General features: G+C 74.2%; 48 protein-coding genes, 1 rRNA gene, 1 pseudogene and 2 riboswitches (1 of these 52 running past the window's edge). Of the genes and pseudogenes, 30 read left to right on the plus strand and 20 right to left on the minus strand.

What is annotated here, in order from left to right; genetic code table 11:
* The 12 genes and pseudogenes from rrf to AB0N04_RS20595 form a co-directional block, all read left to right on the plus strand.
* A 5S ribosomal RNA gene (gene rrf, locus AB0N04_RS20540) occupies positions 1–83 on the plus strand; the annotation flags it as partial.
* Positions 84–181: 98 nt separating this feature from the next.
* The gene (locus AB0N04_RS20545; RefSeq protein ID WP_360223038.1) at positions 182–802 is read left to right on the plus strand and encodes a CDP-alcohol phosphatidyltransferase family protein; all 621 of its coding nucleotides are present in this window, start codon (positions 182–184) and stop codon (positions 800–802) included.
* 124 nt (positions 803–926) lie between these two features.
* Positions 927–3,422: a mannose-1-phosphate guanyltransferase gene (locus AB0N04_RS20550; protein ID WP_360223041.1), complete on the plus strand. Its 2,496-nt coding sequence runs from the start codon at positions 927–929 to the stop codon at positions 3,420–3,422.
* A gap of 170 nt (positions 3,423–3,592) precedes the next feature.
* Entirely contained in the window at positions 3,593–4,702 is a 1,110-nt protein-coding gene (locus tag AB0N04_RS20555; RefSeq protein ID WP_360223044.1) for a DUF881 domain-containing protein, read from the plus strand.
* A complete protein-coding gene (locus AB0N04_RS20560; RefSeq protein ID WP_030062488.1) occupies positions 4,699–5,031 on the plus strand; it encodes a small basic family protein in 333 nt (110 codons plus the stop codon). Before AB0N04_RS20555 ends, AB0N04_RS20560 begins: the two co-directional genes overlap by 4 nt.
* A gap of 604 nt (positions 5,032–5,635) precedes the next feature.
* Positions 5,636–6,355, plus strand: a pseudogene (locus AB0N04_RS20565) (DUF881 domain-containing protein); the annotation flags it as partial.
* 565 nt (positions 6,356–6,920) lie between these two features.
* A complete protein-coding gene (locus AB0N04_RS20570) occupies positions 6,921–7,463 on the plus strand; it encodes an FHA domain-containing protein (protein ID WP_360223047.1) in 543 nt (180 codons plus the stop codon).
* Positions 7,464–7,615: 152 nt separating this feature from the next.
* Complete coding sequence (locus tag AB0N04_RS20575) at positions 7,616–8,338, plus strand: MerR family transcriptional regulator (protein ID WP_360223052.1); 723 nt, start codon at positions 7,616–7,618, stop codon at positions 8,336–8,338.
* A 99-nt stretch (positions 8,339–8,437) separates the two neighbouring features.
* Positions 8,438–8,914, plus strand: coding sequence for a bifunctional nuclease family protein (locus AB0N04_RS20580; RefSeq protein WP_030303568.1), 477 nt, complete (start codon positions 8,438–8,440; stop codon positions 8,912–8,914).
* A gap of 237 nt (positions 8,915–9,151) precedes the next feature.
* Positions 9,152–9,796, plus strand: coding sequence for a MerR family transcriptional regulator (locus AB0N04_RS20585; RefSeq protein WP_360223050.1), 645 nt, complete (start codon positions 9,152–9,154; stop codon positions 9,794–9,796).
* Between the two features lie 155 nt (positions 9,797–9,951).
* Positions 9,952–10,611 (plus strand): ElyC/SanA/YdcF family protein, encoded by a 660-nt coding sequence (locus AB0N04_RS20590; protein WP_360221006.1) that lies wholly within the window; start codon positions 9,952–9,954, stop codon positions 10,609–10,611.
* Between the two features lie 94 nt (positions 10,612–10,705).
* Complete coding sequence (locus AB0N04_RS20595; RefSeq protein WP_360220941.1) at positions 10,706–12,103, plus strand: DNA polymerase IV; 1,398 nt, start codon at positions 10,706–10,708, stop codon at positions 12,101–12,103.
* Between the two features lie 148 nt (positions 12,104–12,251).
* Here the strand turns inward: AB0N04_RS20595 and AB0N04_RS20600 are convergent, their stop codons facing one another.
* Together AB0N04_RS20600 and AB0N04_RS20605 are read right to left on the minus strand one after the other, a co-directional pair.
* On the minus strand, positions 12,252–13,745 hold the full coding sequence (locus tag AB0N04_RS20600) for an MFS transporter (RefSeq protein WP_360220944.1): 1,494 nt from the start codon (positions 13,743–13,745) through the stop codon (positions 12,252–12,254).
* A gap of 234 nt (positions 13,746–13,979) precedes the next feature.
* Positions 13,980–15,107 carry a PRC and DUF2382 domain-containing protein gene (locus AB0N04_RS20605; RefSeq protein ID WP_360220947.1) on the minus strand — a complete coding sequence of 376 codons (1,128 nt, stop codon included), beginning with the start codon at positions 15,105–15,107 and terminating at the stop codon, positions 13,980–13,982.
* Positions 15,108–15,330: 223 nt separating this feature from the next.
* A riboswitch (glycine riboswitch) is annotated at positions 15,331–15,434 on the plus strand.
* A 235-nt stretch (positions 15,435–15,669) separates the two neighbouring features.
* On the opposite strand from AB0N04_RS20605, the gene gcvP reads away from it, so the two are divergent.
* Entirely contained in the window at positions 15,670–18,570 is a 2,901-nt protein-coding gene (gcvP, locus tag AB0N04_RS20610; RefSeq protein ID WP_363364991.1) for an aminomethyl-transferring glycine dehydrogenase, read from the plus strand.
* 105 nt (positions 18,571–18,675) lie between these two features.
* Here gcvP and AB0N04_RS20615 read toward each other — a convergent pair whose 3' ends face one another.
* Positions 18,676–18,867: a DUF5999 family protein gene (locus AB0N04_RS20615; RefSeq protein ID WP_360220953.1), complete on the minus strand. Its 192-nt coding sequence runs from the start codon at positions 18,865–18,867 to the stop codon at positions 18,676–18,678.
* Between the two features lie 408 nt (positions 18,868–19,275).
* Entirely contained in the window at positions 19,276–19,845 is a 570-nt protein-coding gene (locus AB0N04_RS20620; RefSeq protein ID WP_360220956.1) for a hypothetical protein, read from the minus strand.
* 369 nt (positions 19,846–20,214) lie between these two features.
* Here AB0N04_RS20620 and AB0N04_RS20625 point away from each other — a divergent pair, with 369 nt between their 5' ends.
* Both AB0N04_RS20625 and AB0N04_RS20630 read left to right on the plus strand, forming a co-directional pair.
* Entirely contained in the window at positions 20,215–21,720 is a 1,506-nt protein-coding gene (locus AB0N04_RS20625) for a glutamate--cysteine ligase (RefSeq protein WP_360220959.1), read from the plus strand.
* Between the two features lie 76 nt (positions 21,721–21,796).
* Positions 21,797–22,585, plus strand: a complete 789-nt coding sequence (locus tag AB0N04_RS20630; RefSeq protein ID WP_360220961.1) for a CPBP family intramembrane glutamic endopeptidase — start codon at positions 21,797–21,799, stop codon at positions 22,583–22,585.
* Here the strand turns inward: AB0N04_RS20630 and AB0N04_RS20635 are convergent.
* The 5 genes from AB0N04_RS20635 to AB0N04_RS20655 all read right to left on the minus strand — a co-directional run bounded on the left by AB0N04_RS20635 (position 22,563) and on the right by AB0N04_RS20655 (position 27,151).
* Positions 22,563–23,096 carry an HAD domain-containing protein gene (locus AB0N04_RS20635; protein WP_360220964.1) on the minus strand — a complete coding sequence of 178 codons (534 nt, stop codon included), beginning with the start codon at positions 23,094–23,096 and terminating at the stop codon, positions 22,563–22,565. The genes AB0N04_RS20630 and AB0N04_RS20635 overlap by 23 nt on opposite strands.
* 210 nt (positions 23,097–23,306) lie before the next feature.
* The gene (locus AB0N04_RS20640) at positions 23,307–24,008 is read right to left on the minus strand and encodes an alpha/beta fold hydrolase (protein ID WP_360220967.1); all 702 of its coding nucleotides are present in this window, start codon (positions 24,006–24,008) and stop codon (positions 23,307–23,309) included.
* Positions 24,009–24,109: 101 nt separating this feature from the next.
* Entirely contained in the window at positions 24,110–25,519 is a 1,410-nt protein-coding gene (locus AB0N04_RS20645; protein ID WP_360220970.1) for a sugar porter family MFS transporter, read from the minus strand.
* A 298-nt stretch (positions 25,520–25,817) separates the two neighbouring features.
* Positions 25,818–26,459 (minus strand): FMN-binding negative transcriptional regulator, encoded by a 642-nt coding sequence (locus AB0N04_RS20650; RefSeq protein ID WP_360220973.1) that lies wholly within the window; start codon positions 26,457–26,459, stop codon positions 25,818–25,820.
* Positions 26,460–26,473: 14 nt separating this feature from the next.
* Entirely contained in the window at positions 26,474–27,151 is a 678-nt protein-coding gene (locus AB0N04_RS20655) for a pyridoxamine 5'-phosphate oxidase family protein (protein WP_360220976.1), read from the minus strand.
* A 34-nt stretch (positions 27,152–27,185) separates the two neighbouring features.
* Here AB0N04_RS20655 and AB0N04_RS20660 point away from each other — a divergent pair, with 34 nt between their 5' ends.
* Positions 27,186–28,523 carry an aminotransferase class I/II-fold pyridoxal phosphate-dependent enzyme gene (locus AB0N04_RS20660; protein ID WP_360220979.1) on the plus strand — a complete coding sequence of 446 codons (1,338 nt, stop codon included), beginning with the start codon at positions 27,186–27,188 and terminating at the stop codon, positions 28,521–28,523.
* A 296-nt stretch (positions 28,524–28,819) separates the two neighbouring features.
* Complete coding sequence (locus AB0N04_RS20665; protein ID WP_360220982.1) at positions 28,820–30,028, plus strand: GDSL-type esterase/lipase family protein; 1,209 nt, start codon at positions 28,820–28,822, stop codon at positions 30,026–30,028.
* Positions 30,029–30,078: 50 nt separating this feature from the next.
* On the opposite strand, the gene AB0N04_RS20670 is transcribed toward AB0N04_RS20665, so the two are convergent.
* Positions 30,079–31,437 (minus strand): NAD(P)/FAD-dependent oxidoreductase, encoded by a 1,359-nt coding sequence (locus AB0N04_RS20670; protein WP_360220985.1) that lies wholly within the window; start codon positions 31,435–31,437, stop codon positions 30,079–30,081.
* 207 nt (positions 31,438–31,644) lie between these two features.
* Between AB0N04_RS20670 and AB0N04_RS20675 the strand changes: the two genes are divergently transcribed.
* The 4 genes from AB0N04_RS20675 to purB all read left to right on the plus strand — a co-directional run bounded on the left by AB0N04_RS20675 (position 31,645) and on the right by purB (position 34,986).
* Positions 31,645–32,400, plus strand: a complete 756-nt coding sequence (locus AB0N04_RS20675) for a HipA family kinase (RefSeq protein ID WP_360220988.1) — start codon at positions 31,645–31,647, stop codon at positions 32,398–32,400.
* Positions 32,397–32,813, plus strand: coding sequence for a DUF3037 domain-containing protein (locus AB0N04_RS20680; RefSeq protein WP_360220991.1), 417 nt, complete (start codon positions 32,397–32,399; stop codon positions 32,811–32,813). The genes AB0N04_RS20675 and AB0N04_RS20680 overlap by 4 nt, the downstream gene beginning before the upstream one ends.
* 141 nt (positions 32,814–32,954) lie before the next feature.
* Positions 32,955–33,410 (plus strand): MarR family transcriptional regulator, encoded by a 456-nt coding sequence (locus tag AB0N04_RS20685; protein ID WP_360220994.1) that lies wholly within the window; start codon positions 32,955–32,957, stop codon positions 33,408–33,410.
* Positions 33,411–33,555: 145 nt separating this feature from the next.
* A complete protein-coding gene (gene purB, locus AB0N04_RS20690) occupies positions 33,556–34,986 on the plus strand; it encodes an adenylosuccinate lyase (protein WP_360220997.1) in 1,431 nt (476 codons plus the stop codon).
* Positions 34,987–34,993: 7 nt separating this feature from the next.
* Here the strand turns inward: purB and AB0N04_RS20695 are convergent, their stop codons facing one another.
* Positions 34,994–36,526 (minus strand): MFS transporter, encoded by a 1,533-nt coding sequence (locus AB0N04_RS20695; protein ID WP_360221000.1) that lies wholly within the window; start codon positions 36,524–36,526, stop codon positions 34,994–34,996.
* Between the two features lie 312 nt (positions 36,527–36,838).
* Positions 36,839–37,022: riboswitch (cyclic di-AMP (ydaO/yuaA leader) on the plus strand.
* 2 nt (positions 37,023–37,024) lie between these two features.
* Between AB0N04_RS20695 and AB0N04_RS20700 the strand changes: the two genes are divergently transcribed.
* A complete protein-coding gene (locus AB0N04_RS20700; RefSeq protein ID WP_360221003.1) occupies positions 37,025–38,026 on the plus strand; it encodes a LysM peptidoglycan-binding domain-containing M23 family metallopeptidase in 1,002 nt (333 codons plus the stop codon).
* 364 nt (positions 38,027–38,390) lie between these two features.
* On the opposite strand, the gene AB0N04_RS20705 is transcribed toward AB0N04_RS20700, so the two are convergent.
* The 4 genes from AB0N04_RS20705 to AB0N04_RS20720 form a co-directional block, all read right to left on the minus strand.
* Positions 38,391–39,110, minus strand: a complete 720-nt coding sequence (locus AB0N04_RS20705) for a DUF2470 domain-containing protein (protein WP_360211498.1) — start codon at positions 39,108–39,110, stop codon at positions 38,391–38,393.
* A gap of 145 nt (positions 39,111–39,255) precedes the next feature.
* Entirely contained in the window at positions 39,256–39,663 is a 408-nt protein-coding gene (locus tag AB0N04_RS20710) for a RidA family protein (RefSeq protein ID WP_360211496.1), read from the minus strand.
* A 26-nt stretch (positions 39,664–39,689) separates the two neighbouring features.
* Entirely contained in the window at positions 39,690–40,439 is a 750-nt protein-coding gene (locus tag AB0N04_RS20715; RefSeq protein ID WP_360211494.1) for an IclR family transcriptional regulator, read from the minus strand.
* 163 nt (positions 40,440–40,602) lie between these two features.
* Positions 40,603–41,706, minus strand: coding sequence for a sugar kinase (locus tag AB0N04_RS20720; protein WP_360211492.1), 1,104 nt, complete (start codon positions 41,704–41,706; stop codon positions 40,603–40,605).
* A gap of 125 nt (positions 41,707–41,831) precedes the next feature.
* Here AB0N04_RS20720 and AB0N04_RS20725 point away from each other — a divergent pair, with 125 nt between their 5' ends.
* From AB0N04_RS20725 to AB0N04_RS20745, 5 genes are all read left to right on the plus strand, one after another.
* Entirely contained in the window at positions 41,832–43,163 is a 1,332-nt protein-coding gene (locus AB0N04_RS20725) for an alanine racemase (RefSeq protein WP_360211490.1), read from the plus strand.
* Positions 43,163–44,788: a D-aminoacylase gene (locus AB0N04_RS20730; RefSeq protein WP_360211488.1), complete on the plus strand. Its 1,626-nt coding sequence runs from the start codon at positions 43,163–43,165 to the stop codon at positions 44,786–44,788. Before AB0N04_RS20725 ends, AB0N04_RS20730 begins: the two co-directional genes overlap by 1 nt.
* Complete coding sequence (locus tag AB0N04_RS20735; RefSeq protein ID WP_360211486.1) at positions 44,785–45,432, plus strand: bifunctional 4-hydroxy-2-oxoglutarate aldolase/2-dehydro-3-deoxy-phosphogluconate aldolase; 648 nt, start codon at positions 44,785–44,787, stop codon at positions 45,430–45,432. Before AB0N04_RS20730 ends, AB0N04_RS20735 begins: the two co-directional genes overlap by 4 nt.
* 250 nt (positions 45,433–45,682) lie before the next feature.
* On the plus strand, positions 45,683–47,263 hold the full coding sequence (locus AB0N04_RS20740; protein WP_360211484.1) for an alpha-amylase family glycosyl hydrolase: 1,581 nt from the start codon (positions 45,683–45,685) through the stop codon (positions 47,261–47,263).
* Positions 47,264–47,464: 201 nt separating this feature from the next.
* Positions 47,465–48,517, plus strand: a complete 1,053-nt coding sequence (locus tag AB0N04_RS20745) for a hypothetical protein (RefSeq protein ID WP_360211482.1) — start codon at positions 47,465–47,467, stop codon at positions 48,515–48,517.
* Positions 48,518–48,641: 124 nt separating this feature from the next.
* Here AB0N04_RS20745 and AB0N04_RS20750 read toward each other — a convergent pair whose 3' ends face one another.
* From AB0N04_RS20750 to AB0N04_RS20765, 4 genes are all read right to left on the minus strand, one after another.
* A complete protein-coding gene (locus AB0N04_RS20750) occupies positions 48,642–49,424 on the minus strand; it encodes a (2Fe-2S)-binding protein (RefSeq protein ID WP_360211480.1) in 783 nt (260 codons plus the stop codon).
* Positions 49,425–49,596: 172 nt separating this feature from the next.
* Positions 49,597–50,151 (minus strand): hypothetical protein, encoded by a 555-nt coding sequence (locus tag AB0N04_RS20755; RefSeq protein ID WP_360211478.1) that lies wholly within the window; start codon positions 50,149–50,151, stop codon positions 49,597–49,599.
* 596 nt (positions 50,152–50,747) lie between these two features.
* A complete protein-coding gene (locus AB0N04_RS20760; protein WP_360211476.1) occupies positions 50,748–52,412 on the minus strand; it encodes a peptide-N4-asparagine amidase in 1,665 nt (554 codons plus the stop codon).
* 184 nt (positions 52,413–52,596) lie between these two features.
* Positions 52,597–53,499: a LysR family transcriptional regulator gene (locus AB0N04_RS20765; RefSeq protein WP_360211474.1), complete on the minus strand. Its 903-nt coding sequence runs from the start codon at positions 53,497–53,499 to the stop codon at positions 52,597–52,599.
* A 144-nt stretch (positions 53,500–53,643) separates the two neighbouring features.
* On the opposite strand from AB0N04_RS20765, the gene AB0N04_RS20770 reads away from it, so the two are divergent.
* Together AB0N04_RS20770 and AB0N04_RS20775 are read left to right on the plus strand one after the other, a co-directional pair.
* On the plus strand, positions 53,644–54,609 hold the full coding sequence (locus AB0N04_RS20770) for a pseudouridine-5'-phosphate glycosidase (RefSeq protein ID WP_360211472.1): 966 nt from the start codon (positions 53,644–53,646) through the stop codon (positions 54,607–54,609).
* Positions 54,610–54,620: 11 nt separating this feature from the next.
* Positions 54,621–55,490 carry a PfkB family carbohydrate kinase gene (locus AB0N04_RS20775; RefSeq protein WP_360211470.1) on the plus strand — a complete coding sequence of 290 codons (870 nt, stop codon included), beginning with the start codon at positions 54,621–54,623 and terminating at the stop codon, positions 55,488–55,490.
* A gap of 79 nt (positions 55,491–55,569) precedes the next feature.
* Here AB0N04_RS20775 and polX read toward each other — a convergent pair whose 3' ends face one another.
* Positions 55,570–57,297, minus strand: a complete 1,728-nt coding sequence (gene polX / locus AB0N04_RS20780; RefSeq protein ID WP_360211468.1) for a DNA polymerase/3'-5' exonuclease PolX — start codon at positions 57,295–57,297, stop codon at positions 55,570–55,572.
* Between the two features lie 370 nt (positions 57,298–57,667).
* Between polX and AB0N04_RS20785 the strand changes: the two genes are divergently transcribed.
* Positions 57,668–57,671 carry the 5' portion of an ATP-binding protein gene (locus AB0N04_RS20785; protein WP_360211466.1) on the plus strand. 683 nt of this gene lie beyond the right edge of the window, so only the first 4 of its 687 coding nucleotides appear in the window; it begins with the start codon at positions 57,668–57,670; its stop codon lies off the right edge, out of view.

Here is a 57,671-nt window from a genome sequence, read left to right on the forward strand (position 1 = left end):
ACATTCCGAACCCGGAAGCTAAGCCTCACAGCGCCGATGGTACTGCAGGGGGGACCCTGTGGGAGAGTAGGACGCCGCCGAACAATTCTTCGAGAGAAGCCCCCGCCGGGTGAACCGGACGGGGGCTTCTCTGTTGTAAGGTCAACGTGCAGTGTCGTCACACGGATCAGGAGGCCCCCGGGTGGAGGTCCAGGAGACGCGGGTCCAGACCGATCGCGTCCTCACCATCCCCAACCTGCTCAGCATGGGCCGGCTGGTCGGCGTTCCGCTTTTTCTCTGGCTGATTCTCTGGCCGGTCTTCGACGGCCCCAACAACGACGGTTGGGCGCTGCTGATCCTGGCGTTGAGCGGGATCAGCGACTACCTGGACGGAAAGCTCGCCCGGCGGTGGGGGCAGATCAGCCGGGTGGGGCAGCTGCTCGATCCGCTGGCGGACCGGCTCTATGTGCTGTCCACCCTGGTCGGATTGACCTGGCGTGAGATTCTGCCGTGGTGGCTCACGGCGATTCTGCTGGCGCGTGAGGTGTTTATCGCCGCGCTGCTGCCCATCCTGAACCGGCACGGTTACGGACCGCTGCAGGTGAGTTTTCTGGGGAAGGCCGCGACCTTCAACCTGATGTACGCGTTTCCGCTCCTGCTGCTCGGCAGCGTGGACAGCTGGATCGCGCGGCCGGCCGAGGTGGTCAGCTGGGCCTTCATCTGGTGGGGGACCACGTTGTACTGGTGGGCCGGTATTCTCTACGCCGTTCAGGCGCGGCGCATCATCCGGGCGAGTACCGCGGGCTCCGCGTCCGCAGTCTGAGACACGGGCTGAGAGAAGTCCCACGTCGTATCGGTGCGTCGGACGATACCTTCAGGGTAGAGATCCCTCTGGAACGGTTTGATGGACCTGCAGGTCCACCACCGCGAAGGAGGACGCACCCGTAATGAAAGCCGTAGTCATGGCAGGGGGCGAAGGCACCCGACTCCGCCCGATGACCTCGAGCATGCCGAAGCCGCTGCTACCGGTGGCCAATAGGCCGATCATGGAGCACGTGCTCCGGCTGCTGAAGCGGCACGGTCTCTCCGACACCGTCGTCACCGTCCAGTTCCTGGCGTCACTGGTCAAGAACTACTTCGGTGACGGCGAGGACCTGGGCATGCATCTGACCTATGCCCACGAGGAGACGCCGCTCGGCACTGCGGGGAGTGTCAAGAATGCCGAGGACGCGCTGAAGGACGACTCCTTTCTGGTGATCTCCGGTGACGCGCTGACCGACTTCAATCTCTCCGAATTGATCGACTTTCACCGCAGTAAGGACGCACTGGTCACCGTCTGTCTCACCAGGGTGCCGAATCCCCTGGAGTTCGGAATCACGATCACCGATGACGACGGACGCGTCGAGCGGTTCCTGGAGAAGCCGACCTGGGGGCAGGTCTTCTCCGACACCGTGAACACCGGTATCTACGTGATGGAACCCGAGGTCTTCGACTACGTGGCGGCGGGTGAGTCCGTCGACTGGTCGAGCGACGTCTTCCCGCAGCTGTTGAAGGAGGGCAAGCGGGTCTACGGGTACGTCGCCGAGGGCTACTGGGAGGACGTGGGCACCCACGAGAGCTACGGCAAGGCCCAGGCGGACGTCCTGGAGGGCAAGGTGGACGTCGAGATCGACGGCTTCGAGATCTCCCCGGGGGTCTGGGTCGCCGAGGGCGCCGAGGTGGACCCGGAGGCCGTCCTGCGGGGCCCGCTGTACATCGGTGACTACGCCAAGGTCGAGGCCGGGGTGGAGATCCGTGAGCACACCGTGCTCGGCAGCAACGTGGTGGTCAAGCGCGGCGCCTTCCTCCACAAGGCGGTGGTGCACGACAACGTCTACGTCGGGCCGCAGAGCAACCTGCGCGGCTGCGTGGTGGGCAAGAACACCGACGTGATGCGGGCCGCTCGGATCGAGGACGGTGCGGTCATCGGGGACGAGTGCCTGATCGGCGAGGAGTCGATCATCGGGGCGAACGTCCGCGTCTACCCGTTCAAGACCATCGAGGCCGGCGCCGTGGTCAACACCTCGGTGATCTGGGAGTCCCGCGGCCAGGAGCACCTCTTCGGGCTCCGGGGCGTCTCCGGGATCCTGAACGTCGAGATCACCCCGGAACTGGCCGTGCGGCTGGCCGGCGCGTACGCCACGACCCTGAAGAAGGGGGCGACCGTCACCATCGCGCGTGACCACTCGCGTGGTGCGCGTGCGCTCAAACGGGCGATGATCTCGGCGCTCCAGACCTCCGCGATCGACGTCCGGGACCTGGAGAACGTGCCGATGCCGGTGGCCCGGCAGCACACCGCGCGCGGGAGCGCCGGCGGCATCTTCCTTCGGACCACACCGGGGGTGCCGGACTCACTGGACATCCTCTTCTTCGACGAGCGCGGGGCCGACCTCTCGCAGGCCGGGCAGCGCAAGCTGGACCGCGTGTACGCGCGCCAGGAGTACCGGCGCGCCTTCCCCGGCGAGATCGGCGACCTCACCTTCCCGTCCAGCGTCTTCGACTCCTACGCGGGCAACCTGCTGCGGGCCGTGGACACCACAGGCGTCCGGGAGGCCGGGCTGAAGGTGGTCGTCGACACCGCGCACGGCAGCGCGGGCCTCGTCCTGCCCAGCATCCTCGGGCGGCTCGGGGTGGAGGCGCTGACCGTCTCCAGCGGGCTGGACGAGGCCAGGCCGACGGAGGACGCGGAGGAGCGGCGGGCCGGGCTGGCCAGGCTCGGGGAGCTGGTGGCCTCCTCCCGGGCGGCCTTCGGCGTCCGCTTCGACCCGGTCGGCGAGCGCGTCGCCTTCGTCGACGAGCTCGGGCGGGTGATCGACGACGACCGGGCCCTGCTGGTGCTGCTGGACCTGGTCGCGGCCGAGCGGCGCAGCGGTCAGGTGGCGTTGCCGGTGACGACCACCAGGATCGCGGAGCAGGTCGCGGCGTACCACGGCACCCAGGTCATCTGGACCACGACGACCCCGGACGACCTCGCGAAGGCGGCCTCCGCCGAGGGCACCGTGTTCGGCGGGGACGGGCGCGGCGGTTTCGTGGTGCCGGAGTTCAGCGGGGTGCTGGACGGGGCCGCGGCCTTCGTCCGGCTGGTCGGCCTGGTGGCGCGCACCCAGCTCACGCTGAGCCAGATCGACGCCCGGATCCCGCAGGCGCACATCCGCCGCCGGGACATCGCCACGCCGTGGGCGGCCAAGGGCATGGTCATGCGTTCGGTGGTGGAGGCGGCCGGCAGCCGGCGGCTGGACACCACCGACGGCGTCCGCGTCGTCGAGGCGGACGGGCGCTGGACGCTGGTGCTGCCGGACCCCGCCGAGGCGACCACCCACCTGTGGGCGGAGGGCCCGGACGACGAGGCGACCGAGGCGCTGCTGGACGAGTGGGCCGCGGTGGTCGACGGGGCAGGTCGGTGACGACGACACCGGTCTGACCGAGGAACGGTCCTGACCAGCGGGGCGTGCGGCGGAAGCCGTGCGCCCCGCTGTCCGTTTCACACCCTTCGGCCTGATCCGTCACTTTGCGTCGTGTTTGCAGCTCAGGGGGCGTGCACGGGGCCCGTCTCCGACGTGGGACGATGGTCCGCATGCCAGCGACGCCGACGCCGAGTGCTCCGAACGGACGGTACAACCGCCCGGACGCCTCGATGTCCCTGCTGACCAACGTGATGGACCACAGCCTCGACGAGGGCTACGCCGAGGCGGCCGCGGCCCGCGGCGGCGACCGCGACGGCCGGATACCCAGGACGGCCCGCGGCCTGCTCACGCTGGGCGCCGGGCTGGCCCTGGTCGGGGCCGTGGTGACGGTCGGTGCGGTGAACGCGCACAAGGCGGAGCCGACGCTGGCCAAGGAGCGGGACGCGTTGATCCACCGGATCAACGACAGCAACGGCTCGGCGGACCACCTGCAGCAGCAGGTCCAGGACCTGCGGCGCAAGGTCGAGAGCACGCAGCAGCAGGCGCTCGCCACGGGGAGCGGCGACGCCGGCGGGCTGACCGGTGCGGTGGGGCTGGGCGAGGTGACGGGACCGGGGGTGAAGTTGGTCCTGGAGGACGCCGCCGGGACCGGCGGCGGGGGCAACGTCGACCCGCGGGCCGGGCAGGGCTTCTCCAACAGCGGCCGGCTGCGGGACCGCGACCTGCAGCTCGTGGTGAACGGTCTGTGGGGATCCGGGGCGGAGGCGGTGGCGATCAACGGCCAGCGGCTGACCGCCCTCTCGGCGATCCGGGCCGCGGGCGAGGCGGTGCTGGTGGACAACCGGCCGCTCGTCCCGCCGTACAACATCCAGGCGATCGGGGACGGCCCGAAGCTCCTCACCGCCTTCGAGAACGACATGGCCGGGCAGTACCTGCGGCTGCTCCAGGAGAAGTACGGCATCAAGTCGACCCTCTCCGCGCAGAAGAGCCTGACGCTGCCGGCGGCCGTGGGCGTCTCGCTGCGGACCGCGCAGCCCGTCACCCCCGAGCCCTCACCCACGGCGAGCCCGTCGGCCGCGCCGAGCGCGACGCCGTCGCCCACGGCCGGAACCTCCGAGAGCCCGAGCGCGTCCGTCCCACCGTCCGCGAGCGGCACCGGCACGCCCTCGGGCCCCGCGCGCCGGACCCCGGGCGCCACCACCAAGACCACGACAGCCCACTCGTCCACGACGGCCCCGACCGGGTCGTCGTCCGCAGGGACAGGAGCAGCTAGACCGTGATTGCCGTACTGGGTCTCGTGATCGGGGTGGTCGTCGGGCTCTTCGTCCAGCCCGAGGTGCCGGACGCCGTCGTGCCGTACCTGCCGATCGCGGTGGTGGCGGCGCTGGACGCCGTGTTCGGTGGTGTCCGGGCGATGCTGGACGGGATCTTCAACGACAAGGTGTTCATCGTCTCCTTCCTCTCGAACGTGGTGGTCGCGGCGCTGATCGTGTTCCTCGGTGACCAGCTGGGCGTCGGCTCGCAGCTGTCCACGGGCGTGGTCGTCGTCCTCGGCATCCGCATCTTCTCCAACGCGGCCGCGATCCGGCGCCATGTCTTCCGTGCCTGAGCCGGGCCGCGCGGCGGCGGAGGAGAACGTGGACGGACGGGCCGAGGAGGCGGCGCCCGGGGCGACCGCGGCGAAGGACGCGGCGGGGGTGCCCGGGAAGGCCGTTCAGCGGGTTCCCGCGCCGGCCGCCGAGCAGCCCGCCGAGGCGGCCGGGGAGGGCCCGGAGGCCGCTGCGGCGGCGGACGCGGTCGCGCCGGCGGACCCCGCGGGGGAGGCCGGGGACGCCCGGGCCGAGGACGTCGAGGGCGTGGAGGAGACCGGGCCGGTGGAGCCGGCCGGGGACGCTCCGACGGAGCCCGCGGCGACCGGGGCCGAGGCGGCGCCTGCGCCCGGGGCCGAGCCCGGGGCCGAGCCCGGGGCCGCGGCGGTGGCCGAGCCGACCCTGCAGCTCACCAAGGTGGTGCGGCCGGAGGCGGAGCGGAAGCCGGCGGAGCGGAAGCCGGAACCGGCAGCCGCGTCCGCGTCCGGGGTGGAGCCGGAGCGGGAGCCGGCGTCCGTGCCGGTGGTCGAGGCGGCTCCGGAGCGCGAGCAGGAGCAGGAGGCCGGAGAAGGGGCCGGGGACGAGGCCGGGAGCGATCAGCCGCCCGCCGCGGACCGCAGCGCCGGGCGGCGGCGCCTGAAGGCGGCGCTGTGGCCGCCGAGGCTGTCCCGCGGGCAGCTGGTGGTGGCCCTGCTGCTGTTCTCCCTCGGACTGGCCCTGGCGATCCAGGTGCGGTCGACCAACGACCACCACAGCCAGCTGCGCGGGGCCCGCCAGGAGGACCTGGTCCGGATCCTCGACGAACTGGACAGCCGCCAACAGCGTCTACAGCAGGAGAAGGCGGAGTTGGAGCAGTCCCTGGCCAAGTTGGAGAACAGCTCCAACCAGGCCAAGGAGGCCCAGGAGCAGACCAGGAAGAAGACGACGGAACTCGGCGTGCTCGCCGGTACCGTCAAAGCCACTGGTCCGGGCATCGTACTGACGGTCGATGATCCCCAAGGGCAGGTGAAGGCAGATATGCTGCTGGACACCCTGCAGGAACTTCGAGCGGCGGGGGCGGAGGCGATTCAGATCAACGATGTGCGCGTGGTGGTCAACACCTACTTCACCGACCTCTCGGGCGGTGGTGTGCAGATCGACGGGAAGAAGGTCTCGCAGCCCTATCGGTTCACCGTCGTGGGGAACCCGCAGGACCTGACGCCCGCGCTGAACATCCCGGGAGGCGTCGTCCGCACCCTGGAGAGCCACCAGGCCCGGGCGACGATCGCGCAGCAGCAGAAGGTCGTCGTGGACGCCCTCGTGGATCTGAAGACGCCGCAGTACGCCAAGCCGGCTTCGAAGTGACGGGGCACCCGACGAACGTCCCGTCACGTGCGGGCGGCACCCGGAGCGGGGCGCCGCCGTCGCGTGAGCGAGACTGGTTCGCACGAGTACGCACCGGAGCACCAACCGCAGCACATTCCGTCGGAGCACCGCTCCAGCGGGTCCGGACCGCAACCGGGCCCGCTGCCTGTCCGAGGTTCTCACCCTGCCCCGCGGGCGGGTCTGTCACACGCAAGGGGATTCGCCCGTGAGTTTCTTCTCGAAGTTGTTCGGTCGCAACAAGGGCCGCGACGCGGCCGCCGTCGAGGCGCCCACCGCGCGCCACCGCCGGCCCGAGGACGAGCCCGCCGTGCCGGGCATGCGGCCTGCCCCCGAGGCGCCGCAGTACGCCGAGCAGCAGCTGTTCCGGGACGGCGGCGCCGCCCAGTACGCGGGGAATCCCGCCGGCTACGGCGCGTCGGTTGACCCTTCCGGCGACCCGCGCATAGGTTTCCAGTCGGGACCCTCAACCTCTGGTGGAGGGTTTGCCCCGGATCCGTACGCCGGGCACAACCCGTCGGGTGTGCCGCGCCAGGAGGCTGTGAACATGGCTGGCCCGACTCCGTGCCCCAGGTGCGGCAACCAGAACCCGGCCTCGGCCCGGTTCTGTTCCAACTGCGGTACGGCGCTGCGCGGCGGCCTGATCCCCGAGGGGGCGGCGGAGACCACGTCGACCATCTCCATCTCGGGCCTGGAGTCGTACGACCCCAACACCACGACCGGCACCGGCGCCACGCCGGCCCTGTCGGCCGAGGTGCTGTCGGCCATCGACGCGCTCCCGCCGGGCTCGGCCCTGCTGATCGTGCAGCGCGGCCCGAACTCGGGCAGCCGGTTCCTGCTGGACTCGGACGTCACCACGGCCGGCCGTCACCCGCAGGGCGACATCTTCCTGGACGACGTCACGGTCTCGCGCCGGCACGTGGAGTTCCGCCGCACGCCGGCCGGCTTCAGCGTCGCCGACGTGGGCAGCCTCAACGGCACCTACGTCAACCGGGAGCGGATCGACGAGGTGTCGCTGAACAACGGCGACGAGGTGCAGATCGGGAAGTACCGGCTGGTGTTCTTCGCCGGCCACAACCGGGGGTACTGAACCCAACGTCGGCAGGAGCCCGAGTGAGTACGAATCCCCCCTCACCTTCTCTCGGGGCGACCACCCCCGCGTCGTCCGGTCCGCAGGCGGACCGTGGCGGGCGCGGGGTGGTCGCGGGCCCCAGGCAGCCGGTCCGCCCGGACCGGCCGGGGGTGCGTCGGCGCGGCGGCGACGAGCTGCTGAGCATCGGCGCCGTGCTGGCCTTCCTGCGCGACGACTTCCCCGAGGTCACCATCTCCAAGATCCGCTTCCTGGAGGCGGAGGGGCTGGTCGAGCCGCAGCGCACGCCCTCGGGGTACCGCAAGTTCAGCCCGGCCGACGTCGAGCGGCTGGCCTACGTCCTGCGCATGCAGCGGGACCACTACCTGCCGCTGCGGGTGATCCGCGAGCACCTGGACGCGATCGAGCGCGGTGAGGCCCCGCCCGCGCTGCCGCCCTCCGCCGACACCCGGCCCGGCCCGCTGGAGGAGGCCGACCGCGAGCTGGTCGCCGCCGCCGACGCGGCGTCCGGGGTCCGGCTGGGGCGGGCCGAGCTGCTGGCGGCCGCCGAGGCCGGGGAGCGGGAGCTGGCCGAGTGGGAGTCCTACGGCCTGGTCGCGCCCGGTCCGGACGGCGGGTACGACGGTGAGGCGCTGCAGGTCGCCCGGCTGGTCGCGGAGCTCGGCCGGTTCGGGCTGGAACCGCGCCACCTGCGGGCCATGAAGGCGGCCGCGGACCGCGAGGTCGCCCTGGTGGAGCAGGTGGTGGCGCCGCTGCGCCGGCACCGCAACCCGCAGACCAGGGCCCACGCGGAGGCCACCGCCAGGGAGCTCGCCACGCTGTCCGTCCGGCTCCACGCGGCGATGGTGCAGGCCGGTCTGCGCACGCGCGGGTAGCCGCCCGGGCCGCCGGCCAGGCGGCCGGGTGCACCGCCCTGACCAGCGGCGTCGGCCCTGCGCTTTCATATCCGGGAGCGGAGCCATAGGGTTGCCTGTGTGAATGAGCTCGACGTCGTGGGTGTCCGAGTGGAGATGCCTTCCAACCAGCCGATCGTGCTGCTTCGGGAGGTCGGGGGCGATCGGTACCTGCCGATCTGGATCGGCCCCGGCGAGGCGACCGCGATCGCCTTCGCCCAGCAGGGCATGACGCCGGTGCGCCCGCTGACGCACGACCTGTTCAAGGACGTCCTGGAGGCGCTGGGCCAGCAGCTCACCGAGGTCCGGATCACCGACCTGCGGGAGGGCGTCTTCTACGCCGAGCTGGTCTTCGCCGGCGGGGTCGAGGTCAGCGCGCGGCCGTCCGACGCGATAGCGCTGGCGCTGCGCACCGGGACGCCGATCTACGGGAGCGAGGAGGTGCTCGCCGAGGCGGGCATCGCGATCCCGGACGAGCAGGAGGACGAGGTCGAGAAGTTCCGCGAGTTCCTCGACCAGGTGTCGCCCGAGGACTTCGGGGGCAGCGGCCCGCAGTAGCGCGAACGGGACGGTGTACTGATCAGGTAGCCGTCGCACCGGTCGTTTTGCCAAAAACCGTCCATCTACCCACACTAGGGGCACGAAAAACCACTCTCCTGAGTGACGTGGTTTGTCCGGCCCGGCGTGGCGATCGTTGACGGGTCATAGGGGACTGCCTACCGTCAGGAGTGGCTGTCCGGGTGACCGATGCCCGCAGTCTCGGGTTGCCCGCAGCACCAGTGGACGGAGGTAGGCATGAGCAGCACCGGCGACGACGCGGCCGTGGGAGGCCTGTGCGCCGTGCACCTGCCGCGCACCGCTCGTACCGTGACGGACCTGCCCCGGGTGAGCAGGTTCCCGGCCGTGCAGCCGGGGCAGCCAGCCATCGAGCGGCTGGCCCCGACGTCCGAACTGATCGGCTACCGCGGCCCGACGGCCTGTGCGGCGGCCGGCATCACGTACCGCCAACTGGACTACTGGGCCCGCACCGGACTGCTGGAGCCCAGCGTCCGCAGCGCGTACCCGGCGACCAGCCAGCGGCTCTACAGCTTCCGCGACATCCTGCTGCTGAAGATCGTCAAGCGGCTGCTCGACGCGGGCGTCTCGTTGCAGAACATCCGGGTGGCCGTCGCCCATCTGCAGGCCGCCGAGCAGGGTGACCTGGCCGGGATGACGCTGCTGTGCGACGGTGCGACGGTGTACGAGTGCACCACGCCGCAGCAGGTGGTCGACCTGCTGAAGGGCGGTCAGGGGGTGTTCGGCATCGCGGTCGGAGCGGTCTGGCAGGAGCTGGAGCGGGTGGTCGCGCGGCTGCACGCCGAACGCACCGACACCGGCGAGACGGTGGTCGGCCACGACCCGGGGGACGAGCTGGCGCAGCGCCGCAACCGGGCGGTCTGACCGACGATCTGACGAGGCCGTGGGCCCGAACGGGAACCGTTCGGGCCCACGGCCTCGTCGTTTCGCCCGGTGACGAGACCGAGGGAGGGCACGTGGGGTTCGGCGGCGCGGTGACGGACCGGCTGAGACGGCGGGGCGGGCGGCTGGTGGCCGCACTGCGGGAGCGGCCCGCGCAGCGCAGGGCCTTCCAACTGGGGACTGTGCTCTGCTCCCTGGCGCTCGCGCCGAGCGCCTGGCTGTGGGTCTCGGCGGGCGACCGGGTGGGCACGGTGGAGAGCGTGCCGGCGGCGCCGGTCGCGGTGGTCTTCGGCGCCGGGCTGGACGACGGCAGGCCGTCCCCGTACCTGGAGCACCGGCTGGTCGCGGCACTGGACCTGTACCGGGCCGGGAAGGTGCAGGCGATCCTGGTCACCGGGGACAACGGGCGGGACAGCTACGACGAGCCGGACGCGATGCGGCGGTACCTGATCGAGCACGGCGTGCCCGAGGTGCGGGTGGTGGGCGACTACGCGGGCTTCGACACCTGGGACTCCTGCACCCGCGCGCGGCGGGTGTTCGGGGTGGACCGGGCGGTGCTGGTCAGCCAGGACTTCCACGTCCGCCGGGCGCTGGCGCTCTGCGCGGCCGCGGGCATCGACGCGCACGCCGTCGCGGTGCCGGAGCCGCACGACGTCACCTGGCTGTACGGCGGGCTGCGGGAGGTCCCGGGGGCCGGCAAGGCGGTGGTCAACGCCTGGCTGCGGCCGGACCCGGTCTTCCTCGGGCCCCGTGAGGAGGGCATCCCGAGGGCCCTGGCGGACGCCGCCCGGCGGTAGGCCGCTCCGCCGGGCCCGGAGCCCGGCGGGCCCGGCGGCGGGGGCGTCGGCCGGGTTCGTACGCACTGTCGGACCCGTGGGCGATGATCGGCGGGTGCGATCACTGCCGAGCATCATCCACCTCGACATGGACGCCTTCTTCGCGGCGGTGGAGCAGGCGGCCAAGCCGAGCCTGCGCGGGAAGCCGGTGATCGTCGGCGGGCTCGGCGGGCGCGGGGTGGTCTCCACGGCCTCCTACGAGGCGCGCAGGTTCGGGGTCCACTCGGCCATGCCGATGGCGCAGGCGCGCCGGCTCTGCCCCAACGCGGCCTTCCTGGCCGGGCGGTTCGAGGCCTACCGGCAGGTCAGCGAGATCGTGATGGGCCTGCTGCGGGAGCTGTCGCCGCTGGTGCAGCCGCTCAGCCTGGACGAGGCGTTCGTCGACCTGGAGGCCGGCCCGTACGGTCCGGTGCTGGCCGAGGCCGACCACGGGACGGGGGAGCGGCTGGTGCTCGCCCTGGCGGAGGACCTGCGGGCCGACATCCTCGAGCGCACCGGGCTGACCGCCTCGGTGGGGGCGGCCGGGTCCAAGCTGATGGCGAAGATCGCCTCCGAGCAGGCCAAGCCGGACGGGCTGGTGCTGGTCGAGCCCGGGCAGGAGCGCGCCGTCCTCGGCCCGATGCCCGTCCGGGCGCTGCCGGGGATCGGGCCGGCCACCGAGCAGGTGCTGCGGCGGGCCGGGCTGAGCACGGTGGCCGACCTGGCCGAGGCCGGCGAGAGCGAGCTCGTCCAGCTGCTCGGGCGCTCGCACGGCGCGGGGGTGTTCCAGATGTCCATAGGGCTGGACGAGCGCCCGGTGGTGGCCGACCAGGACGCCAAGTCCGTCTCCGTGGAGGACACCTTCGAGGTGGACCTCGCCGACCGGGACCGGGTGCTGCGCGAGGTGGAGGTGCTGGCCGCCCGGTGCGTCCGGCGGCTGCGCGCGGCCGGGCGCTCCGGGCGGACGGTGGTGCTGAAGGTCCGGCGGTTCGACTTCTCGACGCTGACCCGGTCGGAGACGCTGCGCGGGCCCACGGACGACGAGGCGGTGATCACCGAGACGGCGCGCCGGCTGGCGGCCCAGGTGGACATCACGGGCGGGATCCGGCTGCTCGGCGTGGGCGTCGCCCAACTGGCCGACTACACCCAGGAGGACCTCTTCGCGCAGGCCCTCCGGGAGGAGGCCGCGGAGCACCCGGAGGCGGCGGAGGGGGAGGCCGAGGAGGAGCCGGCGACGGCCGTCCTGCGGCGCTGGCTGCCCGGGCAGGACGTCCGGCACGCGGAGCTGGGGCCCGGATGGGTGCAGGGCAGCGGCGTCGGGCGGGTCACCGTGCGGTTCGAGACGCCGTGGAGCGGGCCGGGGCGGATCCGGACCTTCGCGGTGGACGATCCGGCGCTGGAGCCGGCCCGGCCGCTGCCGTTGCGCGGGGGCGGCGAGGAGGCGGCGGGGGAGCCGGGCCCGGCCGGGCGGTGAGACGCGAAGCGGCCCCACCCGGTCCAGGGGGAGTACCGGGTGGGGCCGCATTACCGTGCCGGACCCCGGTGCGGTCGTGATGCCCTCACGACCGGCCGGGGGCCGGGCCCCCGCGCCCTGTCCCGGGGCGCGGGGGTCGGACGCCTCGTCAGGCGTCGGTCTTCACCAGCTCGGGGCCGGCGTTCTGGTCGGCCGCGCCGCCCTGGGCGACGGTGGTGGCCGGCTTGACGGTGCGGATCAGGAAGGGGACGGCGCCGGCGACGGCGCAGACCACGGCCGCGGCCCAGAACGCGTGCTTGTAGGCGTCCAGGGTGGGCAGCGTCAGCGGGATCTGCGGGGGCAGCTTCATGGTGTCGCCGGTCAGGATGGCGGCCATCACGGCGGTGCCGATCGCACCGCCGACGGTGCGCAGCACGGCGTTCATGCCGTTGGCGATGCCGCTCTGCTCCACCGGGACGGCGCCGTTGATGTAGGCCGGCATCGCGGAGAAGGCCAGGCCGATGCCCAGACCGAAGATCGCCGAGGCGGTGTAGATGTCACCCTCGCTGCTGTGCCGCAGGGCCAGGTAGGCCATCGCGACACCACCGAGGACGCCACCGAGGACCAGCGGCAGGCGCGGGCCGCGGCGGGCGATCAGCATCGCGCCGAGCGGGGCGGCCACCATCGAGCCGATGGCGGACGGCAGCAGCATCACGCCGGCGTGCAGGACGGTCGCGGTGAAGCCGTAGTGGGTGAGCTTCTCCGGGGTCTGGGCGAAGTTGCTGATCACCATGAACGAGCCGTACATGCCGAAGCCGATCAGCAGGCCGGCCAGGTTGGTGAAGGCGACGGCCGGGCGGGACATCATCCGCATGTCGACCAGCGGGTGGGCGACCTTGGTCTCGATGACGCCCCAGATCAGGGCGACGACGGCGGCCACGGCGAACAGGCCGAGGGTCTTGGTGGAGGTCCAGCCCCAGTGGTTGCCCTGGCTGACCGCGACCAGCAGCGCGGAGAGCCAGCCGGCCAGGGTGAGGGCGCCGAGCGGGTCGGCGCCGCCGTCCTTGTCGGTGACCGGGTCGGACGGGACGCGCAGGGCGACCAGCAGGACGGCGAGCAGGCCGAAGGCCAGACCCATCCAGAAGATCGACTTGTAGCTCCAGTGCTCCAGCAGGAGACCGGTGGCCACCAGGCCGAGGCCGGAGCCGACGCCCATCGAGGCGCTGATGGCGGCGACGCCGCCGGTCACCTTCTGCTTGGGCAGCTCGTCGCGGACGATGCTGATCGCCAGCGGGAGCACGCCACCGCCGGCGCCCTGCAGGACACGGGCGACGACCAGCCAGGTGAACGAGTGGGTGCTGACCGCCAGCGCCGAACCGGCGACCAGACCCGCCAGCGAGATGAGCAGCATCGGCTTGCGGCCCCGGAGGTCGCCGAAGCGGCCCAGCAGGGGAGTCAGCACGGCGGCGGAGAGCAGGTTGGCGGTCATCAGCCAGGTGATGCTGGACGCGGAGACGTTCAGTTCCTTGGCCAGCGAGGGCAGGATCGGGACGACCGCGGTCTGCACCACGCTGAACGACAGCATCGCCAGGATGAGGGCCGGCAGGACCCGGGCGCTGCTCTGCTTCTCGGCCGCGATGGTGGGCTGGGGTGCCTCACTCACGGTTGCTTCCTCCCGTACATAGTGAATGAACTGAAGTAACCATGCCGGGAGATACTTCAGAGTGTCAAATATCGATCGGTGAAGCTTTGGCAAAGTCGAAGGATCCCGGTGCCGGCGGCGGGCCGAGCGGTGCCGTCCGGGCGCAGCGCGAGGCCCCCGGACCGAGGGTCCGGGGGCCTGGTGGAGCGGGTCAGGAGGGCTGGTGGAGCCCGTCGGGGCGGCGTCGGGGCGGCGTCAGGACAGCGGGCGCAGGGCCGCGGGGCGGCCGTTGTCGGCAGCCGGGGCGGAGCCGGGGGTCGGAGCGTGGTCCGGGCTCTGGCCCGGGGTGTGGTCCGGGGTGTGGCCCGGGCTCTGGGAGGAGGACCCGGGGGCGCCGGGAGCCGAGGTCTCGTCGTGGACCTCGACGTGCTCGCGCCGCAGCTCGTCCGTGACCACCTCCTCGGCGGTGTACCGCTCGACCACCAGGCGGACCCGCTCGATCGGGGCGAGGTACTTGCGGACCACCGGGCGCTCCTCGCGCAGGGTGACCTCCTCCACCGCCTCGGCGATGTCCTTCTCGGTCAGCGAGGCGCGCTCGGCCTCGCTCACCGGCATCCGCTCCACCCGGACCCGCTCGCGCACCACCGGGACGCGGCGCTCGACCGGCTCGCTGGTCACGTACTTGCGCAGCTTCGCGGTGCCCAGGACGTGCCACTCGGTGGTGATGTCCAGGCGCTCCTCGCGGCAGGTGATCTCCAGCGGGCCGCTGGGGGAGGAGGACGACGGGGTGTCCGCCCCGGGGGCCGGGGTGGTCGCGGGCGGGACGACCTGCGGCTTCGGCTCGACGACGGGTACCGCCGCCGCGGCGGCGGCGACGGGAGCGAGGGTGCTGAGAGTGCGCACGCTGGCCTCCGGGGCGGTGCTGGTGCTCGTGGCGGTGGTCGGGGAGGGAGTGGGGGCGGGGGAGAGGAGGGCGGCGGCCTTCGCGGGCTCGGCCGCCGGGGTGGAGCCGAAGTCGAGGTCGGGCTGCGCGGGCCGGTCGCCCGACCCGTTGGCCGACCCGCCCTCGACGGGGGTGTCGAGGCCGTAGTAGCGGTAGAGCTGGAGCTCCTGGGCGGGCGAGAGGTGCTGGCCGACGCCGAAGTCCGGCGAGTCCTTGACCAGCGACTTGTCGTACGGGACCCGGAGCTCCTCGCCGGAGAACTCGCTCGTGGTCAGCGGGACGAAGGCGTCCCGGCCGAAGATGCCGGTCCGGACGGCCGCCCACTCCGGCTGGCCGGTCGCGTCATCCAGGTAGACCTCGTCGACCGTGCCGATCTTGTCCCCGTTGCGGTCGACCGCCTTGTGGCCGATGAGGTCCCGGGGGTCGATGTCGGTTTGCACTCTTTCCTCCAGTGCGCTGCACCTGCGGAACTCCCGCAGGACGGCGTCGGAGCACCCGTCCCGTCCGCCACTTCACACCAAAAGCCATGAACCGGGCGGGCGCGACCGGTGCGCCGCCGGACGGGCTGCGCGTTGGGCCGTCCGGGGTACGCGCGTAGACCCCGGGTGACCTGACGCACCCGTGATCGGACGGCCTCCCGCTGGTACCCTGGGCGGCGACCGCCGAGCCCGCTCGGGAGAGTCCCCGCCGGCGGAATCCGCTGGTCGGGGCGCCGAAGGAGCAACTCCTCCCCGGAATCTCTCAGGCATCCGTACCGTGCGGGATAGGTCACTCTGGAAAGCAGGGCAGGAGCGTCGGCACGTGAGCCGGCGACACCACCCTCACCGACGGTGCAAGCCGACGGCGCGCCACCGCGTGTCGTGCGGGCGAAGCTCTCAGGTCCCGATGACAGAGGGGGAGGCCTGTCGGGTTCGTCCGCCCAAGTCGCTCCGCTGCCCGCAGCGGGGTAGGCCCGCCGGCGTGCGTACCCCCGCCGGTCCGTGACCAGGAGGCCTCGACCACATGAACGCCCAGCCGAACGCGGGACGCCCCACCGGCGCCTCGACCCTCACCGAGCTTGAGCTGGCCAGCCCCTTCGAGAACCGCCACATCGGCCCCGACGCCTCCGCGCAGGAGAAGATGCTGGCGTCCATCGGCTACGGCTCGCTCGCCGAGCTCGCCGACACCGCCGTTCCCGAGGCGATCCGCTCCATCACCGCGCTGGACCTGCCCGCGGGCCGCAGCGAGGCGCAGGTCCTCGCCGAGCTGCGCGAGCTGGCCGGCCGCAACCAGGTGCTCCAGCCGATGATCGGCCTGGGCTACTACGGCACCTTCACCCCGCCGGTGATCCTGCGCAACGTCATGGAGAACCCGGCCTGGTACACCGCCTACACGCCGTACCAGCCGGAGATCTCCCAGGGCCGCCTGGAGGCGCTGCTCAACTTCCAGACCCTGGTCTCCGACCTGACCGGCCTGCCGACCTCCGGCTCCTCGCTGCTCGACGAGGGCACCGCGGCCGCCGAGGCGATGGCGCTGGCCCGCCGCGTCACCAAGGTCAAGGGCGGCGTCTTCCTGGTCGACGCCGAGACCCTGCCGCAGACCGTCGCGGTGATCCAGACCCGCGCGGAGCCGACCGGTGTCGAGGTCGTCGTCGCCGACCTGTCCGCCGGCATCCCGGCCGAGATCGTCGAGCGCGGCGTCTTCGGCGTCCTGCTCCAGTACCCGGGCGCCACCGGCGTGGTCCGCGACCTCACCCCGCTCGTCGAGCAGGCGCACGGCCTGGGCGCGATCGTCGCCGTCGCCGCCGACCTGCTGGCGCTCACCCTGCTCAAGTCCCCGGGTTCGCTCGGCGCCGACATCGCCTGCGGCACCTCGCAGCGCTTCGGCGTGCCGATGGGCTTCGGCGGTCCGCACGCCGGCTACCTGTCTGTGCGCGCGGAGTACGCCCGCTCGCTGCCCGGCCGCCTGGTGGGCGTCTCGGTCGACTCCGACGGCAACCGCGCCTACCGCCTGGCGCTGCAGACCCGCGAGCAGCACATCCGCCGTGAGAAGGCCACCAGCAACATCTGCACCGCCCAGGTGCTGCTCGCCGTGATGGCCTCCATGTACGCCGTGTACCACGGTCCGGACGGCCTGGCCGACATCGCCCGCCGCACCCACCGCTACGCCGCCGCCCTCGCCGAGGGCCTGCGCGCCGGCGGCGTCGAGCTGCTGCACGGCGAGTTCTTCGACACCGTCACCGCCGTCGTCCCGGGCCGGGCCGCCGAGATCGCCGCGGCCGCCCGCGCCAACGGCGTCAACGTGTACCAGGACGGTGCGGACCGGATCTCGGTCTCCACCGACGAGACCACCACCCGCGAGCACCTGGCCGGTGTCTGGGCCGCCTTCGGCGTCCCCGCGGTCGAGGTCGCGGAGGCCGCCGACGCGCTGCCGGCCGCGCTGCTGCGCGAGGACGAGTACCTGACCCACCCGGTCTTCCACAGCCACCGCTCGGAGACCGCCATGCTGCGCTACCTGCGCCGCCTGTCGGACCGGGACTACGCGCTGGACCGCGGCATGATCCCGCTGGGCTCCTGCACCATGAAGCTCAACGCGACCACCGAGATGGAGGCGGTGACCTGGCCGGAGTTCGGCCAGCTGCACCCCTTCGCGCCGATCGAGCAGGCCCAGGGCTACCTCACCCTGATCCGCCAGCTGGAGCAGCAGCTGGTCGAGGTGACCGGCTACGACGCCGTCTCGATCCAGCCGAACGCGGGCTCGCAGGGCGAGCTGGCCGGCCTGCTGGCCGTCCGCGCCTACCACCAGGCCAACGGCGACACCCAGCGCGACGTCTGCCTGATCCCCTCCTCCGCGCACGGCACCAACGCGGCCTCGGCCGTGATGGCCGGCATGCGCGTGGTCGTGGTGAAGACCCTGGTCGACGGCGACGTGGACGTCGACGATCTGAAGGCCAAGATCGAGCAGCACCGCGACAGCCTCGCCGTGCTGATGGTCACCTACCCGTCCACCCACGGCGTGTACGAGACCGAGATCACCACCATCTGCGCCCTGGTGCACGAGGCCGGCGGCCAGGTGTACGTGGACGGTGCCAACCTGAACGCGCTGGTCGGCCTCGCCAAGCCGGGCAAGTTCGGCGCGGACGTCTCGCACCTGAACCTGCACAAGACCTTCTGCATCCCGCACGGCGGTGGCGGCCCGGGCGTCGGCCCCGTCGCGGTGCGCGCCCACCTGGCGCCGTACCTGCCGAACCACCCGCTCCAGGAGGAGGCCGGCCCGGCCACCGGCGTCGGCCCGATCTCGGCGGCGCCGTGGGGCTCGGCGGCCATCCTCCCGATCTCCTGGGCGTACGTCCGGCTGATGGGCGGCGAGGGCCTCAAGCGCGCGACCCAGGTCGCGGTGCTGAACGCCAACTACATCGCCAAGCGGCTGGCCCCGCACTTCCCGGTGCTCTACACCGGCCCCGGCGGGCTGGTCGCGCACGAGTGCATCATCGACCTGCGCCCGCTGACCAAGGAGACGGGCGTGACGGTGGACGACATCGCCAAGCGCCTGATCGACTACGGCTTCCACGCGCCGACGATGTCGTTCCCGGTGGCCGGCACGCTGATGATCGAGCCGACCGAGTCCGAGGACCTGCACGAGATCGACCGGTTCTGCGACGCGATGATCGAGATCCGGGCCGAGATCGACAAGGTCGGCTCGGGCGAGTGGGCCGCCGAGGACAACCCGCTGCGCAACGCCCCGCACACCGCCGCCGCCCTGGCCGGTGACTGGGCGCACGGCTACTCGCGGCACGAGGCGGTCTTCCCGGCCGGCGTGAACCCGGCGGACAAGTACTGGCCGCCGGTCAGCCGGATCGACGGCGCGTACGGCGACCGCAACCTGGTCTGCTCCTGCCCGCCGCTGGACGAGTACGGCGTCTGACCGCGTCCGGACCCCGCGCGGTGACGCGCACGGCAGGGCCCCGGCGGAGCGATCCGCCGGGGCCCTGCCCGTCGTCGTCCGCGGCGGCTGCCCCCGCCGGCGCGGTCAGGCCGCGTGGGCGACGGCGCGGCGCGGGGCGATCACCCGGCCGTCGGGCAGCAGCTCTCCGGTGTCCTCGAACATCAGGACGCCGTTGCAGAGCAGGCTCCAGCCCTGCTCCGGGTGGCAGGCCACCGTGACGGCGGCCTCGCGGTCCTCGGACTCCGCCGACGGGCACTCAGGACGGTGCTGGCACATACGCGTACCCTCGCTTCGCTCTGCGATCCTCCCCCGTGATGCGGTCGCCGGCGGTGGAGCCGTCGGGAGCCGCCGCGGTAGCCGGATCCTGTCCGCGCACCGACCAGGTGTGGACCGGCGCTCAAGTGGGTAGGACAGGTGGTCCTTCCACGCTGGTTCCCAGTGTCGGCATCTGCGGACGCGCGCGCAGCGATTTCGTGACATGCGCCACAACTCCCCGGCATAGATCACCCGTTCAGGTGGGTCCGGCGGGAATCCGCGCACCGACGGGTCAGTCCGGGCATGGCCCGAGGCGACCATGCCGGATGACTCGTCCGGGTGGTCCGGGAGGGTGTGGGCGGCGCGCGCGCCGACGGGCCGCCGGATGCGCTGACCCGGTGGCCCGTCGGTGGCGGTGGCGGCGGTCCTTCAGGAGGAGAGCAGCAGCGGCTTGGCGAGCGGCGCCCGGGCGAGCAGTGGCAGCAGCTCGGCCGCCGGGTAGGCGCGGTGCGCGGTGACGCCGAGCGGGGCCGGGGCCAGCGGGATCAGCTGGTCGGCGTCCGGGCCGGCGTCCGGGCAGTGCAGCCACAGCGCCGTCGCGTACTGGCCGGGGAAGGTCAGCAGGCGCGGCTGCTGCCGGGCCCGGGAGCCCTGCGCGATCTGCCAGGCCTGGCGCAGCGCCCGGACCGTCGAGTCGAGGTAGGGGCCGGCGGTGAAGTGGGAGAAGGTGTGGCCCTCGGCGCTCTGGACCACCTCCGCGGCGGCGGCCACCTCGGCGCCGTCCTTGATCAGGAAGCGCCAGCCCGTGCGGCGGGCGGCGGGGAGCTCGGGGCGCGGCCCGTCCAGGACGTGGACGGCGAGTGCGTGCGCGGGCAGCAGCGGGCCGATCGGACGGCGCAGCGCCGCGGCGGCCGGTTGGTGCAGCGCCGTGTCCGAGTCGAGCGCGGCCAGGACGGCGCGCAGCGCGCTCGGCGGGGGTTGTGGGGTCTGCAGAGTCATGGCGGGGTCCGCCTCTCCGTGCGAGATCGGCGTGCGAGTGCGGCATACCGGCGTGGCGCGGCGTGTCATCGGTGACGGGACCCGGCCGTGTCCGGTTGTGCATGATCGCGGTGCCGGCACGGTCGCCGCCGTCGACGAGGGCCTCGGGGCGGGGAGCGGACCGGCCGCAGCGCAGTGCGAATTCTATCGAACAGGTGCGCAGGGTGACCTGTTTATCACAGGCGGTGGCGCCGGGCAAGTCGGCAGATTCGCTGAATACGCGTCAGTTTCCTTGCATTGCAAGCCAGTACAAGCATTCGGGTATCGATCTTCGAGGTGGGCATGATGCTTGCACGGTCGGGTCGGCCGGTGGCTCAGGAGGAGGGGACCGTGGGCGAGAAGGTCGTGGCGACTCGGGCCGATCTGGCGGACCGGCAGCTGTACCGACGCAAGCTCCAGGCCTGTCTTGACGCGCTGGGGCGGATGCTGCGGGAGGACCGCTTCGACCGGCCGCGGGCCGTGATGGGCCTGGAGATCGAGCTCAACCTGGCCGACGAGGAGGGCCTGCCGGCCCTGCGCAACGCCGAGGTGCTGAGCGCGATCGGCTCCAGCGACTTCCAGACCGAGCTCGGGCAGTTCAACGTCGAGGTCAACATCGTCCCGCACCGGCTCTGCGGGCACGTCTTCGAGGAGCTGCGCGAGGAGATCGACACCGGGCTGCGCTACGCCGACCGGCGGGCCGCGGAGGCCGGCGCCCGGATCGTCATGGTGGGCATCCTGCCGACGCTGGAACACGGCCACACCGGGCTGGACGCGATCTCCCACAACCCGCGCTACAGCCTGCTCAGCGACCAGATCCTGGCCGCCCGCGGCGAGGACATCGCCCTGGACATCGAGGGGGTCGAGCACCTCCAGCTGGAGACCATCACCATGGTGGCCGAGGCGGCGGCGACCTCGCTGCAACTGCACCTGCAGGTGACCCCGGAGCGCTTCTCCTCGGTGTGGAACGCGGCCCAGGCGATCTGCGGGCCGCAGCTCGCGCTCGGCGCCAACTCGCCGTTCCTGTTCGGGCGGGAGCTGTGGCGGGAGACCCGTCCGGTGCTCTTCCAGCAGGCCTGTGACACCCGTACGGCGGAGCTCAAGGCCCAGGGCGTGCGCCCGATCACCTGGTTCGGCGAGCGCTGGGTGGACTCCGCGTACGACCTGTTCGAGGAGAACCTGCGGTACTTCCCGGCGCTGCTGCCGATCTGCGACGACGAGGACCCGCTGAAGGTGCTCGCCTCCGGCGGCGCGCCCCGGCTCGCCGAGATGCGGCTGCACAACGGCACGATCTACCGCTGGAACCGGCCGGTGTACGACGTCGCCGGCGGGGTGGCGCACCTGCGGGTGGAGAACCGGGCGCTGCCCGCCGGCCCGACGGTGGCCGACACCCTCGCCAACGCCGCCTTCTACTACGGGCTGGTGCGGGTGCTCGCCGAGCAGTCCCGGCCGGTCTGGACCCGGCTGCCGTTCGAACGGGCGGAGGAGAACTTCCGGCAGGGCGCCCGGTACGGCATCGACGCGGTGTTCCACTGGCCGCGCCCGGGCCGGGCAGGCCGCAGCGGCGGGCTGACCACGGTGTCCGCCGTCGACCTGGTGCTCAACGAGCTGCTCCCGATGGCTCACCAGGGGCTGGACGAGTGGGGCGTGGAACCCGCCGACCGGGACCGCTACCTGGGGATCATCGAGCAGCGCTGCCTGCGCCGCACCAACGGCGCCTCCTGGCAGAGCGCCACCTTCCACCGGCTGCGCGAGCAGTACGGGATGGACCGGTCGGCCGCGCTGGCCGCGATGACCAGGCGCTACGTCGAGCACATGCGGGGCGGCGAGCCGGTGCACACCTGGCCGGTCGGCTGACCGTCCGGCTGTGTCAGGATGATCGCTCCGGCGGTCGGCCGACGGCCGGAGCGCCGCCCGCCCCGCTGGAGCCCCCGTGACCACCGTCCCGACCGCGCCGGAGACCGATCGGCCCACGCGCCGGCTGCTCGGTGCGGAACTGCTGATCGTCCTCGGCCTCTCGCTCGGGGCCAGCGGCGTCAGTGCGCTGATCAGCTTCGCCGGCTCGCTCACCGAACCCCTCACGCTCGGCCAGCAGGTCGCCACGCTCAACGGCTCGCGCGCGCCCGGGCGGCCCTGGCTGGACCTGGTGTGGCAGCTGTACTACATCGGGCGCGGCCTGATGCCGGTGGTGCTGGTCGGCTACCTGCTGGTGCGCGAGGGCGTCTCGCTGCGGATCCTGGGCTTCGACCTCGGGCAGAAGCTGCGCGACCTCGGCCGGGGCGCCGCCGTGGCGGCGGTGATCGGCGGCTCCGGACTGGCGCTGTACCTGGGCGCGCAGGCGGCCGGGTACAACCTGACGGTGGCGCCCTCCGGGCTGCCGGACGTGTGGTGGCGGGTGCCGGTGCTGCTGCTCTCCGCCTGGCAGAACGCCGTCCTCGAGGAGGTCGTCGTCCTCGGCTACCTGCTGCGCCGGCTGGGTCAGCGGGGATGGTCCTGGCCGGCGGCGGTGGCGGCCAGCTCGGTGCTGCGCGGGTCGTACCACCTGTACCAGGGGGTCGGCGGGCTGGTCGGCAACATGGTGATGGGGGCGGTGTTCTGCCTGCTGTACCGGCGGTGGGGGCGGGTGATGCCGCTGGTGGCGGCGCACGCGCTGATCGACACGGTGGCCTTCGTCGGCTACGCGCTGCTGGCCGGGCACGTCAGCTGGCTGCCGACCCCCTGAGCGGGCGGCGGGCCGTCAGCGGGCGCGGCGGGCGGGCGAGCAGCCGGTCGACGTGCCGGCGCTCCAGCCCCTGGCCCGGGTCGATCGGCAGCAGCAGGCGGTCCCGGCGCCAGAGCGCGCGGCGGACCAGCCGCGGCGGGATGACGTCGTCCACCCAGGCGAACGGGCGGCCCGCCGCGTAGCGCAGCAGCGGGGCCCACTTGCGGGCCGAGAGCAGCTCCATCAGCGGGACGCGCGGGGCACCCGGTTGCGGGACGTCGCCGGTGAAGCGGACCAGCGGGAGCTCGGGCAGGCCGATGGCCGGGGCGACGTGGGTGTTGGCGTGCTCCTCCCAGGTCGTCGCCCAGACGAGCTCGTAGCTGCCGGCCAGCTCGCGCAGCCAGGCGCCGTGCCGCTCCGAGAGGAGCACCGAGTATCCGAGCAGGGTGTGGGTGTCGAATTCGGCGTCCGGGTGCGGGCAGACCGGGTTCAGCACCCCGTCGACGTCCAGGAACAGCAGTGGCTTCGGCACCGGTGGCCCCCCAAAGGCGATGGCGTTGCTTGACCGGTCGGACGAGCCGGGGGCACCGCTGGTTGCGTACGGGCGGGCGCACGCGGGGCGCACGGGGCGCTCACGGCGCGAAGGCGGGCTCGCCCGCGGGCTCCGGTGCGTCGGCGGTGCCCCTGCGGGCCGGCCGGACGATCCGGCGTCGTGCGCCCGACGGGATCCACAGGACGCGCCCTAACCCAGGTGGCCCCAGAGGAAGCTGAGGGTGCGGCGCCAGGCCGTCCGGGCCTGCAGGGGGTCGTGGGTGCCGAGCAGGTCCTCGTCGTTCATGAAGGCGTGCCCGGCCGGGTAGAAGTGGAACTCGGGGCGGACGTCGGTGGCCTCGCCGATCCGGATCGCGGCCTCGTCGACGGCGGTCTCCGGGATCGAGCCGTCGAGTTCGCCGAAGTGCCCGAGGACGTGCGCGGTCAGGCCGCGGTAGTCGAAGTCCGGATCGGGCGGCAGGCCGTAGAAGGGCACCACGGCGGCGACCCGGTCGCCGGCCCGGGCGGCCAGCAGCAGGGCGAGGCCGCCGCCCATGCAGAAGCCGACCACGCCGACCGCGTCGCCGACCACGCCGTCCAGGGAGAGCAGGTGGTCGACCGCCCCGGCGAGGTCCTCGACGGCCCGTTCGACCGGGAGGTCGCGCTTGAGCCGGGCCGCCTCGGCGCGGTCGTGGGTGGTCTCGCCGCCGAACAGGTCGGGCGCGAGGACGGTGAAGCCCTCGGCGGCGAAGCGGTCGGCCATCGTCGCGATGTGCGAGGTGAGCCCCCACCACTCCTGCACCACCACCAGACCCGGCCCCACGCCCTGCGGCGGGCGGGCCAGGTACCCGTGCGCGGTGCGGCCGGCGCTCGGGAAGGTGGTGTTCTGCCGGGAGCCGCGCTGGTCGGGCATGGCGTCCTCTCGGTGGGTCGGGCCGGGTGCGGCGGGGACTCGACGGGGGAGCGGCCCGGGTGCGCCTCGGGGTGCGCGCCCGGGGTGGCGGCGGGGCGGGCTCAGCCCATCTCCTCCAGGGCGCGGCCCTTGGTCTCCTTGATGCAGTAGGCCACGAACGGGATGGAGAGCAGCGCGAAGACCGCGTAGATGACGTACGTGGCGGACAGGTTCCAGTCGGCGAGGTCCGGGAAGCTGACGGTGATCGCCCAGTTGGCGATCCACTGGGCCGAGGCGGCGACGGACAGCGCGAGCGCGCGAATCCGGTTGGGGAACATCTCGCCGAGCAGCACCCAGACCACCACGCCCCAGGAGAAGGCGAAGCAGAACACGAAGACGTGCGCCGCGACCAGGGCGACGGTGGCGTGGGTGTCGTCGAGGGTGGCGGTGTCGCCGGTGCCGTGCCGGTAGGAGAACGCCCAGGCGGCGGTGGCCAGCGACAGCGCCATGCCGACCGAGCCGGCCAGGGCGAGCGGCTTGCGGCCGATCCGGTCGACCAGCACCATCGCGACGACCGTGCCGATCACGTTGACGATCGAGGTGGAGAGGCTGATCAGCAGGGAGTTGGACTCGTTGATGCCGACCGACTGCCACAGGAAGGACGAGTAGTAGAAGATCACGTTGATGCCGACGAACTGCTGGAACACCGAGGCGCCGATGCCCACCCAGACGATCGGCAGCAGGCCGAACCGGCCGCCCAGCAGGTCCTTGACCCGGGGCTTGTGCGCGGACTCCAGCACCGCGCGGATCTCCGCGACCCTGGCGTCCAGGTCCACGCCCTCGCCCTCCACCTCGAGCAGGACCTTGCGGGCCTGCTCCTCGCGGTGGTCGGCGATCAGGTAGCGCGGGGACTCCGGGATGGCGAGCGCCATCAGGCCGTACACCAGGGCGGGGATGGTCTCCACGCCGAGCATCCACTGCCAGGCCTGGATGCCGCCCAGGTGGCCGGTGGACTCGCCGCCGGCCGCCTGGTTGAGCGCCCAGTTGGCGAGCTGGGAGACGGTGATCCCGAGCACGATCGCCATCTGCTGGAAGGAGGCGAGCCGGCCGCGGTAGGCGGTCGGCGCGACCTCGGCGATGTACGTCGGCGCGATCACCGAGGCGATGCCGATCGCGACGCCGCCGACCACGCGCCAGGTGGCCAGCACCTGGATGCTCGGCGGGAACATCGAGCCGATCCCGCTGATCGCGAAGAGGGTGGCGGCCAGCAGCATGGTGCGGACCCGGCCGAGGTGGTCGGCGAGGCGGCCGGCGGCCACCGCGCCGGCCGCCGACCCGAGCAGCGCGATGGCGACCACGAAGGCCGTCTCGCCGTTGCCCACCCCGAAGTGCTTCTGGATGCCCGTCACCGCGCCGTTGATCACCGCGCTGTCGTAGCCGAACAGGAAGCCGCCCATCGCCGCGGCCGCCGAGATGAAGACCACGTGGCCGAGGTGCGCCTCGCCGGACCGATGGGTGTTGACTGTGGACAAGTGCGCTCCCCGGGTGGACGGCCCGCTCCGAGGGCCGGGTGGGCAGGACTCGTCTCACATTCGAGCAGCGGCGGCGCCGCGGTGCGCGGATTGGGGGCCGAACGGGTGACGGCGTGTCGCCTGAACGGGTGTCAGGACGTCGGCATGTCGGCCCGTCGGCCCGTCGGCCCGTCGGCCCGTCGGCCCGTCGGCCGGTCGGCCGGTTCGCGGTTCGCGGTTCGCGGTGTGGTGCGGTGCGGTGGGCGTGCCGTGCGGTCCGGCCGGTGCGGGTGTACGGCCCTGACGGTGCGCCGTGCCGTCAGCGGGTGCGCCGCCGGTGGCGGCGGAGCAGCTGGGTGCGGGCGCCGGCGTCGTGGTCGCGCCGCGGGCCGCCTGAACCCCCGCGTTCGGCGAGCCGGTCGGCGATCTCCTCCTGCGCGACGGGCGGCTTCTTGTCGTCGTACTTGAACTTGGCGCGGACCTCGTCCACCGTCAGGCGGAGGCCGCGCAGGCCGGGCAGCAGTCGGGAGAACTCGCCCTCGCCGGGCACCACCCGGGTGTCCGGGGTCTCCGGCTGGAAGTGCGCCAGCTGGCGGTTGAGGATCTCGGCCTTGCCCGCCGCGGACTCGACCACTTCGGCGGTGCAGTGGAAGTGGACGGAGGCGTAGTAGCTGGTGGGCGTGCCCGGCTCGCCGCGCCAGTGGCCCGGTGCGAAGGCGTAGTCGTCGGTGACGGCGAGGGTCACCTTCGGGTCGGCCCGGACGGCGGCCAGCAGCGGGTTGGGCGCGGCGAGGTGGAGCAGGATCTCGCCGCGGTCGGCGTCCAGCAGGAAGTGCGTCGGGACGAGCACCGGGCCGGCGCCGGGGGCGCCGTTGGCGGCGAGCAGGCCGAAGTCGCGGCCCTCGGCCAGCCAGGCGCGCCACTCCGCCTCGTCGCCGCGGTCCCAGGAGCGGATCAGCATGGGCGGACCTCCGGTCAGCGCGGGTAGGAGCGCAGGTGCGCCGGGAGCGGGACGGTGGTGGAGGCGTCCGGCTCGGGCGTCCCGTGCACGGTGGAGACCGGTATCAGGCCGGCCCAGTAGGGCAGGTCCAGGTCCTCCGGGTCGTCGTCGGCGCCGTCGGCGCGGGTCTTGGCCGATACCTCGTCGAGCTCCAGCCGGATCACGGCGGTGGCGGCGAGCTCCTTGGCGTTGGCCGGGCGGACCTCGGCGGAGCGGCCCGGGACGGCGTGGTCGACCAGGGCGGCGAGGGCGACGTCCAGCTCCTCGGGGTCGGTGACCTGGTGGGCGGTGCCGTGGGCGACCACCGAGCGGAAGTTGACCGAGTGGTTGAACGCGGACTTGGTCAGCACCAGCGCGTCGACCACCGTCACGGTGACGCAGACCGGCAGGCCCCGGTCGCCGGAGGCGCCGCGCAGCGGACGGCTGCCGGTGGAGCCGTGCACGTAGAGCCGGCTGCCGACCCGGGCGTAGATGGTCGGCAGCACGACCGGGGCGCCGTCGGCGACGAAGCCGAGGTGGCAGATGTACGCGCTGTCGAGGACGGCGTGGATCGCGTCCTGCTCCCAGGTGGCGCGGTCCTTGTACCGGGTGGGGGTGGTGCGGGGCGTGCGGGAGTAGCTGAAGGGGGCGGAGCCGTCTGCGGGGAGCGACATGACAACCTCGTTGTACTAGTGCATAATTTGCTTTGTGCTAGGAGACTATCCGCTGAAAGGGCGACGCGCCAGCGAGATCGCCACCCACATCGAGCAGGGCGTCAGCAGTGGACGCCTCGCCCCCGGAACCGCGCTGCCCCCGCTGCGCGACCTCGCCGCCGAACTCGGCGTCAACCCCAACACCGTCGCCGCCGCCTACCGGCTGCTCCGCGACCGCGGAGTGATCGAGACGGCCGGCCGCAAGGGCAGCCGCATCCTGCCCAGGCCCGCCCTCACTCCGCGCGACCAGATCCGGATCCCCGTCCCGCCGCACGCCCGCGACCTCTCCCACGGCAACCCCGACCCGGCGCTGCTCCCCGACCTCGGCCCCGCGCTCGCCGCCGCCGCCGAGGCCGCCCGGGCCGAGCCCGTCCTCTACGGGCACCCCGCCGTGGACCCCGGACTGCTGGCGCTCGCCCGCGCCTCCTTCGAGGCCGACGGCCTGCCCGGCGGCCCGATCGCCCTCGCCTCCGGCTCGCTCGACACCCTGGAACGCATCCTCGTCACCCGGCTGCGCCCCGGCGACGCCGTCGCCGTCGAGGACCCGGGCTGGGGCAGCCTGCTCGACCTGCTGCCCGCGATCGGCCTGCGGCCGGTGCCCGTCCGCCTGGACGACGAGGGCCCGCTGCCCGGCCCGCTCGCCGCCGCACTGGCCGAGGGCGCCCGTGCCGTGGTGGTCACCAGCCGGGCGCAGAACCCCACCGGCGCCGCGCTCACCGCCCGCCGGGCCGACGAGCTGCGCGACGTCCTGGCCGGCCACCCCGACGTGCTGCTGATCGAGGACGACCACGGGCACGGCATGGTCGACCAGCCCTACCACCCGCTGGTGGGCGCCGGCACCCGGCAGTGGGCGGTGGTGCGCTCGGCGGCCAAGGCCTACGGACCGGACCTGCGGCTCTCGGTGGCCGTCGGCGACGAGGACACCGTCGGACGGCTGACCGGGAGGCTGCGGCTCGGCGCCGGCTGGGTCAGCCTGCTGCTGCAGCGCACCGTCGCCGAGCTGTGGCGCACCGACGCGGCACCGGTCGCCCGGGTGGCCGGCGTCTACCGGACCCGCCGGGACGCGCTGCTCGACGACCTCGCCGCCCGCGGCATCGCCGCGCACGGCCGGAGCGGGCTCAACGTCTGGCTGCCCGTGCCGGACGAGACCTCGGCGCTCGCCGCGCTGGTGCAGCGCGGCTGGGTCGCCGCGCCGGGCGCCCGGTACCGGCTCCAGTCGCCGCCCGGGCTGCGGATCACCACGTCCCGGCTGGACCCGGCGGACGCCCGGCGGCTGGCCGAGGACCTCGCCGGCGTGCTGGGCACGGGCGGGGTCGGCTCGCGCCTGGTGTGACCCGGGCGGCGGCCGGTCACGGGCGGGTCACCCGTGGGGCGGGTGGTGTTCGGGTGCCGTGCAGGTCAGCGGCCCGCAGGGCGCCCGCGCGTCGTCCGGTGAGGTTGCGCGGCGTCCAACCCCCGGCCCCACTGGTCTGAACCCGGCGGTAACAAAGCGGGAAACCTGCTGCAGATACCTAGCGGTAACTAACGCGGGCATGTCATCTTCATCGCGCCACCGGCCGGCGGCCCACCCTCACCTAGGCGTCCTCCCGTCCCCACCACGCGGGAGGACCGAGCCGCAGGAGTTCCGCCGTGCCCGAAAACGGTTCGAGCATCACCCGCAGCACCCCTCGACTCACCCGACGGCTGCTCACCGCAGCCCTCGCCCTCCCGCTCGCCGCCGGCGGCCTGATGGCCGGGGGCCTCGCCGCGGCCGCGCCGGCCCGGGCCGCCACCTCGGCCGTCCCGAGCGGCCCCACCGCCAGCGTCACCCTCGGCGACAGTTACATCTCCGGCGAGGCCGGCCGCTGGAAGGGCAACGCCGCCGGCACCAGCGGCAGCCGCAACGGCACCGACCGCGCCTGGAACGGCAGCTCCGCCGACGCCTCCCGGGTCTACGGCGCGACGGCCTCCAGTGGCTGCGACCGCTCCGACGTCGCCGAGGTCCTCAGCGCCTCGACCGGGGCCCAGAACGAGATCAACCTGGCCTGCTCCGGCGCCGTCGCCGCCAACGTCTACCGGGCCGCCAACGGTGGCCAGTCCTACAAGGGCGAGGCCCCCCAGGCCGACCAACTCGCCACCGTGGCACGGCAGAACAACGTCAAGCTGATCACCCTGTCGATCGGCGGGAACGACCTCGGCTTCGCCGACATCATCTCCAACTGCGTCCAGGACTACCTGATCTGGTACTCGTACTGCCACGACTCCGCGCAGTCCTCGATCGACTCCAAGCTGCCCACCGCGATGGCCGGGGTCGGCAAGGCCATCGACGAGATCCGCGCGGTGATGACCGGCGCGGGCTACGCCCCCGGCGACTACCGCCTGGTGCTGCAGTCCTACCCGTCGCCGATCCCGCGCAGCTCCGAGATGCGCTACCCGGAGAGCGGGTGGACCCGCTCCAACACCGGCGGCTGTCCGTTCTGGGACGGCGACGCCGACTGGGCGCGCGACTCGATGGTGCCGCAGATCTCCACCGCGCTGGCCGGCGTCGCCTCCGCCAAGGGGGCGCAGTTCCTGGACCTCTCCGACATGCTGCAGGGCCGCGAGGTCTGCTCCACGGCCACCCGGCAGCCCACCTCCGCCTCCGGGCCGTCCGCGACCACCAGCGAGTGGGCCCGCTTCCTGGACGGCGGCCTCAACAGCACCCAGGGCGCCCTGCAGGAGTCGATGCACCCCAACTACTACGGGCAGCAGGCGCTCGGGCGCTGCCTGACGCTGCTGTGGGGCCGCACCAGCGGTGACTACTCCTGCCGCAACACCGCCGGGCAGGACGCGAGCGGGATGTACCTGGCCGCGCGCTGACACCACGCCCGGTGCCCCTCGCAGGCGCGGGGGGCACCGGGCGTGCGGGCTCAGCCCTTGGCGAGCAACGCCTGCGCGTGCGCCCGTACCTGATCCTTCGTCAGATAGGCGTCGGTGTACTCGAAGTCCTGCAGCCGGGCCGGCTGCCGGGCGAGGAAGCCGGTGCGGACGAAGTCGTCCCCCGCGGTCGCGTTGAGCAGCCAGTTCGCGCCGACCCGGAACTTGGCGACGTTGGTGCGCATCGCCATCAGGTGGTAGCCGCGGGCCACCAGCTGCGCCGGCACCCCGCGCAGCTCCACGCCGACCGGCTTGGACACCGCGTCCTTGCCGCCGAGGTCGACCACCAGGCCCAAGTCCTTGTGGTAGTAAGGCTCCAGGGGCTGGTTGCGGAGCGCGGCGATCACGTTGGCGGCCACCGCGCGCCCCTGCCGGGCGGAGTGCTGGGCGGTCGGCGGGCAGACCGCGCCGTCACCCTTGGCGAGGTCAGGCACCGCGGCCGCGTCGCCCAGCGCGAACACGCCCTCGAACTGCGGCACCCGCAGCTCCGCCGTCACCGCCAGTCGGCCGCGGACCGTCTCCGCGTCCAGCGTGCCGATCAGCGGGCTCGCGGCGACCCCGGCCGTCCAGATCAGCGTGCGGCAGGGGAGCACCCGGCCGTCGGTGAACTTGACCGACTCGGCGCCCACTTCGGCCACCGAGACGCCCAGCGAGACCTCGATGCCGCGCTCGCGCAGCACCTCCAGCGCGGCCGTGCCCAGCGCGTCGCCCAGCTCCGGCATCAGCTTCGGGGCGATGTCGATCAGGTGCCACTTGATCTGCCGGGCGTCCAGCCGGGGGTAGCGGCGGGCGGCGGCCGTGGTCAGGCGCTGCAGGCAGGCCGCCGTCTCGGTGCCGGCGTAGCCGCCGCCGACGACCACGAACTGCAGCCGGGACTCGCGCTCCCGCTGGTCCAGGGTGGCCGAGGCGAGGTCGAGTTGGGCGATCACGTGGTCGCGCACGTAGGCGGCCTCGGCGAGCGTCTTCATGCCGCGGGCGTAGTCCGTGAGGCCCGGGATGTCGAAGGTGCGGGTGACGCTGCCGGGGGCGAGCACCAGGTAGTCGTACTTCTGCGCCACCACCTCGTCGGTGATCTTGCGGACCACGCACACCTTGGCGGCCGGGTCCACGCCGATGGCGCCGCCGGGGACGATGTGGGTGCGGCGCAGCGACCGGCGCAGCGACACCGCCACGGACTGGGGGGTCAGCACGCCCGCCGCGACGTGCGGCAGCAGGGGCAGGTAGAGCTGGTAGCTGAACGGAGTGACCAGCGAGATCTCGGCCTCGGCCGGCGAGAGCTTGCGTTCGAGTCGGCGAGCGCACTCCAGGCCGGCGAAGCCACCGCCCACGATCAGGATCCGAGGTCGTTCCATCGCTCATCCCTTTGCCGTGCGGGTCGTGACCGCGAAGGTCCCCATTACTGTCCGCCACACTCGCACGGCGCAGCAGGGCCTGCCACCGGGGCGGGGCTGATGGGGGGTGAGGGGCCGGTGGGGGTGCGGGGAGCAGGGTGACGGGCCGGTGGTGCGGGCCGACGGCGCGGAGCGGCGGGGGCGGGAGGCACCGCTAGGCTGTCGGGCGTGCTCCCCGAGGTGACGGCGATCCGCTACGTGACGCCACTGCGAGAAGGCGGCTCGATGCCGGGCCTGGTCGAGGCCGACGACCGGCGGCTGTACGCGCTGAAATGGGTCGGCGCCGCGCAGGGGCGCAAGGCCCTGGTCGCGGAGGTGCTGGCCGGTGAGCTGGGCCGGCGGCTCGGGCTGCCGGTGCCGGAGCTGGTGACGATCGACCTGGACCCGGTGCTCGCCCGCAGCGAGCCCGACCAGCAGGTCCAGGACCAGATGCGCGCCAGCGGCGGCACCAACCTCGGCATGGCCTTCGTGAGCGGCGCGCTCAACTTCGACCCGCTCTGCTTCGAGGTGGACCCGGAGCTGGCCGGCCGGGTGATCTGGTTCGACGCGCTGATCGGCAACGTCGACCGCTCCTGGCGCAATCCGAACCTGCTGGTGGCGACCGGCGGGCTGCGGCTGATCGACCACGGCGCGAGCCTGATCTTCCACCACGCGTGGTCCGGGGCGGCGGCCTGGGTGCGCCGCCCGTACGACGCCTCCGACCACGCGCTGCTGCGCGCCCGGCCGGACCTGGCGGCCGCCGACGAGGTGCTCGCCCCGCTCGCCGAGGCGGCGGTCGAGGGGGCGGTGGCGCAGATCCCGGACGTCTGGCTGCTGGACGAACCGGGCTTCGACTCACCCGAGGCGGTGCGCGCCGCGTACCGCGACCAGCTGACCGGGCGCCTGGCCGGTCCGCGCGACTGGCTGCCGGAGGTGCCCGCATGACCGAGCCGAGGACGTCCGTGCCGTCGGCGGCCGTGGAGCTGCACGACTACGAGTACGCCGTGATCCGGGCGGTGCCGCGGGTCGAGCGCGGCGAGTGCGTCAACGTGGGGGTGCTGCTGTACTGCCGGCAGAACGCCCACCTCGCCGCGCGCACGCACCTGGACCAGGCCCGGCTGCTGGCGCTGGACCCGGTGGCGGACGTGCAGGGCGTGCGGCGGGCGCTGCACGGCATCGAGGCGGTGTGTGCGGGCGGCCCGCAGGCCGGTCCGGCGGAGGGGGACAGCCCCGGGCAGCGGTTCCGCTGGCTGACCGCGCCGCGCAGCGCGGTCGTCCAGCCGGGGCCGGTGCACACCGGGCTGACCGCGGACCCGGAGGCGGAGCTGCGGCGGCTCTTCGACCAGCTGGTCCTCTGAGGTCCGGTCCTCCGCCCTCCCCGGTCGTCCGCGGCCTTCCGCGGTCCTCCCGGTCCTCCGCGGTGACGGTTCCGCCTCCCCGGTGACGGTTGCCGTGGTCAAAGCTTGAGTTGGTGAAGCACTCCGCCGTACGCTGGTCCCATGGGTTCGACAGCGACGACGACCGTACCGACCAACGCCGAGTTGATGGAGGCGCTGGCCGCCGTCGGCGCGGCGTACTTCCAGGACTTCGCGGCCGCCGCCGCCCGGCACGGGCTCTCCTCGTCCCAGGCCAAGGCGCTGGGCTCGGTGCAGGAGCCGGTGCCGATGCGGGCGCTGGCCGGTCGGCTGGGCTGCGACGCGTCGAACGTCACCGGGATCGTGGACCGGCTGGAGTCGCTGGGCCTCGCCCACCGCGAGGCGGCGGCCGGTGACCGCCGGGTGAAGATCGTCGTGATCACGGACGAGGGCCGGGAGATCCTCACCCGGATCCGCGGCGAGATGGCCCGCACCCACCAGGCCTTCGAGGCGATGACCGACGAGCAGCGGATCGCGCTGCACTCGATCTGCGGGCAGGTCCTGCCGGTGCTGGCCGGGCGGGCGGGCACCGGGGCCTAGGACGCCGCAGCCCGGGCGTAGCGGCCCGGGCATGAGGCCCGGGCGTCGTGACCCGGGCACTGAGGCTCGGGCGCCGCGGGCGGGTGGGGCGCGGCCGCGGATCCGGCGGCGTTCCGGCTGACCTCGGCTGTTAGGCTTGCGAAGCGTGAGCGCGAAGCCCCAGATCCCCAATGTCCTGGCCTCCCGGTACGCCTCGGCGACCCTGGCCCAGCTGTGGTCCCCCGAGCACAAGGTGGTCCTCGAGCGCCACCTGTGGCTCGCCGTCCTGAAGGCCCAGCAGGACCTCGGTGTCGAGGTGCCGGCGAACGCCGTCGCCGACTACGAGCGGGTGATCGACCAGGTCGACCTCGGCTCGATCGCCGCCCGTGAGCGGATCACCCGCCACGACGTGAAGGCCCGGATCGAGGAGTTCAGCGAGCTCGCCGGCCACGAGCAGATCCACAAGGGCATGACGTCCCGGGACCTGACCGAGAACGTCGAGCAGCTGCAGGTCCGCCAGTCGCTGGAGCACGTGCGCGACCGCACGGTGGCCGTGCTGGTCCGGCTGGCCCGCCTGGCCGCCGAGCACTCCGAGCTGGTCATGGCCGGCCGCTCGCACAACGTGGCCGCGCAGGCCACCACTCTGGGCAAGCGCTTCGCCTCGATCGCCGACGAGCTGCTGGTCGCCTTCCGCCGCCTGGAGGAGCTGATCGCCCGCTACCCGCTGCGCGGGATCAAGGGCCCGGTCGGCACCGCCCAGGACATGCTGGACCTGCTCGGCGGCGACACCGCGAAGCTGGCCGAGCTGGAGCAGCGGGTCGCCGGCCACCTCGGCTTCGAGAACGTGCTGACCAGCGTCGGCCAGGTCTACCCGCGCTCGCTGGACTTCGAGGTGCTCACCGCCCTCGTCCAGCTGGCCGCCGCGCCGTCCAGCCTGGCCAAGACCATCCGTCTGATGGCCGGCCACGAGCTGGTCACGGAGGGCTTCAAGGAGGGCCAGGTCGGCTCCTCGGCGATGCCGCACAAGATGAACACCCGTTCCTGCGAGCGGGTCAACGGCCTCGCGGTCATCCTGCGCGGCTACGCCTCGATGACCGGCGAGCTGGCCGGCGACCAGTGGAACGAGGGCGACGTCTCCTGCTCCGTGGTGCGCCGGGTCGCGCTGCCGGACGCGTTCTTCGCCTTCGACGGCCTGCTGGAGACCTTCCTGACCGTCCTCGACGAGTTCGGCGCCTTCCCCGCCGTGATCGAGACCGAGCTGGACCGCTACCTGCCGTTCCTCGCCACCACCAAGGTGCTGATGGGTGCGGTGCGGGCGGGCGTCGGCCGGGAGACCGGGCACGAGGTCATCAAGGAGCACGCCGTCGCCTCCGCGCTGGCGATGCGTGCCGGCGCCCGGGAGAACGAGCTGCTGGACCGCCTGGCCGCCGACGAGCGGATCCCGCTGGACCGGGCCGCGCTGGACGCCCTGCTGGCCGACCGGCTCTCCTTCACCGGTGCGGCCGGTGCCCAGGTCGCCGAGGTCGTCCGCCAGGTGGAGGCCGTCGCCGCCGCCTACCCGGAGGCCGCCAAGTACGCGCCGGGCGACATCCTCTGACGTCGCCTCAGCCCGACGAGGGCCCCGCCGCCGTTCCGGTGGCGGGGCCCTCGTCCGTGTGCACGTGGCCCGGGTCGAGCGGCGGGGTGGTGCCGCAGGTCCACGCGCAGTCCGGCTCGGCGACGGGGTGGTCCTCCGGCGCGAGCACGTTTCCGCGGACGGTGGCGAGGGCGGTCAGCCCGCCGGCGCAGAGCAGACCGGCACAGATCAGCATCGCGGTGTGGAAGGCGGAGTCCACCGCGGACGGCACCCGGTAGGCGTCGCCGCTGAGCCCGGCGAGCGCCGGCAGGGCGGCGACCGCGAGCAGACCGGCCGCGCGGGCGGCGGCGTTGTTGACGCCGCTGGCGATGCCCGCGTGCCGCACCTCGACCGCGGCCAGCACCGTCGCGGTCAGCGGCGCCACCAGCAGGGTCATCCCGCAGCCCATCACCGTCACGGCCGGCAGCACGTCGGCCCAGTAGGTGGAGCCGGCGCCGATGCGCAGCATCAGCAGCACCCCGGCGGCGCACAGCAGCGGCCCGACGGTCAGCGGGATCCGCGGGCCGATCCGCTTGCCCAGCCGCCCGGCGCGCGCCGAGAACGTGAGCATCAGCACGGTGATCGGGACCAGGGCGAGGCCGGAGACCAGCGGGGAGAAGCCCGAGACGATCTGCAGCTGCACGACCAGCAGGAAGAACACCCCGCTGAACGCCGCGTAGACGCACAGGGTGACCAGGTTCACGGCGGTGAACAGCCGGGAGGAGAAGAGGCCGAGCGGCAGCATCGGCTCGGCGGCGCGGCGTTCGACCGTGAGGAAGGCCGCGCCGAGCACCAGCCCGACCGCTCCGGCGAACCAGACCGCGGGGGAGAGGCCCTCCCCGGCGGCGGTCAACGCGTAGGTGAGCGCACCGAGGGCGAGCGCGGCGAGCAGCGCACCGAGGACGTCGAAGCGACCGGTGGCGCTCTCGTCCCGGCTCTCCGGGACGTGCCGGGCGCCGACCGCGACGACGGCGGCCGCCAGCGGCAGGTTGAGCAGGAAGATCCACCGCCAGCCGGGGCCGTCCACCAGCCAGCCGCCGAGGAACGGGCCGACCGCCGCCGACACGCCGCCGAGCCCCGACCACAGGCCGACCGCCGCCGAGCGGTCCTCCGGGTGGAAGACGGCCTGCAGCATGGCGAGCGAACCGGGGGTGAGCAGCGCGCCGCCGATGCCCTGCACGGCGCGGGCCGCGACCAGCACCTGGATGGTGGGGGCGGCGGCGCAGGCCGCCGAGGCGGCGGCGAACCAGACCACCCCGATCAGGAACACCCGGCGCCGGCCGTACCGGTCGCCGAGCGCGCCGCCGAGCAGGATCAGCCCGGCGAGCGTCAGCAGATAGGCGTTCAGGGTCCATTGCAGGGAGGCGAGGGAGGCACCGAGGTCGGTGCCGATCCGGGGCAGCGCGACGTTCACCACGGTGCCGTCGAGCATCGCCATGCTGGAGCCGAGCACGGTTGCCAGGAGTACCCAGCGTCCCTGCGCGGTGCCCAGGCGCAGGGTGCCGGCCGCGGAGGTGGCCACGGCCCGATCCTGCGCCCCGCGGGGCCCGCGTGACAAGGGTCACCGGGGGGTGTGTCGACGGTGTGCGGTGCGTGAGCGAACGGTCGCGCAGCGGTGGCGGGATCGGCGCAGCGTCGTGGATCAGTGGCGCCGGGTGAATGGATTGTGCACGCACGGTGCAGCCGATCATTCGGAGTGTCACGGCCTCGGCGGGGATGGTTGTCCGTTCAAGAGATCGACATTGCTTCACCCGGACGGATGGGTTTTAGTTCAGCGACCGCCCGGCCAGTCCGGACGGATCCGCCGGGTGGAACGCCGAATCCTGCCGCTGCCCGGTGGTTCGAACTGAACTCTGTACGGCAGGAGCGGGGGACCCACAGGTAAGTCGCCGGACCGGGATCGGCACGCGCTTCGCGTACCGGATCCCAGGGCCGGCTTGGGGTGAAGCCGCGCATGCGGCCGGGCAACTCCAGCCCGAACCCGACAGCTCACCTCGCAGGCGTCGGAGAGGAAACTTCCATGCCTGCTCAGGCTCGTCGTATCGCCCTGCCCCGCGCCGCCCGCATCGGCATCGCCACCGCGGTCACCGGGGTCTCCTTCGCCTTTCCGCTCGTGGCCGCCGTGAGCGCCCAGGCGCACACCGCCCCGGCCGCCCCGGCCGCGCAGAGCTCCACCTGGACCGGCGCCACCAGCGTCGACGCCAAGCCGGCCGCCCCGGCCGCCGCTCCCGTCACCGCCCCGGCCCAGGCCGAGAGCTACCGCGTCGTCAGCGGTGACACCCTGTCGAAGATCGCCGACGCCAAGCACGTCGACGGTGGCTGGCAGGCGCTGTACGAGCACAACCGCTCGGTCGTCGGCGGCAACCCGAACCTGATCTTCCCGGGTCAGCACCTCTCGATCGCCGGCCACGCCGCGCCGTCCGCGGACGCCGCCCCGGCGAAGCCCGCCGCCCCGGCCGCCCCGGCCAAGCCCGCCGCCCCGGCCAAGCCGAAGGCCCAGGTGCAGGCCAAGACCGAGGCCGCCAAGCCGTCCGCCCCGGTCCAGACCCAGGTGCAGACCGCCGCCCCGAAGCCGGCCGCCGCCGTCACCGCCGCCCCGGCCGCCGCCAGCACCTCGGGCTTCGTCGCCCCGCTGGCCAACCCGAAGCTGGGCACCGCCTACGGCGTGGCCGGTTCGATGTGGGCCTCCGGCCACCACACCGGCCAGGACTTCGTCGCCTCCACCGGCACCCCGCTGCGCGCCGTCGCCAACGGCGTCGTGGTGAAGGCCGGCAACGGTGGCGCCTACGGCAACGAGGTCGAGATCAAGCTCGCCGACGGCCACTACGCCGAGTACGCGCACCTCTCCTCGATCGGCGTGTCGATCGGTCAGACCGTCACCGTCGGCCAGCAGATCGGCCTCTCCGGTGCGACCGGCAACGTGACCGGCCCGCACCTGCACTTCGAGATCCGCACCGGCTCCGAGTACGGCTCGGACATCGACCCGGTCGCCTACCTGCGGGCGCACGGCGTCGCTCTCTGACCCTGACGGGTCGAGGGCCCGGTCCCGCCGGACGGGCCTTTCGGGACTACCGCTGATGCGGGGCGAAACGATCCTCCGGGATGGTCATGTCGGGTGACCGCTCGACCGGGTGATCGCCGCAACGGCGGACATGGGCGCGGGACACGCCCAGGCCGGCCCGGCTCGCGAGACCTCCCTCGCGAGCCGGGCCGGCCGCTGCCGTTTCCGCCGCCGTTCCCGGGGACGTTCCCGGTGCGTCTCCGCTTCCGGCGCCGGCGCGCGCAACGGGCGGACGCGCCGGGGGTGTGACGTCGGCCCCGGGGGCGTCCGCCGCCTGCCGCCTGTCGGGTGCCGTTCGCCGGGTGCCGTTCGCCGGGCTGCGGGTTCAGAGCCGGTGGACGGGCAGGCCCTGCTCCGCGGCGTTCAGCAGCTCGTGCACCCGCTGGCCGAACTCCTCGGTGTCGGCGACGGGTTCGGGGAAGACCAGGCGGACGTCGCGGTGGCCGTGCGGGTGGTCCAGGCGCAGCACCAGGCCGTGCCGGTCCAGGGCGAGCGGCCGGACGTCCGGCCGCCCGGCGAGCAGCGCCGGGTCGAGCAGCCGGGTGAGGACGGCGACGGCGTCCGCGTGGTCGTCGGCGAGGTGGGTGAGCAGTGCGGCCTCGTACCGGGCCAGCGGGTCGGGCGCGGCGTGGGCGAGGTCGGCGGCGGTGAGGGCGCCGGTGCCGTACGGGGTGGACAGGACGGCGTGGGCGACGTCCACACGCAGGTGGACGCTGATGCCGTCGTCGGCGAGGTGGGCCAGGTGCAGCCGGCCGGCCAGGGTGAGGCGGGCGCGGATCCGGTCGCGGACGGCGACGGGGGAGACATCGGTGACGTCGAGCACGACCGCGAGGCCGTCGGTCTCGCGCGCGGCGGCGGTGGAGAGCGGGGAGCCGAGCGGGGCGCGCAGGCGCAGCCGGGAGCCGTGGACGGAGACCGGGGTGTCCAGGTCGTGGTGCTCGCCGAGGGCGCGGACGGTGAGCGAGGAGGTCGCGGCGAGGAGGCTGTGGACCCGTTCGGCGGTGGTGGGCTCGGGCACCGGGGCGTCGTCGGTGGGCAGACTCATGACGGACCTCCAGTTGGTTAGGTGAGCCTAACCTAATCACCGTGGGAGGGTGTGGCAAGTGCCGCCCCTTCTGCGCCGTCCGAGCGGTGCGCGGAAGGGCCCGGACGCGCGGGGCGTCCGGGCCCTTCCGTCCGGGCGGCGGCGCTCAGCCGATCACGGCCTGGGCGTCGATCTCGACCAGCATCGGCTCCTGCGGCAGCTCGACGAAGACCGTCGTCCGGCAGGGCTTCACCCCGCCGGGCTTCACGTTCTCCTCGATGAACTCCGCGTAGACCTCGTTCATCAGCGGGAAGTCGGCCCGCTGCGTGAGGTAGACCCGGAACATCACCACGTCCTCGATGGTCGCGCCACCGGCCTCGACGATCGCCTTGACGTTCTCCAGCGTGCGCCGGGTCTGGGCCCGCACGTCGCCGCGGTACAGGTACTCGCCGGTCGCCGGATCCTGCGGGCCCTGCCCGGAGACCTGGAGGATCGGGCCCTTGCGGACGCCCTGGGAGAACGTCCAGGCGGGCGCGGGGGCGCCGTCGGTGCGGATCTCGGTCTTGTCGGTCATCGGCTTCCTCGTGTTCTGGCGGTCGGTCAGGTACGGTCCGGGCGGCCGCAGTCGGCCGAGACGGCGCGGGCGGTGGCGAGCAGCTGCGGGAGGAGGTCCAGCACCTGCTCGTAGGGCAGCACGACGTCCGGGACGGAGATGGACGCGGCGGCGACGACCCGGCCGGTGACGTCCCGGATCGGCGCCGCCACGCAGTTGATGAACGCCTCGTGTTCGGCGTGGTCCTGCGCCCAGCCCTGGGCGGCCACCCGCTCCAGCTCGGCGAGCAGCTCCTCGGGCGTGGTGAGGGTGCGGGCGGTGTGCGGGGTGAAGTCGATCCCGGCGACCACCCGGCGGCGCTCCGGCAGCGGCAGGTCGGCGAGCAGCACCTTGGAGACGGCGGCGCTGTGCAGGGCGGCGCGCAGGCCGATCCGGGAGTACATCCTGACGGGGTGCCGGGAGTCGAACTTGTCGATGTAGACCACCTCGCCGCCCTCGTACGCGGCCAGGTGCACGGTCTGGCCGGTGGCGGCGTTCAGCTCGGCCAGGTGCGGGGCGGCGATCCGGCGCACGCCGCGCTGCTCCAGCGCCAGGCCGGAGAGCGCGAACAGGCCGGCGCCCAGGTGGTAGCGGTAGCCCGCGTCGCGGTAGACGAACCGTTCCTCCTCCAGGCTCTGGAGTAGTCGCAGCACGGTCGTCTTGTGGACGCCGAGCACCTCGGCCAGCTGGTCGAGGGAGCGCTCGCCCTCGCCCAGTTCGGCGAGGATGCGCAGGGCGCGGGTGACGGTCTGGCTCATCGTGCTCCGCTCGGAGGGCTCGGGCTGGGATCGCGGCGCGGGCCGGGGGCGCCGAGCGCGTCGCGGACGCCGCACGCGCCGCACGCGCCGCACGCGCCGGGAACGCGGGACGCGCCGGGAGCGCGGCGCCGGCCGGGGCTGCGGCGGGGGCCGGGATCGCTGCTCATTCTGCCCGTGCCCACCGGGCCGCGCGGGCCGGGCCCGCGGGGACGGCCGGGCCGGAGATGCCCCGTGCGCACACCCGGGTGGCCGCCCAGTCGGCGGGCGAGGCGTCGAGCAGCGCCGCCACCACGGCGGCGGGCGGCAGCTCGGCCTGGTCGCCGTGGGCCGTCAGCGCGCAGGCGGCGCTCAGGTGGCCGAGTCGCAGCCGACGGCGCTGGTCCAGGCCGCGGACGGTGCCGGCCAGGTAGCCCGCGGCGAACGCGTCGCCCGCGCCGGTGGCCTCGACCACCTCGACGGCCAGCGCCGGCTCGGCCACCGCCGTGCCGTCCCGCTCCAGGGCGGTGACGACGCGGGCCGCGTCCTTGACCACGACCGTGGCGGGGGAGGGGAAGCGCCGGCGCAGCGCGGACGGGTCCCCGGTGCCGAAGGCGGCCTCCGCCTCGTCGGCGCCGAGCAGCAGCAGGTCGGCGGCGTCCAGCAGCGGTGGCAGGACGGCCGGGTCGCGGCCGTGCCAGAGCGCGGGGCGCCAGTTGAGGTCGAAGCTGATCAGCCGGCCCGGGCGCGGGGCGGCGAGCAGGGCGCGCAGCAGGGCCAGGCAGTCGTCGGAGAGCGCGGCGGTGATGCCGGACAGGTGCAGCAGCCGGGCACCCGACAGCAGGCGCGCGGCCGCCGGGTCGGTGAGCAGGGCGGGCGAGAGCGCCGCGGCCGCTGAGCCGCGCCGGTGGTAGTGCAGCCGGCTGCGGCCGGGCCCGAGGTCGTGGCGGTGGCCGCTGTCGCCACCGACCTCCTTGAGGTAGAGGCCGGTCGGGCGGGCCGGGTCCACGGCGACCGCCGAGACGTCCACGCCGCGGGCGGCGACCTCGGCGAGCAGCCGCCGCCCGAAGCCGTCGTCACCGACCCGGCTGATCCAGGCGGTCGGAACGCCGAGCGCGGCCAGCGCGCCGGCCACGTTGGACTCCGCTCCGCCGACCGACAGCCGGAAGGTGTCCACCGCCTCCAGCGGGCCCGGGCGGTCCGGGAGCAGGACGGCCATCGACTCGCCCACGCAGACGGCCGTCGGGGGAGGCCCGGGGCGGCTCGGGCCCGGGGTGTCCTGTCGCGGCATCAGCTGGGCTCCTCGTCTGCGGCGGCCGTTCCGTTGACCGTGATCCGGCGCCGATGCTAGAACCGTGATGCCAGCATGTGCAACCCTCATTGCACATGTTGCAACATGGCAGATGGAGGAAGACGGTGGAGCAGACGTTCGCAAGCCCCGGCACCGGGCCGGGCATCGACGACGCCGCGGTGGCGGCCCTCGCCGACGAGACGCTCGACTGGCGGTTCAAGGCCGCCCCGTCGGACTCTCCCCCCGCCCGGTACCCCGGAGACGCCGCCGGCGCGCGGAGCGTCCGGGACTGGTTGGCCACCGGACCGACCCTCGACGGGCTCGGCACCCCGCTGCTCACCCTGGACGGCGCCGCGCTCGACCACAACATCCGCACCATGGCCCGCTGGTGCGCCGAGGCCGGGGTCGCACTCACCCCGCACGGCAAGACCACCATGGCGCCCGCGCTCTGGCAGGCGCAGCTCGCCGCCGGCAGCCACGGCATCACCCTCGCCAACCTGCCGCAGGTGCGCGTCGCCCGGGCCTTCGGCGTCGAGCGGATCCTGCTCGCCAACACCCTGATCGACCCGGCCGGACTCGCCTGGCTCGCCGCCGAACAGGCCGCCGACCCGGCCTTCGCCCTCGTCTCCTGGGTGGACTCCACCGAGAGCGTGCGGCTGATGGACGAGGCCATGCGCGCCGCCGGGGCCGACCGGCCGGTCGAGGTCCTCGTCGAACTCGGCGGCCCCGGCGGGCGGACCGGTGCCCGCGGCGTGGACGCGGCCGTCGAGATCGCCGCCGCCGTGCTGCGCGCCCCCACCCTGCGCCTCGCCGGCGTCGGCGGCTACGAGGGCGCCCTCGCCCACGACGCGACCGCCGACGCGCTGGCCACCGTCCGCGGCTACCTCCGGGCCCTCGCCGAGCTGCACGGCCGGCTCGCCCGCGCCTACCCCGACGACGCCCGACCCGTGGTCTCGGCGGGTGGCAGCGCCTACTTCGACCTGGTCGTCGAGGAGCTGACGGCACTGCCGGACGCCATGGTGGTGCTGCGCTCCGGCGCCTACGTCGCGCACGACGACGGGTTCTACCGGGGTATCTCTCCGCTGGTCCGGGGCGCCGGCGCGACGCCCTTCCGCGGCGCGCTGCACGGCTGGGCCCGGGTGGTCTCCCGGCCCGAGCCGCAGCTGGCCCTGCTGGACGCCGGAAAGCGCGACCTGCCCTTCGACGAAGGCCTGCCGGAGCCGCAACTCGTCCGCGGCGGGGCCCGGTTGACCGGGACGGCGGCCCGGATCACCGCGCTCAACGACCAGCACGCCTTCCTGCGCGACGCGGGCGACCTCGCTCCGGTCGGCGCGGTGCTGCGGCTCGGCGTCTCGCACCCGTGCACCGCCTTCGACCGGTGGACGGCGATCCCGGTGCTGGACTCCGCCGACGCCGCCGAGCCGAAGGTCACCGGCCTGGTCAGGACGTTCTTCTGATGGCCGGCGGCAGACCGGCGCCCGGGGCGGTCGTGTTCCGGGGCGCGACCGTCGTCGACGGCACCGGGGCCGACCGCTACCGGGCGGACGTGCGGATCGCCGACGGCCTGATCACCGAGATCGGCCACGGCCTCGGCGCCCCCGCGGTGGTGGACGCCGACGGGCTCGTCCTCGCCCCCGGATTCATCGACATGCACGCCCACTCCGACCTCGCCCTGCTGCTCGAACCCGAGCACCCGGCCAAGGTCACCCAGGGCGTCACCTGCGAGGTCCTCGGCCAGGACGGCCTGTCCTACGCCCCGGTGGACGACACCACCCTGCCGCTGCTGCGCCGCCAGCTCGCCGGCTGGAACGGCGATCCGGCGGACCTCGACTGGGACTGGCGCGGCGTCGCGGACTACCTGGACCGGCTCGACCGCACCGGCCCGGCCGTCAACGCCTGCTACCTCGTCCCGCACGGCACGCTGAGGGCCCTCGCCATGGGCTGGGCCGACCGGCCGCCGACCCCGGCCGAACTCGACCGGATGCGCCAGCACCTGGCGCAGGGGCTGCTCGACGGCGCGGTCGGCATGTCCAGCGGTCTCAGCTACACCCCCGGCAGCTACGCGGACACCGCCGAGCTGGTCGAACTGTGCCTGGTGGTCGCGGCCTACGGGGGCTTCCACGCACCCCACCAACGCTCCTACGGTGCGGGCGCGTTGGAGGGGTACGCGGAGATGGTGGAGATCTCCCGGCGGACCGGCTGCGGCCTCCACCTGACCCACGCCACGATGAACTTCGACGTCAACCGGGGCCGGGCCGGCGACCTGCTGGCCCTCGTCGACCAGGCCCTCGCCGACGGCGTCGACCTCACCCTGGACAGCTACCCGTACCTGCCCGGATCCACCACCCTGGCCGCCCTGCTGCCCGGTTGGGCCACCGAGGGCGGCCCGGAGGCGACCCTGGACCGGCTCGCCGACCCGGTGGTCCGCGAACGGATCCGGTACGAGGTGGAGGAGAAGGGCAGCGACGGCTGCCACGGCGTCGTCACCGACTGGGCGACCATCCAGATCTCCGGCGTGCGCTCGCCCGCACTCGCGGACAGCGTCGGCCGGACCGTCGCCGAACTCGCCGCCGAGCAGCGGCGCGGCGGCACCGAGGTCTTCCTCGACCTGCTGCGCCGCGACGACCTGGCCACCACGATCCTCCAGCACGTCGGGCACGAGGAGAACGTCCGGGCGATCATGCGCCACCGGGTGCACACCGTCGGCAGCGACGGACTGCTGGTCGGTGCCCGGCCGCACCCGCGGGCCTGGGGAACCTTCCCCCGCTACCTCGGCCACTACGGCCGGGAGCTGGGCGTCCTGACGCTGGAGGAGACCGTCGCCAGGATGACCGGCCGCCCGGCCGCCCGGCTGGGCCTGCACCGGCGCGGGCGGATCGCCCCCGGCCACCACGCGGACCTGGTGCTCCTCGACCCGGCGAGGATCCGGGACGCCGCCACCTTCGAGCACCCCCGGCGCCCAGCCGAGGGCGTCGAGCACGTGTACGTCAACGGCACCGCCGTCGTCCGGCAGGGCCGCACCACGGGCGCCAGGCCCGGACGCGCCCTGCGCCGCACCGACCGAGGAACCCAGGCCAGATGACCTCCCTCTCCGCCCTGCACGAGGAAAACCAGGTGATCGCGGTGGTCCGCGCCCACCGCATCCCGGACGCCGCCGCGCTCTGCGCCGCCCTCGCCGAGGGCGGCATCGGCTGGACCGAGTTCACCTACACCACGACGGACGTGGTGGACCACCTGCGGCGGGCCGCCCGGGCCGGCCACCGGGTCGGCGTCGGCACCGTGCTGACGGCCGAGCAGGCCGTCCGCGGCGTCGACGCCGGGGCGTCCTTCCTGGTGACGCCCGGCTGCCGGCCCGAGGTCGCCCGGGCCGCGCAGGAGGCCGGAGTGCCCCTGGTGATGGGGGCGCTCACCCCGACCGAGGTCGCCCGGGCCGTGGACCTCGGCGCCGCCGCCGTCAAGATCTTCCCGGCCCGGGCCTTCGGCCCCGGCTACTTCAAGGACCTGCGCGGGCCCTATCCGGACGTCCGGCTGGTCGCCTCCGGCGGGGTCAACGCGGGCAACGCCGCGGACTTCCTGGCGCAGGGGGCGCTCGCGGTCTGCGCGGGGACGGACGTGGTGCCGCCGGACGCGGTCGAGGCCGGGGACTGGTCGGGGATCACCCGGCGGGCCCGGGCGTTCACCGAGGCGTGCGCGCAGGGCGCCGGCCGGGGCGACGGCGTGCGGTAGGCGGCGGGGCGGCCGGCGTGGGGTAGGCGGCGGGCCGGCGGCGCGGGGTAGGCGGCGGGGCGGCGTGCGGTCGGGCGGCGGCGGGCCGACGGGCGTCGGTCAGGGGTTGCCCGGCCGGCCGTCGGGGCGGCGGGCTGTCGGGACGGCCGGGTTTGGACGAGAATCGGTGGGCCCCAGCTCCAGCCCCGGCCCGTCGGACCCGGCCCCCGGATCCGGCCCCGGCCCCGGACCAGGTAGGAGGACCCAGTTCATGACCTCGACCCGCCCCGGCCCCGACTGGCTCGCCGACGCCGTCCTCTACCAGATCTACCCGCAGACCTTCGCCGACTCCGACGGCGACGGCATCGGCGACTTCGCCGGGATCACCGAGCACCTGGAACACCTCTCCTGGCTCGGCGTCGACACCGTGTGGCTCAACCCCTGTTTCGCCTCGCCGTTCCGCGACGCCGGCTACGACGTCACCGACTACCTCACCCCCGCCCCGCGCTACGGCCGCACCGAGGACCTGGTGGAGCTGGTCGAGGCCGCCCGCCGCCGGGGCATCCGGATCCTGCTCGACCTGGTGGCCGGCCACACCTCCGACCTCCACCCCTGGTTCCTGGCCTCCGCCGAGGACCCGGCCGACCACCGCTACATCTGGTCCGAGCAGCGGGTGGACGGCTTCGTCGCCTCGCCCGGCAGTCGCACCGGCTGGTACCGGCCGAACTTCTTCGACTGCCAACCCGCACTCAACTTCGGCTACGCGCGCACGAGTTCCGCCGAGCCCTGGCGCCAGTCGGTGGACGCCGACGGGCCGCGGGCCAACCGGGCGGCGCTGCGCGGCATCATGGCGCACTGGCTCGGCCTCGGCATCGCGGGCTTCCGGGTGGACATGGCCTACTCGCTGGTCAAGGACGACCCGGGCCTGGTGGAGACCGCCAAGCTGTGGACCGGCGTCCGCGACTGGCTCGACCGCTCGCACCCGCAGGCCGCCCTGTTCGCCGAGTGGGGCGACCCGGCCACGGCCGTCGCGGCCGGCTTCCACGCGGACTTCTTCCTGCACTTCGGGGGCGCCGACCACGGCCTGCCGCTGCGGTCGCTGTGGAACAACGGCGCCGGGACGGTCGAGGAGTTCTGGCGGCAGGGCCCCTGCTACTTCGAGGCCGAGGGGCGCGGCACCCCGCAGACCTTCCTGGACGCCTGGCGTTCCGCCGCCGAACTGACCGAGGGCGGCGGCTACATCGCGCTGCCCACCGCCAACCACGACTTCTCCCGGCTGGCCACCGGCCCGCGCACCGCCGAGCAGCTCGCCGCGGCCTTCGCGTTCCTGCTCACCTGGCCCACCCTGCCGGCCGTCTACTACGGCGACGAGATCGGCATGCGCTACCTGCCCGGGCTGCCCGACGTGGAGGGCAGCGTGCTCGGCCCGCGGTACAACCGGGCCGGCTCGCGCACGCCGATGCAGTGGCGGCCCGGACCGGCGGCGGGCTTCTCCAGCGCGCCGCCCGAGCGCCTCTACCTGCCCGTCGACCCGGACCCGCGGCGGCCGGACGTGCTCTCCCAGCGGGCCGACCCGACCTCGCTGCTGCACACCGTCCGGCGGTTGATCGCGCTGCGCCGGGCGCACCCTGGCCTGGGCGCGTCCGGCGGGGTGGAGGTCCGGCACGCCGGGTACCCGCTGGTGTACGTCCGGTCCGGTCGGTACCTGGTGGCGGTCAACCCGCGCCGGGAGCCGGGGTCGGTGCGGCTCGCGGACGGTCCGGCGCGGCCGCTGGACGTGCAGGGCGTGCGGGTGGTGGACGGGGAGCTGCGGGCGGACGGGTTCTCGTACGGGGTGTTCGACCTGGGCTGACGCCGCGGCCGGCGGGTGCGGCCGGTGGGCCGGTGGCCGGCCGGGTGGCGGGGTAGCCGGGTGGCGGGGGTGGCCTGGCTTCCGGTCGACGTCGGATAGTTGTAAGCTACATCCGTAGATGGTTGCATTTACCACCTGATTTGGTGGTGTCCGCCATCCGCGAGTCCTGCATCGACCCCACCGGAGGGCGGCCAGCACGCCATGAGCACACCCCAGACCCCTGCCGCGCCGCCCACCCCGGGGCACGCGCTCAAGCACCTCGCCACGCACCTGATCACCCCGCTGCTGATGTGCCTCGGGATGGCCCTCGCCTACCAGGGCGCCTTCCACCAGCCCGAGCCGCGCCACCTCGCGGTCGCCGTGGTCGGCACCGACGCGCAGGCGCAGGGTCTGGCCCGGGCCGTCCGGGCCGAGGCCGGCGACGCCCTCGACGTCCGTACCCTGCCCGACCGGGCCGCCGCCGAGCAGCAGCTGCGCGACCGCACCCTGGTCGGCGCCTTCGTCCCGGACGCGCACCGCCCCGAACTGGTCGTCGCCAAGGGGAACTCGGAGACCTCGGTGGTCGCCGCCACCGCCGTGTTCAGCACGGTCACCGACCGGCAGGGCGTCCCGCTGCACGTCACCGACCTCACCACGCCGGCCGAGGGCGACCCGACCGGCCAGGGCCTGTTCTTCCTGCTGGTCGCGCTGAGCATCGGCTCCTACGCCAGCGTCGCGGCGATCGGCGCCGCCGGCGCCGGCCTGAACCTGCGGACCCGGGCGCTGACCGGCCTCGCGGTGTCCCTGGTGGTGAGCGTGATCGGGATCGTCACGGCGGGCCCGGTCTTCCACGTGGTCGACCACGACCGGGCTGCGGTCTGGGCGCTCGGCTGGCTCTACTCGGCGGGCGTGGTGACCATCGGCGTCGGCCTGCACACCTTCCTGAAGAAGTGGACCACGCTGGCCCTGATGGTGCTGTTCGTGATGCTGAACTTCACCACCTCCGGCGGCATCTACCGGCCCGAGCTGCAGAACGCCTTCTTCGGTGCGCTGCACGGGTTCTGGACCGGCGCCGGCTTCCTGGAGGGCGCCCGCGACATCCTCTACTTCGACGGGGGTGCGGGCCTCGGCGGGCACGTCCTGACGCTGGCGGTCTGGCTGGTGCTGGGCGGGGCCGTGCTGGCGGCCGCCGGGTGGTCCGAGCGGCGCGGGCGCCGTCCGGTCGGGACGGCGGCCGAGAGCGAGGAGGAACTGGCGGAGGCGGTCGCGGTCTGACCGCCCGCCGAGAGGCTCCACCCGGGCCGCGGGCACCGGCGCCGGGTGGGATCGAAGGCCCCGCGCCCGGCCCCGGACAGGCCGGACGCGGGGCCGTGGGCGAGCCGTCCGGGCCCGGTGGGCCTCAGCCGCGCCGGGCCGGTGCGGGTGGCCGGGTGAAGCAGCAGTCGCCGCAGACCCCGGCGCCCGGCCCCACCCGGTAGTACAGGCAGCAGCTCGAACGACGGAAGGCGGCGCCGTGCGGCCCGGTGCGCAGCGTGCCCGTCCCGGCCAGCGGCGGACGGGCGAGCAGTTCGGCGACCAGCGCCCGGGCCCGGCCCGGGGCGTGCGCGTCCAGGACCCGCAGGGTGCCGGCCAGTGCGGACGCCGCGTTGCCCAGCAACAGCCCCGCGGACAGCGGCACGGCGGCCCGGACCGCCGCGGCCAGCGGCTCCAGCCGGTCCGTCAGGACGGTCCGGTGCAGCCGGTCGGCGAGGCTGTCCGGCGTGCTGGGCGTGCTGGGCGTGCCGGTCGTGCCGGCTGGCGGGGGCGTCGCGGGTGCGGGCTCCGGCGGCGTCCAGAGGTCGATCGGCCCCTGGTCCGGGATCCGCGTCCAGGCCCGCTCCAGCGTCGGGACCGTCCCCAGCAGCACGGCCGACCCGAGCCCCACCGACCAGAACCGGGCGGCCAGCCCGAGGTGCAGGATCGACGCCGCGACCCGTGGTTCGGCGGTGCCCAGCCGCTGCGCCACCACCCGGATCCGCCCGGCCAGCGGAGCGTCCGGGCCGGTGCCGAACAGGTCGGCCAGCGGGCGGAAGCCCGGCGGCGGGCCCTGGTCGGGTGCGGTGGGGGTGTCGAGCGCGAAGTACGGTCCGACGGCGGCGAGCCGGCCGTAGTCGACGGGCGGGCGGTCGGGTGCGGGGGTCACCGGCCTTCCCCTGTGAGGTCGGTGACCCCCGCGCCCGGGTCGGTGGGCCCGGGGGCGGCGCCCGGTGCGGGGCGGGGCTCGATCGGGCGGTCGACGGGCATCGGGTGGTCCTCCGGGGCGCTCGGGCGGGCGGTGGCGCCGCGCGGCGACGGGAGGCCCCGGCGGGGGTGGCTCAGCCGCGCACGGTGAAGTCGCCACCGGTGGTGCGGATGAAAGGTACCGTGCCCTGGCAGTCCGCGACCGGCAGGCCGAAGGCGCCCCAGACCCAGCCGAGCCGGTCCCCGCGGGGCCCGTCGTCCTCGACCGAGACGGCGACCTTCTGGCCGACCAGCGTGAGGCCCGGGAACCACGGCGCCTCGCCCTTGGTGATCACGCCGGTGGCGATGGCCTCCCGGCCGCCGACGCCCAGGCAGGTGACGTCCCCCTCGAAGTCCGCCACCAGCCGGCCGTCGGTGTGCACATGGCGGACGTGGAAGTGCCCGCGGGTGGTCCGGGGGTCGGTGTTGACGTCGGCCCGGGCGTCCAGTTCGAAGCGGACCGGGTCGCCCGCGAAGTCGCCGAACGCGGCGGTGAGGACGGTTCCGCCGGTGCCGTGCAGCCGGGCCGTCCCGGCGGCGCCCCGGCCGGCCGGGGCGGCACCGGTCGGGTCCGCGGCGGCGGGAACGGCGGCGGCGACGGTCGCCAGCAGGCAGAGGGCGGCCGCGGTGACGGCGGGGCGACGGTTCATGGCGGGTTCGTCCTTCTCGACGGATGGGGACCGGTTTCGGTGCCACCACTCTCGTCGCAAGGGGTGCGGCCGCACCTCCCGCCGGGGAGGGGAGTCGGCGGCCTCGGGCTCCACCGCGAGGAGGAGCGCGGCCTCCCCCGGAGGAGCCGCCGTCCCGCCGTCCGGCCTGGTCACGGACACGGCGGACACGGGGGGCACGGGGGCGCGGCGGATCGGCGTGAACGCGCGGACGGTGTCGCGGATCCCCTCGTCCCGCCCCGCCCCGCTCCGGTGTCGGACGGCCCGGACGCAGGGCGTCCACGGGGCCGAGGGGGTGCCCCGTGGACGCGTGGAACCTGCGAGGTGGGGGTGGCCTCCGGGCGTCACGCCCTCCGGCCGGCAGTTCGATCGTCGACCGAGGTAGTGCCAGCGGCAGACCCTGATCCGTCTCGATCTGTCGCCACTGCCTCCTGCGGTCGAACTCCTTCAGCTACCTCGCAGGTCCACTCCCATCATGCGCCTCCCACGCCGGGTGCACCAGGGGTCGACGGCCTGGAATCGGGCGTTTTTCGCAACTCGGGCGGATCGTGCGTTCCCGGGCGCCCGTCGGGCGCGTCCTACGGCGCGGGCCACCCGTCGACGAAGCCGAGGGTGCGGTGGTACGGCCCGCCGGGCCCGGTGCTGCGGTAGTCCTCCGTGCTGGTCCCGGTGCGGACGGTGGTGTCCCCGTCGTGGCGGTGGGCGGTGGGCCGCAGGGTGTGGTCGACGGTGGAGCGCTCGGTGACGTGCCCGCCGGTGGCCGTGGTGGCCTCGCGGTGGTAGCCGAGGTCCATGGTGGTCCGCTGGTCGGTGTTGCCGGCGGCGTCGTGGGTGGTCCGGTAGCCGACGTCCAGCGGTTCGCCCTCGTGCACGGTGGTGGTGCGGCGCGGGCCGCCGCCCCAGCTGGTGGTGGTGCGGGTGAGGTAGGTGCCGTTGTGCAGGGTGATGTCGTTCCCGCCGTCGCGCAGCTGCTGGGCGGAGCGGAAGGCGAGGTCGTCGCGGACCTCGGTGGTGATCCGGCCGTGGGAGGTCTGGACCCAGCCGCGGGCGAGGTCGTGGCGGCCGGCCGTGACGGTCCAGTCGCCGCTGCCGCCGCCGTGGTCGGTGAGGTCGGTGCCGACGGTGGCCTCGGCGGCGACCCGGTGGTCGGTGAGCTGTCCGGTGGTGCGGGCGGCGCCGTGGTCGACGTCGGCGAACAGGTTGACCTGGCCGGTCCAGACGTCGTTGCTCTGCGCCTCGGCGGCGTTCACGCCGATGCCGACGGTGTGCGGGCGGCCGTCGACGAGCAGGCCGACGTAGGGGGTGAGGTCGAGCCGGTAGGCGGGCAGGTCGAAGGCGAAGACGCCGGGCACGGGCCGCCAGAGCAGCGGGTCCCAGCCGCCGGTGTAGATCACCGGGTAGGGCCAGACGGCGCCGGCCGTGCGCCCGTCGACGGTCAGCCGCAGCTCGCGGAACGGGCCCTTGCCACAGGCGCCGAGGCCCGGGTTGGCGCTGACGAAGGCGTCCGGGGCGGAGGCGTAGGCGAACTCCTCGCAGGCGCCGCCCCCGCGGGTGTAGACCTCGGCGGTGAGGCGCTCCAGGTTCTGCGGGAAGGTGAGGTCGCGGCCGGCGGTGGGGGCGGCCTGGGTGAGCGCGAACGGGCCGGTGGTGAGCAGCCGGTCGGCGGTGCGGGCGGCCGGCCGGTGGCGGTCGGCGGTGTAGAAGGTGAGGCTCGCGCTGATCGTGAAGACGCCGGTGTAGGTGGCGTCGGTGACGTTGGCGAGGTCGAAGGAGAAGGGCTGCGGGCCCGCGGTGAACAGCGGGGCGTAGCGGGTGACGTCGTGTTCGAGGCTCCACTCGATGCCGTCCTTGGACGGTTCGGGGGTGGAGGAGAGCAGCACCTGGACGCCGCCGACGCGGACGCTGAAGATCCGGTCGAACTGCCGCCCGGCGACCTGCCCGTGGAGGTCCATGACCACGGCCGACCAGGGGCCGGCGCAGTCGGCGGGCGGGGTCAGGGTGGCGGTGTACGGGGTGTCGGGCGGGTTGCCGTAGCCGTTGCGGAACGGCTGGTCGTGCATCACCTCGACGGTGCAGGAACGGGTGTCGGGGCGGGTCAGCGGCTGCGTGGCGGTGACGGGGTCGTGGTAGTCGGTGCCGAAGTCGGCGCGGGCGGGGCCGGCGGCGGTGAGGGTGCCGGCGAGCGTCAGGACGGCGGCGCCGAGTAAGCCGGCGGTGCGGCGGAGCAGGGGGCGGACGGCCAAGGCGGATCCCCGGGGTCGGGCGGCCGGCGGGCGTCGCCGCGGGCCGGGTGGGTGATCCGGGCATCCTTCCGGTGCTGGCATGGCAGCGTCAATGGGTCGGGGCGGCGGCCGGTGGTCAATGAGTCGGTGGGCGGTGGTCGGTGGGCGGGTGCCGGCCCGTGCCGCCCTCCGCCGCTCCGGGGGCTCAGTCCGCCGCCAGGGCCGCGGCCTCCTGCCGGAACAGGTCGCGCAGGGCGCCCAGCAGCGGGCGCCGGTCGTCCGCCCGCCACTGCATCTCCAGCGGCAGGGTGGCCCGGCCCTCCAGCCGGACGGTGGTCACGTCCCCGGTGAGGTGTCCGGTCATCGAACCGGGCACCAGCGAGAACGCGCGGTTGCGGGCGAGCAGGTACAGCCGGGACCCGACGATCCGTGGCGGGCTGACCAGCACCGGCGGGTCGACGCCGCGCTCCGCGCAGAGGCCGAGGACGTGGTCGTGGTAGCGCGGGTGCTGCTCGCGCGGCCACGACAGCAGCGGCAGGTCGCCCAGTTCGGCGAGGTGCAGGGCGGCCCGGCCGACCAGCGGATGGTCCCGGCCGAGGGCGACCCGCACCGGCTCGTCGGCGAGCCGCTCCAGACGGTAGCCGGGCGCCTCGTCGAGGAACCGGCCGAGGCCGATGTCGGCCAGTTCGGCGGCCAGGGTGGCGGAGACCTGCCCGGTGTCGACGGCGAGTTCGGCGGTGGTGAGGGCGGGCAGTTCCAGCTCGGCCCGGCTGACGACGGCGGGGAGCAGCCGGTTCACCACGCTCGGCGAGGCCACGATCCGGGCCGTCCGCAGCCGGGACTCCTCGTGCAGCCGCACCCGGGCCAGCAGCGCCTCCGCCTGCCCGAGCAGCCGGCCGCTCTCCGCGGCCATCACCGCGCCGGCCCCGGTGAGCGCGACCGACCGGCGGCTGCGGTCGAACAGCTCGACGCCGACGGCCCGCTCGAGCCGGGCCACCTCCTGGCTGACCGTCGGCTGCGAGATGTGCAGCCGTTCCGCGGCCCGGCCGAAGTGCAGCGTGTCGGCGACGGCGAGGAAGACCTCGAGCTGACGCAAGGTGAGACCCATGCCCGAAGACTAGTTCGCGCCCGTGACCGATAGCCGGGAGGCTATCGGAAGCCCCGGGACTCATTCTGGATTCCGATGCGGACGGTCCATACGCTGAACGGCACGTCGCCCCGTCCCGGTGGCACCTCACAGGAGGACCGCATCATGACCGGACTGCCCATCAGCACTCCCGAGGCCGGCGGCCCCCCGCGGGCCGTCCACGTGGCGGACGAGGTCGCCCGGGCCGTGGCCGACGGCCGGCCCGTCGTCGCCCTCGAGTCGACGATCTTCACGCACGGCCTGCCGCGGCCCCGCAACCTGGCCGTCGCGCTGGCGGCCGAGGCGCAGCTGCGCGACGCGGGCGTCGTGCCGGCCACCATCGGCGTGCACCAAGGGGTGCCCACCGTCGGCCTGACCACCGAGCAGATCACCGAGCTCGCCGCGACCGACGGCCTGGACAAGGTGAGCCTGCGCGACCTGCCCGTGGTCGCCGCGTTCGGCCGGCACGGCGGGACCACCGTCGCCGCCACCGCCTTCCTCGCCCACCGCGCCGGCATCCGGGTGTTCTCCACCGGCGGCCTGGGCGGCGTGCACTTCGGCGCGTGCGAGAGCTTCGACGAGTCGGCCGACCTGACCACCCTGGCCGCCACGCCCGTCACCGTGATCAGCGCGGGCGTGAAGTCCATCCTCGACATCCGGGCCACCCTGGAGCGCTTCGAGACCTACAACGTCCCGGTCATCGGGTACCGGACCCGCCGGTACCCCGGCTTCTACGTCACCGACTCCGGCCACGAGATCGCCTACCGCGTCGACTCGCCCGAGGAGGCCGCGCGGGTCATCGACGCCCGGGACGCCCTCGGGTTGCCGCAGGCCGTCCTGATCGCCAACCCCGTCGACCCGGCCAAGCAGCTGCCGCCGGACGAGCTGGACGGCATCCTGGCCCGCGCCCGGGCCGAGGCCGAACGCCGGGGCATCACCGGGAACGCCGCCACGCCGTTCCTGCTCGACCACATCCAGCGCGACACCGGGGGCCGCAGCCTGGAGGTCAACGTCGAGGTCTACCGGGGCAACGTCCGGCTCGGCGGCGAGATCGCCACCGCCCTCGCGGCGGCCGCGAAGACCGGGGCCTGACCGTGCTCGGGGTGCTCGGCGACCTCGTCGAGGACGTCGTCGTCTGGGTCGACGGGCCGCTGCGCCACGGCACCGACTCGCCGGCCCGGGTGTTCCGGCGCCGCGGCGGCAGCGCGGCCAACGTGGCGGGCTTCGCCGCCGGGCGGTGTCCGGCCCGGTTCCTCGGCTGCGTCGGCGACGACCCGGTCGGCGACGCCGTGGTGGCCGAACTGGCCGGCCACGGCGTGGACGTGAGGGTACAGCGGCGCGGCCGGACCGGCAGCGTCGTGGTCCTGATCGACCCGGACGGCGAGCGGACCATGCTGCCCGACCGCGGCGCGGCCACGCTGCTGGAACGGGTGCCCGACGCGTGGCTGGCCGGCCTGACCCACCTCCACGTGCCCGCCTACTCCTTCGACGGCGATCCGGTCGGCCGCACGGCGGTGGACGCGCTCGCCCGGGTCCGCAGGGCCGGCGGCACCACCTCCGTCGACGCCTCCTCCACCGGGATGCTGGAGCGGTACGGGCGGGAGCGCTTCCTCGCCCTGCTGGCCGGGCTGGCACCGACCTTCGTGTTCGCCAACCGCTCCGAGTCCGAGTTCCTCGGACTGCTGGCGGGCGGGCTGCCGGGGCCGGAGCGGGCCGGCCTGCCGGCCACCACGGTGGTCACCAAGGCGGGCGCCGAGCCGACCACCGTCGACGCGCCGGGGGAGGAGCTGCGCACCGTACCGGTGCCACCGGTGAGCGAGGTGCGCGACCTCACCGGCGCGGGGGACGCCTTCGCCGCCGGGTTCCTCGCCGGGTTCCTGGAGACCGGCGACCTCTCCGGGGCGGCCGCGCTCGGGCACCGCACGGCGGCCCGGGTGCTCGCCTCGCCGGGGGCCTCGTTCGCCGGGGGGTGAGCGGGGCGGGGTGGGTCGGGGAGGGACGGGCCGGGGTCGTTCGTGGCGGGGCGGCCGTCGCGGCGCGGGGTGGTGCGGCTCAGCGCAGCGCGTCCTTGCGGAGGAAGCGCTTCAGCCGCTGCCACGGCCAGGTGTTGATCACGTCCTCGGCGGTGAGCCCGCCGCGCTGCGCCGTGCCCACGCCGAAGCGCGGGTAGGCGAGCTGGCCGGTGGCGTGGGCGTCGCTGTCGATCGAGAATCGGACGCCGTGCCGCTTCGCCCGCAGCACGTCCTCGTCGCGCAGGTCGAGGCGCTGCGGGGAGCTGTTGACCTCGATCGCGGTGCCGGTGCGAGCGGCGGCCGCGAACACCGCGTCCAGGTCGACGTCGATCGGCCCGCGCCGGCCGATCCGCCGGGTGGTGAGGTGGCCGATGACGTGCACGTACGGGTTCTCGCAGGCACGGATCAGCCGACGGGTCTGGGCGTCGCGGCCGGCCGTGAAGTGCGAGTGGACGGAGGCCACGCAGACGTCGAAACCGGCCAGGAAGTCGGCCGGCCAGTCCACCCCGCCGTCCGGGCCGATGTTCAGCTCGGTGCCGTGCAGCAGGCGCAGCCGGCGGTGGCGGCCGGCGAGGGCGCGCAGCCGTTCGCGCTGCGCGAGCATCTTCTCGTCGGTCATCCGCTGCATCACCAGGTCCGGGGCGTGGTCGGTGACGGCGTAGTACGAGTAGCCGCGGGCGGCGGCGGTGTCGACCATCTCCTCCAGCGTGGCCAGTCCGTCGGTCAGGTCGGTGTGCGTGTGCAGGTCGCCGCGCAGGTCCGACTCCTGTACGAGGTCCGGGAGTTCGCCGCGCAGGGCGGCCTCGATCTCGCCCCGGTCCTCGCGCAGCGGCGGCGCGATCCAGGGCAGGCCGAGCGCCGCGTACACCTCCTCCTCGGTCGCCGAGACCACCTTGGCCCCGCCGTCGACCTCGAACAGCCCGTACTCGGAGAGCTTCAGCCCGGCCCGGACGGCCATCGTGCGGAGTCTGACGTTGTGCGCCTTCGAGCCGGTGAAGTAGAGGAGCGCCGCGCCCCAGTCCTCCTCGGGGACGACCCGCAGGTCCACCTGCACGCCCCCGGTGGTGCGCACCGAGGTCTTGGTCGGCCCGCTGCCGATCACCTCGGCCACGTACGGGAGTCCGGTCAGCGCGGCCATCAGCGGCGCGGAGTCGGCGGCGGTCGCCAGCACGTCGATGTCGCCGACCGTCTCGCGCATCCGGCGCAGCGAACCCGCGTACGCACAGCGGGTGCAGCCGGGGACGGCGGAGAGCACGGCGACGAGCTGTTCGGCGAGCTCGGTGGCCGCGTCGAGCAGGCTGCGTCCGCCGGACTGCCGCATCACCTCGATGCCGTGCAGGATCTTCTCGCCGCTGCGCTCGCCGAACCCGGCCACGTCGGACAGCCGGTCGGCGCGGACCGCCTCGGCCAGGTCGTCGACGGAGGCGAGGCCGAGGTCGCGGTGGAGGGCGAGGGCCCGCTTGGGGCCGACGCCGGGCACCGCCATCATCTCCCGCACGCCGGGCGGGATCTCGGCGCGCAGCTCGTCCAGGGCGGTGATGCTCCCGGTGGACAGGTACTCGGCGACCTTCTCGGCGGTGGACCTGCCGACCCCGGGGATGCGCTGCAGGCCCTTGGCGTCCAGGCCGGCGAGGTCCTCGGGGTGGCCGCCGACCGCGCGGGCGGCCTTCTCGTAGGCGCGGGCCCGGAAGGCGTCCCCACCGGTGATGTTGATCAGGTCGGCGTACTCCTGGAGCAGCTCCCGCACCTGGTCGTTGAGCCGGGGCATGGGGTCAGTCTAGGTCCTGCCCCGGGACCCGGCCCGGGACCCGGCCCGGGGCGCGGTCCGGGCCGCCGCCGCCCGCCGCCGGGCCCTCCTGCGCGGGTCCTCCGGTACTCCTCCACGAGACCTCCACCGGGCCGCCGGGTGCGGTCCGGAGGGTCCCGGGGCCGGTCGGGCCCGTTCCGACGGGCCGCCCCGCCGGTCGGCGGGTGCCCGACCGGCCGCTCGGCGGGGGCGGCGCGCGGCCGCCGGCCCCCGAGCCGGATTGTCACCGGGGCGGGGGAGGCGCAGGCTGGCAGGAGGGCCTGGGAAGCGGCCCGCAGCGGTGGGCCGCCGTACCGGGGACGGCCGCCGGAGAAGCACGAGGGGCAGGGCGATGG

Source organism: Kitasatospora sp. NPDC051702, from assembly GCF_040681575.1.
Classification (GTDB): Bacteria; Actinomycetota; Actinomycetes; order Streptomycetales; family Streptomycetaceae; genus Kitasatospora.

Bases quoted from the DNA above. Each gene is read 5' to 3' on its own strand.
- AB0N04_RS20770 (WP_360211472.1), top strand. From the start codon at position 53,644: ATGACCGGACTGCCCATCAGCACTCCCGAGGCCGGCGGCCCCCCGCGG.
- AB0N04_RS20655 (WP_360220976.1), bottom strand. From the start codon at position 27,151: ATGTCGCTCCCCGCAGACGGCTCCGCCCCCTTCAGCTACTCCCGCACG.
- AB0N04_RS20570 (WP_360223047.1), top strand. From the start codon at position 6,921: ATGGCTGGCCCGACTCCGTGCCCCAGGTGCGGCAACCAGAACCCGGCC.
- AB0N04_RS20730 (WP_360211488.1), top strand. From the start codon at position 43,163: ATGGCCGGCGGCAGACCGGCGCCCGGGGCGGTCGTGTTCCGGGGCGCG.
- AB0N04_RS20720 (WP_360211492.1), bottom strand. From the start codon at position 41,706: ATGCCGCGACAGGACACCCCGGGCCCGAGCCGCCCCGGGCCTCCCCCG.
- gcvP (WP_363364991.1), top strand. From the start codon at position 15,670: ATGAACGCCCAGCCGAACGCGGGACGCCCCACCGGCGCCTCGACCCTC.
- AB0N04_RS20680 (WP_360220991.1), top strand. From the start codon at position 32,397: ATGACCGAGCCGAGGACGTCCGTGCCGTCGGCGGCCGTGGAGCTGCAC.
- AB0N04_RS20715 (WP_360211494.1), bottom strand. From the start codon at position 40,439: ATGAGCCAGACCGTCACCCGCGCCCTGCGCATCCTCGCCGAACTGGGC.
- AB0N04_RS20705 (WP_360211498.1), bottom strand. From the start codon at position 39,110: ATGAGTCTGCCCACCGACGACGCCCCGGTGCCCGAGCCCACCACCGCC.
- AB0N04_RS20685 (WP_360220994.1), top strand. From the start codon at position 32,955: ATGGGTTCGACAGCGACGACGACCGTACCGACCAACGCCGAGTTGATG.
- AB0N04_RS20765 (WP_360211474.1), bottom strand. From the start codon at position 53,499: ATGGGTCTCACCTTGCGTCAGCTCGAGGTCTTCCTCGCCGTCGCCGAC.
- AB0N04_RS20670 (WP_360220985.1), bottom strand. From the start codon at position 31,437: ATGGAACGACCTCGGATCCTGATCGTGGGCGGTGGCTTCGCCGGCCTG.
- AB0N04_RS20710 (WP_360211496.1), bottom strand. From the start codon at position 39,663: ATGACCGACAAGACCGAGATCCGCACCGACGGCGCCCCCGCGCCCGCC.
- AB0N04_RS20700 (WP_360221003.1), top strand. From the start codon at position 37,025: ATGCCTGCTCAGGCTCGTCGTATCGCCCTGCCCCGCGCCGCCCGCATC.
- AB0N04_RS20650 (WP_360220973.1), bottom strand. From the start codon at position 26,459: ATGCTGATCCGCTCCTGGGACCGCGGCGACGAGGCGGAGTGGCGCGCC.
- polX (WP_360211468.1), bottom strand. From the start codon at position 57,297: ATGCCCCGGCTCAACGACCAGGTGCGGGAGCTGCTCCAGGAGTACGCC.
- AB0N04_RS20555 (WP_360223044.1), top strand. From the start codon at position 3,593: ATGCCAGCGACGCCGACGCCGAGTGCTCCGAACGGACGGTACAACCGC.
- AB0N04_RS20585 (WP_360223050.1), top strand. From the start codon at position 9,152: ATGAGCAGCACCGGCGACGACGCGGCCGTGGGAGGCCTGTGCGCCGTG.
- AB0N04_RS20755 (WP_360211478.1), bottom strand. From the start codon at position 50,151: ATGAACCGTCGCCCCGCCGTCACCGCGGCCGCCCTCTGCCTGCTGGCG.
- AB0N04_RS20745 (WP_360211482.1), top strand. From the start codon at position 47,465: ATGAGCACACCCCAGACCCCTGCCGCGCCGCCCACCCCGGGGCACGCG.
- AB0N04_RS20550 (WP_360223041.1), top strand. From the start codon at position 927: ATGAAAGCCGTAGTCATGGCAGGGGGCGAAGGCACCCGACTCCGCCCG.
- AB0N04_RS20735 (WP_360211486.1), top strand. From the start codon at position 44,785: ATGACCTCCCTCTCCGCCCTGCACGAGGAAAACCAGGTGATCGCGGTG.
- AB0N04_RS20615 (WP_360220953.1), bottom strand. From the start codon at position 18,867: ATGTGCCAGCACCGTCCTGAGTGCCCGTCGGCGGAGTCCGAGGACCGC.
- AB0N04_RS20620 (WP_360220956.1), bottom strand. From the start codon at position 19,845: ATGACTCTGCAGACCCCACAACCCCCGCCGAGCGCGCTGCGCGCCGTC.
- AB0N04_RS20640 (WP_360220967.1), bottom strand. From the start codon at position 24,008: ATGCCCGACCAGCGCGGCTCCCGGCAGAACACCACCTTCCCGAGCGCC.
- AB0N04_RS20740 (WP_360211484.1), top strand. From the start codon at position 45,683: ATGACCTCGACCCGCCCCGGCCCCGACTGGCTCGCCGACGCCGTCCTC.